The organism is Qipengyuania qiaonensis (assembly GCF_019711515.1).
GTDB lineage: Bacteria > Pseudomonadota > Alphaproteobacteria > Sphingomonadales > Sphingomonadaceae > Qipengyuania > Qipengyuania qiaonensis.
Window position 1 is genome coordinate 1 of sequence record NZ_JAIGNO010000014.1, and the last position, 57,671, is coordinate 57,671.

50 protein-coding genes and 1 pseudogene (1 of these 51 running past the window's edge) are annotated in these 57,671 nt (G+C 60.7%); 30 read left to right on the plus strand and 21 right to left on the minus strand.

Features of this window, described 5'->3' with window-relative positions:
* From K3174_RS16905 to K3174_RS14865, 4 genes and pseudogenes are all read left to right on the plus strand, one after another.
* Nucleotides 1–73 (plus strand): annotated as a pseudogene (locus K3174_RS16905) (integrase); the annotation flags it as partial.
* Between the two features lie 201 nt (nt 74–274).
* Nucleotides 275–1,228 carry a DUF1963 domain-containing protein gene (locus K3174_RS14855; RefSeq protein WP_221560126.1) on the plus strand — a complete coding sequence of 318 codons (954 nt, stop codon included), beginning with the start codon at nt 275–277 and terminating at the stop codon, nt 1,226–1,228.
* Nucleotides 1,229–1,517: 289 nt separating this feature from the next.
* Entirely contained in the window at nt 1,518–2,951 is a 1,434-nt protein-coding gene (locus K3174_RS14860; RefSeq protein WP_221560128.1) for a DUF1800 domain-containing protein, read from the plus strand.
* The gene (locus K3174_RS14865) at nt 2,948–4,108 is read left to right on the plus strand and encodes a DUF1501 domain-containing protein (protein ID WP_221560141.1); all 1,161 of its coding nucleotides are present in this window, start codon (nt 2,948–2,950) and stop codon (nt 4,106–4,108) included. The genes K3174_RS14860 and K3174_RS14865 overlap by 4 nt, the downstream gene beginning before the upstream one ends.
* A gap of 899 nt (nt 4,109–5,007) precedes the next feature.
* Here K3174_RS14865 and K3174_RS14870 read toward each other — a convergent pair.
* The 4 genes from K3174_RS14870 to K3174_RS14885 all read right to left on the minus strand — a co-directional run bounded on the left by K3174_RS14870 (nt 5,008) and on the right by K3174_RS14885 (nt 11,570).
* Nucleotides 5,008–5,892: an isoaspartyl peptidase/L-asparaginase family protein gene (locus K3174_RS14870; protein WP_221560143.1), complete on the minus strand. Its 885-nt coding sequence runs from the start codon at nt 5,890–5,892 to the stop codon at nt 5,008–5,010.
* The gene (locus tag K3174_RS14875; RefSeq protein ID WP_221560145.1) at nt 5,889–7,142 is read right to left on the minus strand and encodes a cyanophycinase; all 1,254 of its coding nucleotides are present in this window, start codon (nt 7,140–7,142) and stop codon (nt 5,889–5,891) included. The genes K3174_RS14870 and K3174_RS14875 overlap by 4 nt, the downstream gene beginning before the upstream one ends.
* Nucleotides 7,142–8,632, minus strand: a complete 1,491-nt coding sequence (gene yfcC, locus K3174_RS14880) for a putative basic amino acid antiporter YfcC (protein WP_221560147.1) — start codon at nt 8,630–8,632, stop codon at nt 7,142–7,144. Before yfcC ends, K3174_RS14875 begins: the two co-directional genes overlap by 1 nt.
* An 88-nt stretch (nt 8,633–8,720) precedes the next feature.
* Nucleotides 8,721–11,570 carry a TonB-dependent receptor plug domain-containing protein gene (locus tag K3174_RS14885; protein ID WP_221560150.1) on the minus strand — a complete coding sequence of 950 codons (2,850 nt, stop codon included), beginning with the start codon at nt 11,568–11,570 and terminating at the stop codon, nt 8,721–8,723.
* A gap of 641 nt (nt 11,571–12,211) precedes the next feature.
* On the opposite strand from K3174_RS14885, the gene K3174_RS14890 reads away from it, so the two are divergent.
* On the plus strand, nt 12,212–12,574 hold the full coding sequence (locus K3174_RS14890) for a hypothetical protein (protein WP_221560151.1): 363 nt from the start codon (nt 12,212–12,214) through the stop codon (nt 12,572–12,574).
* A 165-nt stretch (nt 12,575–12,739) separates the two neighbouring features.
* On the opposite strand, the gene K3174_RS14895 is transcribed toward K3174_RS14890, so the two are convergent.
* The 6 genes from K3174_RS14895 to K3174_RS14915 all read right to left on the minus strand — a co-directional run bounded on the left by K3174_RS14895 (nt 12,740) and on the right by K3174_RS14915 (nt 15,841).
* Complete coding sequence (locus tag K3174_RS14895; protein WP_221560153.1) at nt 12,740–13,027, minus strand: hypothetical protein; 288 nt, start codon at nt 13,025–13,027, stop codon at nt 12,740–12,742.
* A 110-nt stretch (nt 13,028–13,137) separates the two neighbouring features.
* Nucleotides 13,138–13,383: a hypothetical protein gene (locus tag K3174_RS14900; RefSeq protein ID WP_221560155.1), complete on the minus strand. Its 246-nt coding sequence runs from the start codon at nt 13,381–13,383 to the stop codon at nt 13,138–13,140.
* Between the two features lie 44 nt (nt 13,384–13,427).
* Complete coding sequence (locus K3174_RS14905; protein ID WP_221560157.1) at nt 13,428–13,760, minus strand: hypothetical protein; 333 nt, start codon at nt 13,758–13,760, stop codon at nt 13,428–13,430.
* A gap of 34 nt (nt 13,761–13,794) precedes the next feature.
* Nucleotides 13,795–14,637 (minus strand): hypothetical protein, encoded by an 843-nt coding sequence (locus K3174_RS14910; RefSeq protein ID WP_221560158.1) that lies wholly within the window; start codon nt 14,635–14,637, stop codon nt 13,795–13,797.
* 394 nt (nt 14,638–15,031) lie between these two features.
* Nucleotides 15,032–15,154, minus strand: a complete 123-nt coding sequence (locus tag K3174_RS17035; RefSeq protein WP_282099727.1) for a hypothetical protein — start codon at nt 15,152–15,154, stop codon at nt 15,032–15,034.
* Between the two features lie 78 nt (nt 15,155–15,232).
* Nucleotides 15,233–15,841, minus strand: a complete 609-nt coding sequence (locus tag K3174_RS14915) for a DUF1826 domain-containing protein (RefSeq protein WP_221560168.1) — start codon at nt 15,839–15,841, stop codon at nt 15,233–15,235.
* A 265-nt stretch (nt 15,842–16,106) separates the two neighbouring features.
* Between K3174_RS14915 and K3174_RS14920 the strand changes: the two genes are divergently transcribed.
* Genes K3174_RS14920 through K3174_RS14940 form a run of 5 tightly spaced genes read left to right on the plus strand, consistent with a single transcriptional unit; the run spans nt 16,107 to nt 22,747 of the window.
* Entirely contained in the window at nt 16,107–18,245 is a 2,139-nt protein-coding gene (locus tag K3174_RS14920; protein WP_247712219.1) for a TonB-dependent siderophore receptor, read from the plus strand.
* 14 nt (nt 18,246–18,259) lie between these two features.
* Nucleotides 18,260–18,979, plus strand: coding sequence for an ABC transporter ATP-binding protein (locus K3174_RS14925; protein ID WP_221560172.1), 720 nt, complete (start codon nt 18,260–18,262; stop codon nt 18,977–18,979).
* Nucleotides 18,980–18,981: 2 nt separating this feature from the next.
* On the plus strand, nt 18,982–20,412 hold the full coding sequence (locus tag K3174_RS14930) for a DUF3526 domain-containing protein (protein WP_221560174.1): 1,431 nt from the start codon (nt 18,982–18,984) through the stop codon (nt 20,410–20,412).
* Nucleotides 20,412–21,662, plus strand: a complete 1,251-nt coding sequence (locus tag K3174_RS14935; RefSeq protein ID WP_221560176.1) for a DUF3526 domain-containing protein — start codon at nt 20,412–20,414, stop codon at nt 21,660–21,662. The genes K3174_RS14930 and K3174_RS14935 overlap by 1 nt, the downstream gene beginning before the upstream one ends.
* Before the next feature lie 11 nt (nt 21,663–21,673).
* Entirely contained in the window at nt 21,674–22,747 is a 1,074-nt protein-coding gene (locus tag K3174_RS14940) for a M14 family metallopeptidase (protein WP_221560178.1), read from the plus strand.
* Between the two features lie 267 nt (nt 22,748–23,014).
* On the opposite strand, the gene K3174_RS14945 is transcribed toward K3174_RS14940, so the two are convergent.
* Together K3174_RS14945 and K3174_RS14950 are read right to left on the minus strand one after the other, a co-directional pair.
* A complete protein-coding gene (locus K3174_RS14945) occupies nt 23,015–23,287 on the minus strand; it encodes a hypothetical protein (protein ID WP_221560181.1) in 273 nt (90 codons plus the stop codon).
* Between the two features lie 53 nt (nt 23,288–23,340).
* The gene (locus K3174_RS14950) at nt 23,341–23,961 is read right to left on the minus strand and encodes a TetR/AcrR family transcriptional regulator (RefSeq protein WP_221560183.1); all 621 of its coding nucleotides are present in this window, start codon (nt 23,959–23,961) and stop codon (nt 23,341–23,343) included.
* Between the two features lie 128 nt (nt 23,962–24,089).
* Here K3174_RS14950 and K3174_RS14955 point away from each other — a divergent pair, with 128 nt between their 5' ends.
* Nucleotides 24,090–26,411 carry a TonB-dependent receptor gene (locus K3174_RS14955; protein WP_221560185.1) on the plus strand — a complete coding sequence of 774 codons (2,322 nt, stop codon included), beginning with the start codon at nt 24,090–24,092 and terminating at the stop codon, nt 26,409–26,411.
* Between the two features lie 54 nt (nt 26,412–26,465).
* On the opposite strand, the gene K3174_RS14960 is transcribed toward K3174_RS14955, so the two are convergent.
* Entirely contained in the window at nt 26,466–27,770 is a 1,305-nt protein-coding gene (locus K3174_RS14960; protein ID WP_247712220.1) for a sulfotransferase family protein, read from the minus strand.
* Nucleotides 27,771–27,900: 130 nt separating this feature from the next.
* On the opposite strand from K3174_RS14960, the gene serS reads away from it, so the two are divergent.
* From serS to K3174_RS14975, 3 genes are read left to right on the plus strand one after another with little or no spacing between them, the layout of a single operon-like run.
* On the plus strand, nt 27,901–29,181 hold the full coding sequence (gene serS, locus K3174_RS14965; RefSeq protein WP_221560187.1) for a serine--tRNA ligase: 1,281 nt from the start codon (nt 27,901–27,903) through the stop codon (nt 29,179–29,181).
* Nucleotides 29,181–29,945 (plus strand): 5'/3'-nucleotidase SurE, encoded by a 765-nt coding sequence (gene surE / locus K3174_RS14970; protein ID WP_221560189.1) that lies wholly within the window; start codon nt 29,181–29,183, stop codon nt 29,943–29,945. Before serS ends, surE begins: the two co-directional genes overlap by 1 nt.
* 52 nt (nt 29,946–29,997) lie before the next feature.
* On the plus strand, nt 29,998–31,122 hold the full coding sequence (locus K3174_RS14975; protein WP_221560191.1) for a potassium channel family protein: 1,125 nt from the start codon (nt 29,998–30,000) through the stop codon (nt 31,120–31,122).
* Between the two features lie 4 nt (nt 31,123–31,126).
* Here the strand turns inward: K3174_RS14975 and K3174_RS14980 are convergent, their stop codons facing one another.
* A complete protein-coding gene (locus K3174_RS14980; protein WP_221560192.1) occupies nt 31,127–31,537 on the minus strand; it encodes a DUF1761 domain-containing protein in 411 nt (136 codons plus the stop codon).
* Between the two features lie 78 nt (nt 31,538–31,615).
* Here K3174_RS14980 and rimO point away from each other — a divergent pair, with 78 nt between their 5' ends.
* From rimO to K3174_RS15020, 8 genes are all read left to right on the plus strand, one after another.
* Entirely contained in the window at nt 31,616–32,992 is a 1,377-nt protein-coding gene (gene rimO / locus K3174_RS14985) for a 30S ribosomal protein S12 methylthiotransferase RimO (RefSeq protein ID WP_221560195.1), read from the plus strand.
* Nucleotides 32,993–33,229: 237 nt separating this feature from the next.
* Complete coding sequence (locus tag K3174_RS14990; protein WP_221560197.1) at nt 33,230–35,596, plus strand: EAL domain-containing protein; 2,367 nt, start codon at nt 33,230–33,232, stop codon at nt 35,594–35,596.
* A gap of 191 nt (nt 35,597–35,787) precedes the next feature.
* Nucleotides 35,788–36,585 carry a transglutaminase-like domain-containing protein gene (locus tag K3174_RS14995; RefSeq protein WP_221560199.1) on the plus strand — a complete coding sequence of 266 codons (798 nt, stop codon included), beginning with the start codon at nt 35,788–35,790 and terminating at the stop codon, nt 36,583–36,585.
* 85 nt (nt 36,586–36,670) lie between these two features.
* The gene (gene zwf / locus K3174_RS15000) at nt 36,671–38,113 is read left to right on the plus strand and encodes a glucose-6-phosphate dehydrogenase (RefSeq protein WP_221560201.1); all 1,443 of its coding nucleotides are present in this window, start codon (nt 36,671–36,673) and stop codon (nt 38,111–38,113) included.
* Nucleotides 38,103–39,920 carry a phosphogluconate dehydratase gene (edd, locus tag K3174_RS15005; protein ID WP_221560203.1) on the plus strand — a complete coding sequence of 606 codons (1,818 nt, stop codon included), beginning with the start codon at nt 38,103–38,105 and terminating at the stop codon, nt 39,918–39,920. The genes zwf and edd overlap by 11 nt, the downstream gene beginning before the upstream one ends.
* Before the next feature lie 2 nt (nt 39,921–39,922).
* Entirely contained in the window at nt 39,923–40,894 is a 972-nt protein-coding gene (gene glk, locus K3174_RS15010; RefSeq protein ID WP_221560205.1) for a glucokinase, read from the plus strand.
* Nucleotides 40,891–41,502 carry a bifunctional 4-hydroxy-2-oxoglutarate aldolase/2-dehydro-3-deoxy-phosphogluconate aldolase gene (eda, locus tag K3174_RS15015; RefSeq protein ID WP_221560207.1) on the plus strand — a complete coding sequence of 204 codons (612 nt, stop codon included), beginning with the start codon at nt 40,891–40,893 and terminating at the stop codon, nt 41,500–41,502. The genes glk and eda overlap by 4 nt, the downstream gene beginning before the upstream one ends.
* A gap of 82 nt (nt 41,503–41,584) precedes the next feature.
* Entirely contained in the window at nt 41,585–42,241 is a 657-nt protein-coding gene (locus tag K3174_RS15020) for a L,D-transpeptidase family protein (RefSeq protein ID WP_221560210.1), read from the plus strand.
* Here K3174_RS15020 and tilS read toward each other — a convergent pair.
* The 5 genes from tilS to K3174_RS15045 all read right to left on the minus strand — a co-directional run bounded on the left by tilS (nt 42,233) and on the right by K3174_RS15045 (nt 47,702).
* Nucleotides 42,233–43,165, minus strand: coding sequence for a tRNA lysidine(34) synthetase TilS (tilS, locus tag K3174_RS15025; RefSeq protein ID WP_221560212.1), 933 nt, complete (start codon nt 43,163–43,165; stop codon nt 42,233–42,235). The two genes, K3174_RS15020 and tilS, sit on opposite strands and share 9 nt — an antisense overlap.
* A gap of 70 nt (nt 43,166–43,235) precedes the next feature.
* Complete coding sequence (locus K3174_RS15030) at nt 43,236–44,144, minus strand: tol-pal system YbgF family protein (protein ID WP_221560214.1); 909 nt, start codon at nt 44,142–44,144, stop codon at nt 43,236–43,238.
* A gap of 103 nt (nt 44,145–44,247) precedes the next feature.
* Nucleotides 44,248–45,063 carry a helix-turn-helix domain-containing protein gene (locus K3174_RS15035; protein ID WP_221560216.1) on the minus strand — a complete coding sequence of 272 codons (816 nt, stop codon included), beginning with the start codon at nt 45,061–45,063 and terminating at the stop codon, nt 44,248–44,250.
* Nucleotides 45,064–45,204: 141 nt separating this feature from the next.
* Nucleotides 45,205–47,475 (minus strand): phosphoenolpyruvate--protein phosphotransferase, encoded by a 2,271-nt coding sequence (ptsP, locus tag K3174_RS15040; protein ID WP_221560218.1) that lies wholly within the window; start codon nt 47,473–47,475, stop codon nt 45,205–45,207.
* 71 nt (nt 47,476–47,546) lie between these two features.
* Complete coding sequence (locus tag K3174_RS15045) at nt 47,547–47,702, minus strand: YdcH family protein (protein ID WP_221560220.1); 156 nt, start codon at nt 47,700–47,702, stop codon at nt 47,547–47,549.
* Nucleotides 47,703–47,841: 139 nt separating this feature from the next.
* On the opposite strand from K3174_RS15045, the gene K3174_RS15050 reads away from it, so the two are divergent.
* Nucleotides 47,842–48,078 (plus strand): YdcH family protein, encoded by a 237-nt coding sequence (locus K3174_RS15050; protein WP_247712221.1) that lies wholly within the window; start codon nt 47,842–47,844, stop codon nt 48,076–48,078.
* A 92-nt stretch (nt 48,079–48,170) separates the two neighbouring features.
* Nucleotides 48,171–48,626, plus strand: a complete 456-nt coding sequence (locus K3174_RS15055) for a DUF1465 family protein (protein ID WP_221560221.1) — start codon at nt 48,171–48,173, stop codon at nt 48,624–48,626.
* Here the strand turns inward: K3174_RS15055 and K3174_RS15060 are convergent, their stop codons facing one another.
* The gene (locus K3174_RS15060; RefSeq protein WP_221560223.1) at nt 48,627–50,090 is read right to left on the minus strand and encodes a glycerol kinase; all 1,464 of its coding nucleotides are present in this window, start codon (nt 50,088–50,090) and stop codon (nt 48,627–48,629) included.
* 62 nt (nt 50,091–50,152) lie between these two features.
* Between K3174_RS15060 and K3174_RS15065 the strand changes: the two genes are divergently transcribed.
* The 5 genes from K3174_RS15065 to K3174_RS15085 all read left to right on the plus strand — a co-directional run bounded on the left by K3174_RS15065 (nt 50,153) and on the right by K3174_RS15085 (nt 55,758).
* Entirely contained in the window at nt 50,153–51,025 is an 873-nt protein-coding gene (locus K3174_RS15065; protein ID WP_221560225.1) for an MBL fold metallo-hydrolase, read from the plus strand.
* Nucleotides 51,010–51,696: a DUF4230 domain-containing protein gene (locus K3174_RS15070; RefSeq protein ID WP_221560227.1), complete on the plus strand. Its 687-nt coding sequence runs from the start codon at nt 51,010–51,012 to the stop codon at nt 51,694–51,696. Before K3174_RS15065 ends, K3174_RS15070 begins: the two co-directional genes overlap by 16 nt.
* 87 nt (nt 51,697–51,783) lie before the next feature.
* Entirely contained in the window at nt 51,784–52,560 is a 777-nt protein-coding gene (locus K3174_RS15075) for a hypothetical protein (protein ID WP_221560229.1), read from the plus strand.
* 70 nt (nt 52,561–52,630) lie between these two features.
* Entirely contained in the window at nt 52,631–53,617 is a 987-nt protein-coding gene (gene nadA, locus K3174_RS15080) for a quinolinate synthase NadA (protein ID WP_221560231.1), read from the plus strand.
* Nucleotides 53,618–53,640: 23 nt separating this feature from the next.
* Nucleotides 53,641–55,758 carry a prolyl oligopeptidase family serine peptidase gene (locus K3174_RS15085; RefSeq protein ID WP_221560233.1) on the plus strand — a complete coding sequence of 706 codons (2,118 nt, stop codon included), beginning with the start codon at nt 53,641–53,643 and terminating at the stop codon, nt 55,756–55,758.
* Nucleotides 55,759–55,782: 24 nt separating this feature from the next.
* Here K3174_RS15085 and K3174_RS15090 read toward each other — a convergent pair whose 3' ends face one another.
* Nucleotides 55,783–56,715, minus strand: coding sequence for a DMT family transporter (locus tag K3174_RS15090; protein WP_221560235.1), 933 nt, complete (start codon nt 56,713–56,715; stop codon nt 55,783–55,785).
* Between the two features lie 53 nt (nt 56,716–56,768).
* Here K3174_RS15090 and K3174_RS15095 point away from each other — a divergent pair, with 53 nt between their 5' ends.
* On the plus strand, nt 56,769–57,671 hold the 5' portion of the coding sequence (locus K3174_RS15095; RefSeq protein WP_221560236.1) for an alkene reductase. Its footprint extends 207 nt past the window's final position; 903 of the gene's 1,110 nt are visible here — the first part of the coding sequence; the start codon lies at nt 56,769–56,771; its stop codon lies off the right edge, out of view.

Consider the following 57,671-nt stretch of genomic DNA (forward strand, 5'->3'; position numbering starts at 1 on the left):
CGAGAACACTGTGCGATATCTCGGCGTCGATGTCGAAGACGCTTTGCTTCTGGCGGAGAGGACCGAAATCTGATCCCATCTGCGGTCGACCGGCTAAGCTGGTCGACCGCTATCAGGTTGCGAGTGGTGCAATATCAGCGGCCGACATTGGGTGGGAAGCGGAATGTCTGCTTAGCACCAATTTTCTGCGGAAGCGGACACTCCGTTGCAAACCCCACTACGGGCTTTGAAGGAATTGACCAGCTGGCCAAGCGACTGGTAATGCGGCGCGATAATGAGCAAGCTTCTCCCCTTCAAATCCCGCGAAGAGAAAATGCTCGATGCATTCGTCGAGCAAAACCGCGAGCCTGCGATAATTATCTTGGCGCGCATTGCAGATGCACAAGGTGGGCGAAGAAGCAAGTTCGGAGGGTTGCCTCTCCTGTCGGCCCGCACCGATTGGCCCAGAGATCCTAATGGGAAGCCACTACACTTTCTCGCGCAAATCGATTGTGAGGAGTTGCCATGGCACGGCAGGCTGCCCGAAACCGGAATGTTGAGCTTCTTTGGCAGAGACGATGAGGAGCAAATCTGGGAGGACGACGTTGACGATCCAACCAAGAATTGCGCGGTTCTTTACGATCACGACACTTCGACAAAGGGGGAAGCTCGGCAACCGCCGTCCGATCTGCCGCCCATCGGAGACGGTTTCCGCCGGGCTGCCAATTGCGCCCCGAGTTGGGATGGGGGGCAATGTACTCCGCACGACTGCAAAGTGCATGTGGAAAGAGCGATCCAGTTTCACTCGAAACCGTTCATGACAATTCCTGAGACAATTTATCATGGCAAGGCACCGCTCGCTGAATTTGGCGGAGATGGTTGGTTCCAAGCACTCCGCGGTGAAAAATCCAGTGATGCCGCGAAGCAAATTGCGCTTGAAGGTCGCCTTGGTGAAGCGTTCGATAAAAGGCGACGCGAATTTACTAAAGCTGTCGCAAGAGATGTCTTTCAGAAGGACGCTAACAGCAACGAGGCGTTTGGCGATTACTCTCAGATGCTCGGATATCCTAACACTTCACAAGGAGCTCTGCCCCCGACGGAAAATTCAATCTGCCTTCTGAATATTGCGAGCGACAACTCCGCGGATTTCTATTTTGGCGACGCAGGCTTTTGCACCTTCTGGATCGCGGAGACGGACTTGGCTCGCCGCGATTTCTCTCAGGTGCATGGTCAGATTGAAGGTGCATAAGCGGCAAGGTTGCCGGTGGTGACGACCGCTTCTGGCAATTCTGCGTCCTATCCCGTACGCCCGCAATTAAGGTCGCGTGCCGAATGTCGGCTTTCCTTCGTCGCGGCGCTCAAAGCCGACATTCTTCTTGACGGCCCCAATTTGCAATAAAGCCAAAATGCCATCGCGGTGCATCCAAGAGTGTTGGAGCGCCTATTCAACGTGTGGCAGACGGCGAAAAGAAGGCCATGCGACATAATGATACCAATCCCGACCTGACAAAGCGACACGGTTGGTGCAATCTCCTTCCATGACGGATGCCGCCATCGCCCTCAATCGGTTCGGGCTCGGCTATCGCCGAGGTTCTCCCACGCCGGACAATCCGCGCCGCTGGCTGCTCGCACAGCTGGAACGCTACGATCCCGTCCCGCCGGAACTGGCCGGACGACAGAACGGCGCGACGATCCTGACCGATCTCTACCGCAACATCGTCGAGCGCCGACGGCTGATGCGGCAAGGCTCGGGCAAGGATATGGCGATGGAAGGCATGGAATCCGCCGAAGACATGCGCGACGATCCGCAACTCGCCGAAGTGCGGCGCAATATCCGCGAGGGTCGGCAGGTAATGATCGCTGATATCGGGCGGCGCATGCGGATCGCGGTCGCCAGCCAAGCGCCCTTCGCCGAACGGCTGGTGCATTTCTGGTCCAACCATTTCGCCGTCTCGGCCGGCCGGGTGCAGGTGGCCTCCGTCGCCGGATCGCACGAGTTCGAGGCGATCCGCCCGCATATCGGCGGCACCTTCGCCGAGCTCCTGAAGTCCGCAGCGCTGCATCCGGCGATGCTGACCTATCTCGACCAGGCACAATCCTTCGGGCCGAGCAGCCCCTTAATGCAGCGTCGGCGCAACCGACCGAATGTCCGGCAGGGGGGCCTCAATGAGAACCTCGCGCGCGAAATCCTCGAACTGCACACGCTCGGCGTGAACGGCGGCTACGGGCAGGAGGACGTGCGTGAATTCGCCAAGGCGCTGACCGGCTGGACGCTGAGTGCCAGGCGCAAGGGCCGCCGCGCGATCGACATCAGCCCGGGCGTGGTGTTCTTCCCGCCACTGCACGAGCCGGGTCAGCCGCGAATTCTGGGCAAGACCTACGCGCAGGAGGGGCATCGCAAGGCGCTGGCGGTGCTCGACGATCTGTCCGCGCACCCTGCCACCGCCCGTTACGTCGCGACCAAGCTGGCGCGGCATTTCGCCGGGGATATGCCGCCAGAGCCATTGGTCGATCGGCTGGCGGCGAATTTTCTCGAGACCGGTGGAAATTTGCCCGCGCTCTACCGCACGCTGGTCGAATCGCCCGAAGCGTGGGCACCGGAACCGCAGAAATTTCGCCAGCCGATCGAATGGGCGACGGCGGCGTTGCGCGCGACGGTCGAAGAACTTCCCGACGACCGTCGGCTGGCAGGCATGCTCCGTGAGCTTGGCCAGCTGCCTTGGGCCCCGCCCTCGCCCGCCGGGTACGACGATATCGCCGCCAGCTGGGCCGGACCCGACGCGTTGGTGCGCCGGGTCGAGGTCGCCGAGCGCATGGCGCGCAACCTGCCCGCACGCGATGTCGAAGCATTGGCGCAGAGCATGTTTCCCGGTGCTTTGAGCCCCAAAACCGGCCAGGCCATCGCCCGCGCCGAAAGCGGCGAGCAGGCGATGGCGCTGCTACTGGTCGCGCCTGAAATGATGCGGAGATGACCATGTTTATCCTCGATCGCCGAATGCTGTTGCGCGGGACTGCCGGTCTGGGCGCGCTCAGCCTTGCCGTTCCCGGAGGCTTGTTTGCGCAGGAAGTGGGGAACAAGCGCCTGTTCGTCATCATTTTGCGCGGCGCAGCCGACGGGCTGTCGGTGGCCGCCCCGCTGGGCGACCCGGCCTACGAGGCGGCGCGCGGGCCGTGGCTGGAAACCTATGCCGATGCGCGGAAACTCGACGGTTTCTTCGTGCTGCACCCGGCGCTGGAAAAGGTCGGCGCGCTCTATGCCAAGGGCGAGGCGCTCGTCGCCCACGCGGTCGCCACCGACTATCGCGAACGCTCGCATTTCGATGCCCAGAACCTGCTCGAGACTGGCGGGACGAGGGCCTATGGCGAGCGCGACGGTTGGCTCAACCGCCTCGCGGGGATGCTCGCCCCCGGAGGCAGCGCGTTGGCGCTGGCCCCGACCGTTCCGCTGATCTTGCGCGGCGATGCACCTGTCTCCAGCTATGCGCCGAGCCGTCTGCCCGATGCGAGCGAACTGCTCACCGAGCGGATCGAGGATCTCTACGCGGACGACCCGCAGCTTGCGGCGCTCTGGCAGCAGGCGCAGGCGACCCGCGACATGGCCGGCGACCTCGCTTCGGCCAACCTGCGCAACGCGCAACAAGCGGGCACGCTGGCCGCTTCGCTGATGGAAGGTGATAGCGGCGCGCGCATCCTCACCCTCGATCTCAATGGCTGGGATTCGCACGCCAATCAGGTCGGCCAGATCGCCCGCAGGCTGGCACAGCTCGACGTACTGTTGGGCGCATTCCACGAGAGTATGGGCACGCTCTGGCCCGACACGATGGTGGCGGTGGTCACCGAGTTCGGGCGCACGGTGGCGCGCAACGGCACCAACGGTACCGATCATGGCACCGGCGGAGCGGCCTTCCTGCTGGGCGGTTCGGTGAGAGGTGGCCGGGTGATGGCTGACTGGCCGGGTCTTGCTGCGGCGCAGCTCTACGAAGGGCGCGATTTGCGCCCGACCATGTCGCTCGAAGTGCTGCTCGCCGGGGCGCTCGCCGAGCATTTCGCGCTCGATCCCGCGCTCGCCATGCGTACACTTTTCCCGGGACGCACTGCTCGTGCCGGGAAGGGCTTCATGCGTACCTGATCGCTGCAGCGATCCGCGGCGCAATCGATACTGCCAGACCCAGCACATTCTCGGACGAGACGAAAGAGGACAGCAAATGGCCACCTGCTCACAATTGCTTGGCACATCGCCAATCGCTTTTCCCACCACCCGACAGCCCCGACCAAGCCAAGAGCGCTGAGTTGAAGACACACGAATTCAGTATTTTCGGTGCCTTCGATCAAACCGAACGTGCTATCGCCCGCAAGTAAATATCTTCAGGCAAGTGCTATTGTGCTCAGACCACAAGGCGGATCGCCGTGCGCGACGCTAATCTATGGTTCGGGAAAACTCTGGAGGTCCTCTAGATCTATGGGTTGCCGCCCAGTGCCATATTGCGATCCAGAAGAACTCCGCAATGTCTGTCCGCGTAGACATCGGCGATTATTGGCTGCATCTGCGCTCCGATCCGCTGAATCACGCGATCCTGAACACCTTAGATCTGTTCGGCTCGGCGGTTAGCCATTTGCCGGATCGGCGCCAGTTGCTCGGGTAAAGCGATGTCCCGACGGCGAAACTCTTCGCCATACAAATCTTCCGCTTGTGTTCGGTGTGCTGAATGTCGGCTTTCAGACGAAAAGGAAATGATGTCGAACGGCGGGAATCAGGGCGCAAAGCGGAATTCACTCGGTCCTATCGACCCTGATCAGACAGATCGCAAAAAAGTTCATAAATCTCACTGTCGGGCGCGATTGCAATCCGCTCAAGTATCGGAATGGTCGCATTACGCAGGCCATCCTCTTTCCCGCTGACACAGGTCCGATCGACGCGTTGAAGCGCAAACCTCTCCAAGCCCTGAACCTGCTTTTACCGCACGCGCCATGAGATCACACCGAGGTGGCAACAAGTCTCAGGCAATGCGCATAATGGAGTTCTGCGAGCTATCGAATGCGCACGAGTTTCGACCCGCTCGAATGTGCAAAAGCGCGCTTCATTCCCGGAGAGTTGAAGGGCATGACGCATCGACCGCGACAATCCATCGCGATCAGCCCACCATCACCTCCCAGCGCTGCAACGGTGTCGAGCATCTTGCTCGACGCTATCTCGAGCGTATCTTCACCATAGGCCATGCGCGCAACGATATCGCGAGCGCCGCCTGCCCGGATGAAGGTCTCGCCGATTCCCGTGCAACTTATGGCGACATCTTCGTCAGCCCAATTGCCGATGCCCGTAATCGGTGTGTCACCGACCCGGCCTGCCTGCTTGCCGAGCAAGCCCCCAGTCGAGGTTGCGGAGGCAAGCCTGCCGTTCCCGTCGACCGCTACCGCACCCACCGTTCCGTGCATCAGGCCAGGATCGAGCCTTGACAGTTCCGACTCGTCGATCCCGACCGGAAGACGGTAATATCCATCTTCCTCGGCGACCGGTGCGCATCCGTGCTCCAGCGCAAATCGTCGCGCACCATCGCCTGCCAGCAGCAGGAATGGCGATTGATCGAGCACTTTTCGCGCTGCGCTGATCGGGTTGGCCAAACCTTGCAGCGCACACACGCCCCCTGCCTTGCCTGTCGCGCCATCCATTATCGCAGCATCGCATTCTACTTCGCCGCTCGTGCTCGGCGCCGATCCGCGACCAGCGACATACAACCCACTCGATTCGAGTTCAGCCACTGCCTGCTCGACAGCATCCAGCGCGCTCTGGCCAGCACCTAGGCGTGCGGCACATTCGGCGATCAGTTCGCCCAGATGCGCCTCTACCTCACCATAGTCGCGCTCCGGGTGGACACCGGCACCACCATGCAGGGCTATCGCGAAATTCGCAGTCATTCCTTCTCCAAGCTCCGGATCGAGACGATGACGGGCTCGATATCGAACCTCACACCGGAAATAGCATAGGCGGCATCGTCCGCCTCGTCGCGACCCCAGGCCGCGCGCGATGTGTCCTGACGGGCAAAACGATAGGCGACGCCGCGATCGCCGCTGAAGGAATATCGTACAACTTCACTGGCCGCGCTGTTGTCCATCAGTGCCTCACCGATGACGTCGGCCAAGCCGGTCCCTGCCACGGCCATGCCCCCGCCAGACAGCGCGGTGCGATCGAAATACTCCCTGCCCCGCGTGTCCTTGCGATACCACGCCGGCTCGACCGACCCGGTTCGCAGATCGATCCCATCGCCGTTCGCCGCTAGGCCTACAATGAGCCCTTCGATAGACACACTATCCCCCAGCGACGCCCGGGCCGACCGCGCATCGAGGATCGTGACATATCCAGCCCCGACGACTTTGGCCCGTTCCTGGCCCGGATGGACCACCAGGGCGGTGTCCTCGTCTATTCCAAAGCCGATCGGACTGACGCGCTGCAGGCGGGCGAGCGCAACCGCGAGCCGACCGAGTCGGGCACGCTCGCCGAAATGCTGGTCGACCAATACCCCGCGCAGAAAATGCAGGCCACGTGCCAAGCCTAGCTCCTCCCCGATTTCGCCGGGCAGTAGCGCGCCGATAGCATCGCCGCCGGTGATCATCGCCCCGCTCATAATCGCAGCTCCTGCGGATGTCCCGCCGATCACGACGCCCGACGAATGACGCGCCCGTATTGCGGCAAGATAGGGCGTGTCTTCTCCGGCTTCCGTCAGCAGCAGGCGCGTGATCCGCGATTGATCGCCGCCGGTGAACCAGATCGCGCCAGCCTTCCGTATCTTCGCAAGCTCGATTTCGCTTGCGATGTTGTCCGCCCAACGGCTCTCGTCGACCGTGCGGGTCGCCGGGTCGTCCTCAATCGCGATCTTCGCAATCACGATATCGTCCGTCGCCGCGCCGTGCCCGATCATCGCGTCGCGGGCCGCTTCGGCCGAAGACGTTGGCTCCCCCGAAGCGGTCGGAACGATGACGACTGTCGGGGCATTTTCGGGACGCGCGTCAAGGAAGCTGCGATAGACTGCGGCATTATCCGCCTTCAGGCCTCCGCCGACGATAACGAGCCTGCCCGATTGGCCTTGCCTGGCGGATTCCGCATACAGCGGCACGCTTGCCGACAGCAAGGCCAGGAAGGTCCCGACCAGGGACAGCCAACGTGTCATCAATATCCCATCCCATGTGCTGCCATGACCACGAGAGAGGCAATTCCCATCAGCGCTAGCATCGGTTTCCAGATGAAGGCGATCCAGCTGGTGTAGCTGACCTTGGCGGCTGCGAGGCACCCCATCAGCACGGCCGATGTCGGGATGACCAGGTTGGTGAGTCCATCGCCCAGTTGAAAAGCGAGAACCGCTGTCTGACGCGTGACGCCGGAGAGATCGGCCAACGGCGCCATGATCGGCATGGTGACGCTGGCCTGCCCGGAACCCGACGCGATGAAGAAATTGATCGCGCTCTGTGCCAGATACATAACCCATGCGGTCATCCATTCGGGCGCCATGGCGGTCAGCGCTGCAAGGCTGTCCAGCAATGTGTTCATGAGCGAAGGAGAGGCCGGATCGTCTCCACCGAGCAGGAGAAGAATTCCCTTGGCCACACCGACGATCAGCGCGGCGGGGAGCAACTGCGCCGCGCCGCTTCTGAAGGCTTCCATCATTTCGTTGAGAGAGCATCCGGCCAGTCGCGCTACCCGCGCCACCAGCGCGACCATGATGCCGAGAGCCATGAACTGCGCGGCAAGCTCGGCAAGATAGTATCCACGGGCGCTAACGCCCCATGCGACCCAGACGATCGTCAATCCAAGAGCGACCATGATGGCGATGCGGCCCCATTCGAGCGTATTCTCGTCGCTCGATCCCGACTCGTCGTCGTCCTCGATGGTCCAGTGTCCCGGCACTTGGCCGAGCCTGACTCGCCGGGCGTAGCGCCAGGTGAACGAGGCGCCGAGCAGCGTGAAAGCGATCCAAAGGCCTATTCGCAACCCCATGCCGGACAGCGGCGGCAAGCCCGAGATCGACTGCGCGACGATCACGCTGAAGGGGTTCATCCAGCTTGTCGCAAACCCGATCTGGGTGCCCACGATCGTTACCAGTAACACGGTTATCGCATCGTAGCCTGCGCGCGCGAATGCGGGCGTTATTACCAGCGTCAGGGCGATCGCCTCCTCCGACATGCCGAAGACGGCTCCGACCAGCGAGAACCCGATGAAAAGACCAACTACCAGATTCTCGCTCTTGGCCTTTCCGCCGGGAAGCGCGGCCAGCAGCGAAGCGTCGATGGCGCGCGAGCGCGAGATCATCCCGAAAACGCCCCCGATGATGAGAAGGAAGGCCATAAGTCCAACGGTCGCCGAATAGCGGTCTCCGCTCACTAGCCCGGCAAAGAAGAAATCGAGAAACCCGACCCGCTCCGCGTTCCCGAGAACGGGCGCAGGGGATGGCGCATCGGCCGGACTGAAACTGCCCGGAACGATGCGGGCAGCGTCGCCAGCGACCGAAAACTCGCCGGGCACGAACACGAAAGTCGCCGCCCACGCGGCAAGCGCGAGGACGAAAAGGATCAGCAGCGTATCGGGGACCGTCCATGCGAGCGCGCTTTCCTTCCCCTCGGTCGCGGGAATCGCATGTTCGGGTGAATGTCCTGATGCCGCCATTGTATTCGCTCCAGTCTGGGCCGGTATTCCATAGCCGCGGCGCCTTGGAATACCGGCTCATCTCTATGCGCGGTGTGCGTGATCGAAACTAGAACCGCTTGGTTACCCGCACCGTTGCATAGCGGCCGATCAGATCGTGATTGAACAGATCGACATTGGCCGACGCTCCAAGCACACGCGGGGGATCCGCGTCGAAGACATTGCGCACTGCCAGCTGGATGAAGCTGTCTTCGGCGAAATCGTAACTGACGCTGAGGTCGAAGGTTACGTAATCGTCGACGAAATACTCCCGGTCGAGCGGCAGCCCGAGCGCTTCCAGCGTGCGGTCGGAGGGATCGTCACGGTAGCCGCCGGTATAGGAACCCGAAATCGATGCCCGCCAATCCCCCTTGCGCCAGCGCAGCCGGCTCGATGCTATCCAGTCGGGATACAAGTAGTCGCCCGCCAACTGCTCGACCGGGCTGGCGGGGGAACCCTGCCGCTCGAAATTGAAGATGTGGGTCACATCCGCAGTAAAGGTGAATAGGCCTGCGGGCCCTTCGGCCAACCGGTGGGTGTAGGCGATGTCCAGCCCATCGGTCTTCTGGAAGCCCAGATTTGTGATCTGGAAATGCGCATCGGTCACGAACCCGTTCTGAATTTCGAGCCCGGGCGTCCCGGTCGGCAGTTCGCCCGGCCCGACGACCCGGAACTCGCCGCCCAGCGCCCGGCGGATGAAATCGTCCTCGTCGATGCCGACCAAGTCCTCGTGGCGGATGTTCCAGTAATCGACCAGCAGCTCGATCCCGTTTCCAGGCTGGAGCACTATGCCGGCTCCGAAACTGCGAGCATTCTCGGCACCGAGGTTTGGATTGCCCACGTCCTCCGACAGCAAGGCCTCTCCGTCTTCGGTCGGATCGCCATCGCAGGCTCCCGGGGTGGCCTCACAATCGACTCGGTAGGAGGACAGCAACACGCCCGCCCCGCTTTGTGCGAGCGAGGGAGCGCGGAAGCTGGTCGAATAGTTGCCGCGCAATGCCAGCCATTCCAGCGGTTGCCACCGCGCCGCGATCTTGGGATTGAAGTCGCTGCCGAAGCCCTCGAAATCGTCGAAGCGCCCAGCAATCTGCACATCGAGAGTGTCGGTAAGCGGAATGTAAAACTCGCCGAAGAGCGACCATGAATTGCGGTCCGCCTCGGCGCTGGTCGAGGAAAATCCGAGGATCGGTTCGGGATTGTCGGGCGTCGCAACGGCCACGCCGGATGGTACATCGTTCAGCGTCTCACGCCGGAACTCGCCGCCGAAGGCCGCCTTGAGCGGACCGGCCGGCATGTCGAACAATGTACCGCTGACAAACCCGTCGACCGCATAAAGCCGCGATTCGCCCGACCGCTCGGCCTGGGTCTCGAGCAGGTCGAGCACGCCGCCCTCCTGCGTCGTCTGCCCGCCGAAGGGATTGTACCACAGCGTCGTCTTGCCCGCATCCTCGCAAGTGTCGCCGATGAAGCTCGCATCGGGCCGCACGGGATCGACGTCCCACCGCTCGACCCTGGTACCGTCGGTGCAGATATTGCCGAGATTGAGGTCGTAAAAAGGCTCCGATAGATACAGTCCCGAAAGCCCGCGCTGGGTCCGGTCGTTGCCGCCGAAAAGGAACGCGATATCGAATTCCCAATCGTCCGAGATATCGCCCTTGAGCCCCGAGGTGATGCGATAGCTGTCGGACTCGATTTCGACCGCTCGGGGCTCCGGTATCTTGCCCCACGCATAAATCGGGAAACCGAAATAGTCGCCGAAGCCGCCTGCTCCGCCTTCATCGACGATATCTTCCTGCAATGCGGCCGGCCAGAACGGGTTCTCGGGATCGATCGGCGCGCGCGAAAAATTCGCCGGCGAACTGACCCCGCGCGATTTGACCCGTTGGTAAAGGACGTCGTTGTACCAAGTCAGGCTGTCGCTGATCTCGAATTTATGTGTGAACAGCCCGCCGATGGTTTCGAGCCGATCCTTGGCCGAAACGAATGCATTGGTGTTGACTTCGCAGAACTCGCCAAGGTTGCCGCTGCCGAAGTCTTCGGCCGGACATCCGCCGTCGGCGGGCTCCTCGGTCTGATCGAAGAACTGCAGGAAGAGATCGTTGAAACTCGGGTAAAAGCCCTGCTGACTGGGCCGGAAACTCTCGGCGCTGATGGCGCGGTCGCGCAGGAAGAACGGGTTGCGGCGAAAATAGTCCACCACCAGCATCACCGAGTTGCGCTCGCCGATGCGCGTGCCAAAAACGCCCGTAAGGTTGTACCTTCCTTCGTCGGTTCCGGCAGTCGAATTGCCATAGCTGGCGGAAAGCTCGATGCCCTCGAAATTGTCGCGCAGCACGTAATTGACGACACCGGCGACGGCATCGGCGCCATACACAGCAGAGGCACCCGAAGGCAGCACTTCGACCCGCTCAATCGCCGCGAGCGGGATCGAACTCGCGTCGATGAAGCTTTCCTGCCCCCGGGCGAAGGCGCTGATCTGGGCCCGGCGTCCGTTGATCAGCGTCAGCGTGGCCGACGCTCCCAGACCGCGTAGCGAAACCGCCGACGCGCCAACTGGTGTGTCGGACGACAGCGCGCCCGCGGTCGCGGTCGAGAACGTCTGCCCGCCACCGGTGGCGACCGGCAGGTCTTCGAGCACCTCGATCAGCGTGCCCGCGCCGCTTTCGACGATGTCGTCGCGCGATATCGTGACGGTCGGAACCGGCCCGTCTGTTGGCAGACCCGGGATACGGCTTCCGATAACGGTAATGACATCGTCTTGCTCGGCCTCGCCCGGCTCGGCCTGAACATCGCTCTGGACTGGATTTTGACTTTGCGCCTGGGCTTGGGCCTGTGCCAAAGCGGGTTGCGCGGCTCCGGCAAGCAAGACGCTTGCAAGTGCTTTGGCGGTCAGATTGAATTTCGCAGGATTGGCGGTCATCGTTGGTCCCTTCCCTCATCAGGACTCGTCACTTTTCATGCGCAAGCACATGATGCGGCATCGCTCACAGAAGGGCGCCAATAATGAGAATTTCGTACTGGTTCGAAAGTTTAGAACCGATCGACTACCTCGGCATTTCGACGCTCTTTGAGCGCATGCAAGGGATCACTCGTTGAACCAGTCGGTCAGGTGAAATTCAACCGAACGGCGAACGGCAACTTGGCCAGAACTCGGATCGGTCCATCGACTGTTCATATCCGAATGATGTCACAAAGCCGCTGCGCGCGCAAGTTCGATGCGCCAATCGGATATCCAAAGCACGGAAACGATCGTGTTGAACTGCCGCGAAGGGCTTTCCAGCACTGCACCTGAGTGCCTTTTTCCATGTGCCGTTCATTTGTACGCGACGTGACCGCTCAGAAACCGAGTCGAGGAGGAGCAAATGCGACATAGGCAAGTGCCGACGACAATTAAAAAGACGAGCGAATGGCACCTTCTCAGCACATCTCGATAAGCTCGGAATGACCGATTATGGGGCGCAAAGCAGTCACACGTTGGGCAGAAAGTCTTGCAGATTGGCACGGATGGAAAGATAACGTTCGAGGTCGTGAGAATTCGTAAATCAGGCTACAGTCCGCTATATGGCTGCACCGTTTGGAAACGAAAAAGTCTGGCACAAACCCGGCACACGCGGTGACGCGGATGATCTCGCCCGGCGATTGACCATTTCGCGGGCAAAGCTGGCGCTCACCATCGGCGTTCATCCATCCGCTCTTTCACGCGATAAGCTGTCGGCCGCGACGCAAATTGCATTCGATCCGTTGCTCGACATTCTCGAACGCGCCACACGGATGGCTGGCGATGAGCAACGCGCCGTATTATGGTTTAATCACTACCCGATCATACCGCTGGGGACGCTGCCTGCTATCGCGCATGGAGCCAATGGCAACGCAGATGACGTGATGGAGTTTATGGAACTGACGCAGGACGGCGTCTATTCTTGAAGCGCTTTTGTCCAGCGCGTGTCAGCACTGCCGCATGATCGGCGATGGCCTGTCACTTGTTAACTTCGGCCACCTGTTAGGATCTGCACGGCCTAGTGAACGAGATGTTTCTGTCGAACTGGGCGCGACCCGCCCGATCGCGGCGACACGGGTCGCGCTATTTCGCTAATCTACTTCGTCGGGCCAGACGTCGCCGTTCTCCTCGATCCATCGCCGCAATCGCTGGGACTGCGCCGAGAACTCGACGCGTTCGGCATCCGACATCAGTCCCGCCGGAATGTTGGTCTGCAGCTGGTCATGGAAGTTCGGCACGGCATCGATCCGCACGAGCATGACCTCGACTTGTCCCCGATCGTAGATCTCGAATGTACGGGTCTTCGCGAGCTCGGCATATTTGGCAAAGTCCTTCGCGACCTCGTCGACCGACACTCGGAAACAGGCATTGTTTGTCATAGATTCGAACCTTTCAATTTCTTGCAACGATCCCGCCGACTGCAGAGCCAAGAGGCGATGCTGTCGGGCGGATGAAAAGTTCTTGGGGTTCTAAATGATGCACATTGCCTTCATTCAATTCTCGTTGGCGACGTCAGCCCCGACGCAAACTGTTCGTCGTCGAGCAGTTCCCTTATCCTGCCATTGCAGAAACGCATCAGCGCCTCGTACTCACCCCGCGACAGCAGGATGAAGGAAGGCAGGCCGCTATCGTCAACTTCGATTCCCACAGGCCGGATTGCAGCATCGGCAAGAACGTCATCGAGATCGCGGCAAAGGGCCTCGCGATCGACTGTGCGATAGGTCAGTTTGCGCATTCACTTGTCTCCCATCGGAATTGTCGCCGACCCCGGCAGCGTTCCTATTGCTGCGAACGTCGCGCGTAATTGCGCGCATTTCGGACTCTCGGCTTCGTTTCGCTGGCGCTGGTGCTTTTTCCTTCTGCGCGCTTCACACTCGGATGGACCTGGTTGAAGCGTTTGATCACTGGCGGATCGTATTCGAGATGCTCGATGACCTTCCGCTCGTCGCCCGGCTCGGTCAGGACGATCTTGCGGTTGTCCTTGGTGACCGTGAGATAGACCGTGACATTGGCGATCCCGTCCGCGCCGTTGAGCTTCAGCGTCTGGAGTACTTTGTCCATCGCCTCGCCGAACTCTTCGATCGAATAACGACTGCCAAACTTAATCTTCATGACACATTCGCCTCGGCAAATTGGGTAAACGGCTTCACTGTCCGAAACTGCACACCGACGTGTAGGGCTGCGCGAGACGATCGATACGCGACCAGAACGTCTTGGCGCCGTTCGGCGCGCGGCGGTTCGCCGGCACGGCGATTTCGGCGAGCGGTCCGCGGATTTCGATCACAAGGCCGCAATTGGTCTCGTCGCCGACTTCGAGTTCGCTATGGAACAGCGCAAGCTCTTGGCGCTCCTGTGCCAGCTCGTCGCCTGCCCGCGCCAGGCGCTCCGCCTCCTGGGTTTGGTCGGCAACAAAGCTCTGCCGCGTCGGAAGTCTGTCAGGCCTGAAGAGGTAGATCGCTGTCTCGTTCGACATGCCGAAGATGCTGCCGAATAGGCAGCTGCCCGCATCGCCGTCGCGAAGGATGCCGGAATTGTCCTTCACGACCGACACCATGCCTGCAAGCGGAACGCCGTCGGCGCCGTCGCAAATGGCCGCCCTGCCGCGCCACTGATATTTCTCGCCGATCGGGCGCGTCAGATGCGCGAGCACGCGCTCGGCAAATTGCTCCGTTCGCTCGTCGGCCTGGTCCAGCATGAGGCCGGCTCGTGCCGCGCAGCTGGCCTCGAAATGCGCTAAGGCGCGGTCGGTGGCGAGTAACGGATCGCGCCTAGCGCTTTCGGAGAAGAACCGCGCCGCGGCGATCTCGTCGGCATTGTCGCTAAGCGGTGTTGCCGCGAGCGCGCTTTCGCCGCCGATCTCGTCGACGTCATCGCTACCGTCGAGCGCGCGGACGAGCTCGGGCCAGAACTGCCAGTCCTGCGCCCAGGCCGTCACGCTTAGGCCGAGCAGAACCACCATGAATATCGAGATGAGACTATCGCGGACCATATGCCCCTCCATGCAATGCGAGAGGCGGACCCGAGCCGGGTGTTCGTAACCATGCACTAGGACAAGGCGCCGCCGCCTTTGGGCGGAGCCTTGGACATACGCGACGGCCACCCGGCCAAACATATGTTCAGCCCGGACCTAGGTTTGAACGCACTGTCCGGCGGATGCGGCGAAAGCTTCTTCGGCCTTTCGCCATTGCGAGCCGGCCCACTTGCCGACCGGATTTCGTCCGACGTTGAATCTTTCAAAATTGGTCTGTTGAATACGGAAGCGCCCTTCCCGCTATTCGAAAGTGAAGCAGCTTCGAACTTTCCAACGTGGCAATCTGCCATATTCGATCGTACTGTTGGCGACGGTTATGCCGCAATTAACTATGAGTTGTCTCCCACCATCACTAATTGCGCAGATGAGCTATTGCGACCAGAACTGCCCCGAAGCTGGTCAGGGCAACCTCAGCAATCTCCTGCTCGGCGAAAATGCCGACCGCCATTATTGCCAGGCCAGCCAACTCGTCCATGCCGGAGATAGAGCGATAATCAGGGGCAATAGAAGGCAGTGCACTATGCGCAAGCCCGAGATGCCGATGCTGATGCCATCAAGCCAGCTTGCCTGTTTTCTGACCGCCACACCCGCTTTCGGTTTCGCTGGTGAACGTTTCCGTATCGATCACCAAAACCAGCCGCTTCACCCCGAGGTCGGCCGCGGGTGGCGAGCGGTGATAGCAAGGTGCATGGTTCGCGCCGTAGCGACGTCCCTTGAGCAAACCGACATGTCCCACCGGCACATCGAGCAGGGTCTCGGCATCAGGGTTATTGTCCAGTGCGAACTGTGTTCCCGGGCCTGCGTAGGTCGTGATCAAACGAAGATCGGTATAATCGGCGTGCACCTTGCGACACGAGTTCGTGACGATCTGCGCCAAGCGGATACGCACATGGTTTGAACCAGTCAGGTCTGCAAAGCGCGACGCCAGACTCTCTATGTCGCGAAGTATCGCTGGAGGAAGGTCCGCCAATTGCATAATAGCCTCGGAGACAGACCCGGCAGCGCTGCGACAAAACGGTTCAATGTCCAGAAGTGCCGCTGACGCATCGCCTGCCTTATCAGTCTTCCGGGGTTCGATCACCAAACAGGTTTGCGGCTCCGCAATTGCATCCCACCGCCGGGGAATGGAACGCAAATATTCTTCGTGGGGTCCTTCATCCATCTGTCGGCCAACTGTGCGCCCGACGAATCTTGTCATGGATGTCGTGGCTCGCTCTATTGCTACTGGCATCGCTATCGAATTTCCGTTTTTGGACCGCGTGAGGATGAGGCAGAAAAAACGCTGGCAATTGCACATCCCGCCCTTGACCTAATGATATGCTGTATCATATCGCGCCCGCGATTTGCCAGTCGCGAATTTCGTGTGCGGCAGTTTTTAACCATTCTCCTGATTTAGACGGGAAACCCATCCGTTGTTCGATTTTCGTTTGTCTGTCTCTGCGCCGGCCATCACGATCTTATTGGCCTTCCCTGCATCGCTTACGGCGCAGGACATCGAGATCGAAGGGGTGGCAGAAGATCAGGACGACCCGATACTCGTGACTGGCGTGCGGCAAGCCTATCGCGGCGATTTCGCGTTGAGCGAGATTCCGCAGTCGATCGATATCATCGAGGAAAACACGCTGACCGAAAACGGGATCGTGCGACTGGTCGACGTGCTCGATCTCAACGCTTCCGTCGCGCGTCAGAACACTCTTGGCGGTTTGTTCGATGCGTTTGCCGTGCGCGGATTCGCCGGAGACGAAAACATACCAACCGGCTACCTCGTGAACGGCTTCAACGGCGGTCGCGGTTTTGGCGGTCAGCGCGACACCGCCGGGATCGAGCGGATCGAAGTCCTCAAGGGACCTTCGGCCGCGCTTTTCGGTCGCGGCGAGCCGGGGGGCACCATCAATCTTGTGACAAAACAGGCCCGGATCGGCGATACTTTTGGCAATGTGGCGATACAGTATGGCAGCTTCGACCGCCTGCGCAGCGAAGCCGATCTCAACCTGGCAGTAACCGACAATGTGTCGGTGCGCCTGATCGGCTATGCCGAGGATGCCGACAGTTTCCGGGAAACTGTCGAAGAAACGCGCTGGGGTTTCTTGCCTTCAATCGGAGTGGCGCTGGGCGAGAACACCCGGCTCACCTATGACCTCGAAAAGACCCGTGTCGAAGTCCCCTTCGACCGCGGTATTGTTGTTCTCAACAACGATTTCGACACGGTTCCCCGCGAACGCTTTCTAGGCGAACCCGGCGATGGGGATCACGTTGCCCGAGCCGAAGGCCATCAGCTGCGATTGCAGCATGATTTTGGCAACAATTGGAGCGCGTTGGTCGGCGCAAGCATCCGCGATACCCTGCTTACCGGGGTTTCCTCCGATCCCGAGCTGGCGACAACGCGCCAGCCGATCTTCACCGATGGCCGATCCCTCTCGCGCCAGCGTCGTTCGCGACTCTACGATTCCCAACAGATCGTCGTTCGCGGCGAGATCAGCGGTGAGTTCAATACGGGTTCGCTGAAGCACCGGGTTCTCATCGGTGCCGACTATGACGAATTCGAGAACTTTCAGGATTTCCGCCGTGTGCGTCCGCCTTCCGTAGCGAGCAGCCCGAGCGAGCAGGCGGCCTACATCATCGATATTCTCGATCCGGTCTACGGTCGTTTCCCGCTTCCCACACCGCTACCGCAGAACAACCGACTGGACGTGCAGGAGTCCTTCGGGTTCTTCGTCCAGGACCAGATCGAACTGACCGATCGGCTGCAAATCCGCCTTGGCGCTCGCTACGATGATTTTTCGCTCCGCACCGAAAACAACATCACCGGTGTCACAAGCGATCGCAGCGACAATCGCATCAGCCCTCAGGCTGGGATTGTTTTCGAGCTTAGTGATCCGATAAAGCTTTACGCGGCTTATAGCGAGGGCTTCCGCGCCAATATCGGGACCGACGTAAGCGGGGTTATCTTCGATCCCGAAACGAGCAGGTCCATCGAAGCGGGAGCCAAGCTTACCTTGCTCGACGGGGCGGTAACTGGGACATTCACGCTGTTCCAGCTGGATAAGGACAACGTCCTCGCCAGCGACATCAATAATCCCGGGTTCTCCGTAGCCATTGGCGAGGCGCGCAGCCGCGGCATCGAGCTGGATCTCAATGGTCGTCTCCCGAGCGATTTCGAGTTCCTTCTGAGTTATGCCTATGTCGATGCGGAATCGCGGTCGAGCGTGCTGGACCCAAATTTCTCTTTCGTCATCGAGCCGGGCGATCCGTTGATCAACATACCCGACCACACACTGAATGCGCAGGTTTCAAAGCGCTTCAACATTGGTGAACGGGAGGCAATGCTAGGTGGCGGCGTCCAGCATGTTGGCGAACGACTGGGGGCCACCGGCACCGACTTCTTTCTGCCCGATCACACGCTCTTTCGCGTTTTCGGCGAGATCGAATTGTTTGACGGCATGTTGCTCAACGGCAGCGTGACAAACCTGTTCGATACCGATTGGTTTGCGAACAGCTACTCCTCGCTCTGGGTGATCCCCGGCGCACCGCGCACGGCCACCGTCTCGCTCCAGTTCACATTCTGACAATTGGTGATCTCATGACTGCACCACTTGAAGCACGCTCACTGTCGCTCATGCGAGAAGGGAACGCCGTTCTTGACGATGTCTCCTTCTCCGTCGCCGAGGGCGAAATCTTCGCGCTGCTCGGCGGCAACGGAGCGGGCAAGTCAAGCACCTTGCTGACGTTTCTCGGCTTCTTGCGGCCATCGGCGGGCGAGGTCCTGGTGGAGGGCAGGAGTGTTCACGCCAATGTAGCCGCGGCGCGCTCTTCCATCGCCTATCTTCCCGAGGCCGCGTCGCTCTACGGGCACATGACGGCCTATGAGAACCTCGAGTATTTTCTCGATCTCGCGGGGCGGAAAGCTACGCGTAGCGATCTGGACTCTGCGTTCGAGCGCGTCGCGCTGGCCGAGGAGGCGCGGTCGCGTCGCTTGCAATCCTATTCCAAGGGTATGCGCCAAAAGACCGCAATCGCTCTCGCGCTTCTGCGCGAAACGCCTATCCTGCTGCTGGACGAGCCCACCTCGGGGCTCGACCCGGTCGCTATCGACGAGTTTCACGATCTAGTGAAGGCGCTCGCGTCCAGCGGCCAGACCATCCTCATGGTGACGCATGATGTCTATGGCGCATGCCAGGTGGCCGACCGTGTCGGGCTCCTTCGGCGCGGAAAGCTGGTCGGCAGTTTCGCTGCCGAACCCGGCAGACGGATCGACACCGAAACGGTCCATGCAGCCTTTGCAGAGCGTGAAGCAGCATGAGCATGGCCATCCGCATCGCGCGCGAGGAATGGCGTCTCTGGCTCCGGTCGAAGGTCGTGGTCGCCGCTGCGCTGATTATTGCAGTTCTGTTGGCCGCAACAAGCGTGCTTACTATCAATCGCATCGCCGACGAGCAGGTGCAGCGAATGGAACAGCAGGTTGCGGCAGAGGAAACCTTCTTCGCCCAGCCCGATCGCCATCCGCACCGTATGGTCCACTACGGTCACTACGCCTTCCGCCCTCCGCCGCCGCTTGCTGTCTTCGAACCCGGCGTCGATGCGGTAACGGGACAGTCGATCTTTCTTGAAGGACATCGGCAGAACAGTGCGATGTTCGCCGATACCAAGGCCGGTGCTGACTTGGGTGGATTTGCCGCCCTGACGCCCGCCAGTCTTTATCAGCTCCTGCTTCCACTCCTTCTGATCGTGCTGGGCCACGCAATGTTCCTGCGCGAACGGGAAAGCGGAACGCTCGCGGTGCTGTTGGCGCAGGGATCGTCGGGCACCAAGCTCGCGCTGGGCAAGGCAACCGCGCTGCTTTCCGTCATCGCCATCTTCATGATCCCGCTTATCGTCGTTGCTGCCTACTCAGTCACCTTGGGTGAAAGTGTTTTGGCTGCCGCATCGCTGGTCGCGGGCTACTTTCTCTATCTCTGCATCTGGGGCGCTATCGTCTTGGCCGCATCAATTCTGATCCGGCAACGCGCGATATCGCTCGGCGCGCTGGTATTCGTCTGGCTCTTCGCAGCACTGATCGTCCCACGTGTTGCCATCAACGCCAGCAGCGCGGCGATCGATGCGCCCGGCAAGATCGAAAGCGACCTTGTGATGCTCGCCGAACAGCGCAAGCTGGGTGATGGGCACAACGCCGCCGACCCGGCCTTCGAGCAGTTGCAGGCCCAGGTGCTCGAGCAATACGACGTCGAGACAATCGAGGAATTGCCGATCAACTGGCGCGGTGTGGTGGCAACCTATTCCGAGGCGGAATTGACCAATCTGCTTAACCGCTTCGCTGAGAACCGTATGGCGCTTGAGGCAGGGCAATCGCGCCTGTTCGATTTGTTCGGGCTTGCCTCGCCCACCATTGCGATCGCCTCCTCTTCGCGCATGCTGGCCGGAACGGACCTTGCCACGCATCACCGCTTCCTGCGCGAGAGCGAGAATCTGCGTTTCGATTTCGTGCAGGCGCTGAACCAGGCGCATGCGACCGACCTCGACTACGCGCTGGACATGAACCGCAACAATGACGCGGCATCAGCCGAAGCTGCGCGGATAAACGCCGAAAGCTGGCAAGTGCTGGATGAGTTCCGTTTCCAGCCCGACAGTGCCGTGGACCGTCTGGGACGCGCCAGGCTGCCGCTCGGCATCCTGCTCTTGTGGCTTGCGATCGCCAGCAGTTTTGTCGTCTGGGCGGCTCGGAAGGTGCGCGTCTGATGCTGAGGTCTCTCACCCGTGAACTACGCTTTCTTCGCAGGGATCGTGGCGCTCTGTTCTGGCTTGCGCTGGCATTCGCCCTTTCGGTGATTGCCGTTTCCTTCGGGATTGCCGAGGTGCGCGAGCAGCGCGCGACTATAGCAACGCTGGTCGAGGAAGACGCGGCCGACCGCGCGAACGCCTTGTCGACACAGCAGGACTGGGGCGGCGCAGCTTATTACGCCTTCCATCTGACGTATGAGCCACCGTCCGATTTCGCTTTCGCTGCCGTGGGCCAGCGTGACACCGCGCCGTGGAAGCACCGCATCAAGATGCTGGCACTTGAAGGACAGATACACGAGGCCGATACGCGCAACGCCGATTTCGGCCTCGTAGGACGGTTCGACTTCGCCTTCCTGACCGCCTCCTTGGCCCCGCTTCTGCTGATCTTACTCCTCTACGATCTGCGCGCATCCGAACGCACGGCGCGGCGGCACGACTTGCTTGTCGCTACGGTCGGATCGCCGAGATCGCTGTGGCTGCCCCGTGCCACCCTGCGTGTTCTCGGCCTTGCCATTCTGTTGCTCATCCCGTTGTGGGTTGGCGCGATGATCGAAGGGGCCTCCCCTGGCGTTGTACTTCAGGCCAGCGCCATCGTCATCGGCGCGCTTCTGGTCTGGTGGCTCATTGTGGAACTGGTGAGCCGGATCGATGCCTCGCCTTCGGTTCTCCTGACATCCTTGATCGGCCTGTGGCTGGCGCTCGCAATCGTCGTTCCCGCAATCTCGAAAGCGGCAATCGAGGCGGCGAACCCCGTTCCCGATGGCGGCGAGATCCTGTTGCTCCAGCGCGAGACGGTAAACGACGCTTGGGATTTGCCGAAGGACGACACGATGGAGCCCTTCGTCGAGCAATATCCCGAATGGCGTGAGGATTCCGTCATCGATGAGGGTTTTGAATGGAAATGGTATTATGCCTTCCAGCAGGTAGGCGATCAGACCGTCGCGCCCCTGGCGCGACAATACCGCGAAGCGAGGCTGGAGCGCGACAGGGACGCCGGACTGGTTTCGCTGTTGTCGCCCACATCGTTCGTGGAGCGCGCATTCGAAAAACTCGCCCGAACCGATGCGATGGCGATGGTCGCCTATGAGGACCGAATTCGGGACTTCCACGAGGACCTGCGGCGGTTCCACTACGCACTGATATTCCCCAAAGTCGAATACGATGCCGCCCGGCTAGAAGACCTTCCGCAATACGATCCATCAAGGTAGCATTGGCAGCCATGTCGACGCGCCTCACTATTCTTCTGACTGTCATTGTATCGGTCGTCTTCGCCTCCCCCGTCCTCGCACAGCAACATGACGCATTCACCATTGGCGGCAACGCTATCGAGCCGGGGACACGGAGCGATTTTCGCCTGGCCGTGCCGGCGCAAGAAGACGAGCCCGGCACCTTCATCCCGGTGACCGTGCTCCACGGCAGCAAGCCCGGACCGGTGCTGGCAGCCGTGGCTGGGGTCCACGGTTACGAATTCGCGTCCATTATTGCCGCCGACCGGTTGGCAAGTAAGATCGATCCTGCGGGCCTATCGGGCACCCTCGTCATCGTGCGCGTCGCCAACATTCCCGCGTTCGAGGCACCCACGCCATACGTTAACCCGGTCGATCGCAAGAACCTCAACCGTTCCTTCCCCGGCAGCCCCAACGGTACCCAGACGGAGCGTATCGCGGATATCCTGTCGCGCGAAGTCGTGGCGCGCGCCGACTTTCTGATGGACATTCACAGTGGAGACGGTGCGGAGTTTCTCGAAGCCTTCATCGGTATCTATGGCGGGCCGCTCTCGACCGATTTCGACACGGCGCTCGAAGTGGCGCGCGGCTTCGGCTTTCCGAACCTGGTGCGCTATTCGATGAACACGCAGGAACAGATCGATACCCGCCGTTCGCTCAACCGCCAGGGAGTCGCTGCTGGCGTTCCCACGATCCTCGTCGAGATTGGCCAGAACGGCAGCCGCGAAGAACAGCACGTCGACGCCATCGTCACTGGCGTGGAGAACGCCTTGACCATCCTCGGTATCTGGCAGCGGCCTCGGCACAATGTGGCCCCGGCGCTGCGCATGTTCGAGATCACGACCGGTGTGTCGGCCTCTCACTCAGGACTATTCACTCCGATCGCAAACGACGGTCGATATGTCTGGGAAGGCGATCTAATCGGGACCATTACCGACTATAGCGGCGCAGAGGTCGAACGAATCTATGCTCCGGTCGATGGATACGCACTTTATGGTCTGAGAGGACCGCCGGTGAGAGCGGGCGACGGTGTTCTGACGATTGGCAATCTGACCGAAGCTTTCTGAATGCCAAGACCGTAGGGCTTCGAACTTTTCCGCAATTCCACTGCGAGGATGATGCAGGCGAGGCGACTGTACTTCAGAATGGATTAGCCGCGGATTCGGACTGCTGCGACCGAAGCATGGTACCATCCCGGGATTCTATTTGGGTGGATCGGCAACCTATCGATTACCGTGTGCCATTGGGGGTCACCGTGTGCCATTGGGGGTCGTTGAGACTTGTAAACGCAGGGCAAGCTCGACGGGCGACCTACTCAATAGGCTCACCCCGTGTCAGGCGACCTTTGCGGGTTTCGCGGTTTTGGTCTTCCGCGGCACCGTCGAGGCAACCGGAGGCGTGCTCGTCTCGCCCTGGGCGCTCTGCCTGTCGAAATATCTCTTTGCCAGATAACCGCCCGCGCCAAGCGCCAGCATGGCGGGAAGGCTCATCCGGCGTAGCACGGTCGCTGCCACGACACCGACGGCCGCGCCGGTTGCGCCGCCAACACCGCTGGTCTGTTTGGCGATCCTGTCGCCCACGAAAGCTCCGATAATCTTGCCGATCATGTCGATTTCTCCTTCGGGCGCAGAACGTTCCGGCTCGCCGTCCGTTCCATGCGTCAAACCACCGGGGCGGCGATACCGCTTGCTAGTAAATCGTTGGCACGGCCGGCTATTTCCTCAAGAGCCGGGTCGCCTTCGCGAGCCCAGATAACGTAGCGGAGGCCGAGAAACACGTTGATCCCCATCACCGCCCACGCTTCTGGTGAACCGAGCCCGGCGGCGAACTCACCGTTCTCTCCTCCCTTCCTCAGCCGCTCTTCGATCCGCGCTCCGATCGTTTCGTAATGCGCGCGATAACTCTCGGGATCGACAAACTCTGCCTCATCGATGATCCGGTAAATCTCTTTGTGCTCGGCGGCGAATTCGAGAAACGCGCGCAGTGCAGCACGTTCGACCTCGAGCGCGCTCATGGAGGGGGCTATCGCCATGCGCGCCGCCCGACCAACACCTTCACTCATGTCGGACACCAACGCCCTGAAGATCGCGTCCTTGCTATCGAAATAGGTGTAGAAGCTGCCCAGGGCGACGCCTGCCCGCCGGGTTATGCCGCTGACCGATGCATCGTGAAAACCGTGATCGGCAAATTCATGCGTAGCCGCGTCCAGCAACTTGCGTAGCGTCTTTCGTCCGCGCTCGGTGCGCGGCTCTTTGGCCAGCTCTGTCCCTTCGTTGGCCATCGGCAATACCCCTTTCCGCTACCATTAGGCTATCCGCGCAGACTCTCGCAATCAACAACAAACTTGAAAGGTGGTTCAGGTTTCAGTATTGATGAGTCAATAACGATATCGGGAGGGAGATAACGACAATGAGTTCCATCAGATTCCTCGCGGCGAGCCTGCTTGGCGGCGTCGCTACCGCTGCGATTTTCGTAGCCCCCGCCTCGGCACAAGAGGACGATCAGGCGAGCGCGACGCCCGCCGCAGCGGACGACAATGTCATCATCGTCACTGCACGTCGCCGTGAGGAAAGCATTCAGGACGTTCCGCTTTCGATCACCGCGCTTTCGGGCGAACAGCTGACCAAGACCGGCACGCTCGAAATCACCGAAATCGCGCAGGAAGTGCCCAACCTCACGCTCGAAGTCAGCCGCGGCACGAACACCACCCTCACCGCATTCATCCGCGGCGTGGGGCAGCAAGATCCGGTCGCCGGTTTCGAGGCGGGTGTCGGCCTCTACGTGGACGACATATATCTCAACCGTCCGCAGGCCGCAGTGCTCGATGTATACGATGTCGAACGGGTCGAAGTCCTGCGCGGTCCCCAAGGTACGCTCTACGGGCGCAATACCATTGGCGGCGCCATCAAATATGTCACGGCCCCTTTACCGGACGACACCGAAGTCAAAATTCGTGGCACCTATGGTTCCTACGATCAGGCCGATCTGATTGTGACGGGCTCGACGCCGGTGTCCGACAGCCTGAAACTCGGCGTCAGCGGTGCGCGATTGTCCCGCGGCGGTTTCGGCGACAATCTGGTCCAGGACGGTGTGGAGAACTACAACAAGGACGTCTGGGCCGCCCGCGGCACGATCGAGTTCGACGACGGCCCGCTCTTCATCCGTCTCTCCGGTGATTATGTAAAGGACAACTCCGATCCGCGCCAAGGGCATCGCCTGCTGCCGGGTGCTTTCAGCGGCGCCCCCGTTCTCGACAATGTCTACGATACGCGCGCAGGCCTGGACGTGGTTGAACAGGAGGTCGAAGCTTACGGCGGCGGCCTGACGATTGCCTACGAACTGAGCGACACGCTGACCGTCAAGTCGATCACCGGTTATCGCAAGGACGAATCGACCACGCCGATCGACTTCGACAGCCTACCGCAAGCCGATCTCGACGTGCCGGCGATCTACCGCAACAAGCAGTTTAGTCAGGAGCTTCAGCTGCTCTACGAAGGCGACCGCCTGTCGGGGGTATTGGGCGCCTACTATCTGGATGCCAGCGCCTTCACCGCTTTCGACGTTGCCTTGTTTACAACCGGAGCATTGCCAGGTGTCGGCCTTCCGGGACTCAACGCGCAAACGCTGGGCGATGTCGATACCGAAACTTGGTCGATATTTGGTGATTTCACCTATGATATCACCGATCAGATCGGTCTCTCGCTCGGTGGCCGCTATACTTGGGACAAGCGCACCAGCCGTATCCTGCGCACCACTTTCATCGGCGGTTATTCCGACCTCTTCCCGCCGTCCGACGCAATTCCGATTGCCGTCACCAGCGACTTCCTGGGCAGTGCGACCTTCAAAGAGTTCACGCCACGCGCTTCTTTGGCGTTCAAGCCAAACGCCAATCACACGTTCTACGCAACATATTCGAAAGGCTTCAAGGGCGGCGGCTTCGACCCCCGCGGCCAGACCAGCGCCGCACCCGATCTCGATGGCGATGGCGACATCGATTTCGACGATCAGTTCGAATTCCTAAGCTTCGCCCCGGAAAAGGTCGATAGCTTTGAAATAGGCTGGAAAGCTTCTTTGCTCGACGACCGGCTCTTCGTCAGCCTTGCCGCGTTCAAGGGCGATTATACCGATGTCCAAATCCCCGGATCGGTCGGGTTCGACAGTGACGGTGATGGGGTCAGCGACAGCTTCGTGGGCATCACATCGAATGCCGGTGACGCCGACGTGAACGGTATCGAGTTCGAGGGCCGTGCCATAGTGGGCAGGAACTTCGCCGGACCGGGCAGCCGCTTCACCTTCAACTGGGCGCTGGGTATCCTCGATGCGAAGTACAACACCTTCATCGATGCGCTGGGCAACGACGTCGCAGACGAGCGGGTGTTCCAGAATACTCCGGACATTACCGCCCATGCCGGCTTCGATCTCGGCCTGCCGGTCGCCAGCGGCATCGTCGATTTCCTCGGCTCGGTTTCGCTGCGCTCGGATTCGAGCCAATTCGAGCTGCCGGGGCCACTCGACCAGGACGGTTACGCTCTGGTCGATGCGAGCATCGTGTACACCGACGACAGCGACCGCTGGTCGATCGGCGTTCACGGCAAGAACCTGTTCGACAAGCGCTATATCGTGGCCGGCTACGACTTCGTGACGGGCTCGGTTCTCGGTCTTGAGGGCAATCTAACGGGCTTTTACGGCGACCCGCGCCGCGTTTTCGTGACCGGCCAGTTCAAATTCTGAGGCCTGCGGGGGGACCCAGCGAACCAAGAGGAGGCACGACAGCTCCGCCGCTTCCTAGTTCGCGGCGCGGCGAGCACTACTGGCTGGCATGCGTGTTTCGACGGGTATGCCGTATGACTCGGTGTAGTCGGCGAACCGGTCGTTCACATCGCCTTCGCTCAGTCCGAACTCCGCGAGGCTGTAGCAGTGGGGTCGGCGCTTGAGATCGGCCGAGCGGTCGAGATAGCGCTGCATGCCAGCGAGAGCAGGTTCGATATCAAGCTCTAGAAATCGGTAAACCCTCGCCATCGTCGATAGCCAGTCGTTCTCCATATCCTCATATTGCACATCGATCATCCGCTCCGCCGGGATGATGTCGCGTGCCGATCGCATCCGTTCGATCATCCTTGCAGTCTTGCCCAGCCATTCGCGACCCGTTCGTTCCGGGTTGTTGTGATCGGAGTAGATAATCGTCTGGTTCCAGGCGAGCGAGGCCGCGCTTCCCACCACCTGCTTGGGGTCGCGATGGGTGAAGATCAGGCGCGCATCGGGGAAAACCTCGAGCAAGGCGGGCAGGTCCAGCATGTGCTGCGGCGTCTTGAGGATCCAGGGCCGCAATGAGCTCTCCTGCTGCGACCAACCGATCAATCGCAACAAATCGGCCATGTGGCGATAGGCAGGGACCGGATCCTGGCCTTCGCACCACCGCGCATATGACGGCACGTGCCACTGCGCATCGTGCTTCATACTCCACATGCTGGCGACCAGCAGGCCCAGTTCTTCCTCGGGCTCGTACGGGCCCGTGGGATGGATCGACAGTGTCCGCGGATTGGCAAGCCGCGCCACCTTCATGATCCGGCTGGCGAGCTTGGGACGAAAGTCCTCCATCTCACCCGCCAGCACCTGCTCGAATTCGGGGCGCGGAACCGGGCTGATGGTTTCGAAACTGCGCAGATGTGCGAAACGCCGGTCGCTGGCGAGCAGGCGGTGAAGACGCGTCGTGCCCGAACGCATCGGTCCGACGATTACGACCGGGTTCTTTAGCGGACGGGCCAGGATTTCGGGGTGTCGCCGGAACCACATCTGTGTATAGAGCCGATCGCGCAGTATGTGGTGGAACTGCTTCATGGCGGAAAAGTCGCCCGCCGCATTGAGCCGCGCCTCGCCATTCACGCTTTCGAGCAGGGCCTCGAAAGGGCATTCGAACCAGCTATCGCCGAAATCGTCCAGACCGGTGGCCTGCATGGCCTGATCCAGCAGAAAGTCCTTCTCCAGCCGCGCATGGCCGACCGCACCCAGTTTCCGGCCCGCTCTGATCACGCCGTCGGCCATATCGATAAATCGCGTACGCCGTGGAGGCTGGAGTGGCTGGTCGTTCAAGCTGGCTGGCCTTTCAAGCTCTTGTGATTGCCCCTGAACGTGCGGGGCCTAGAGTCGTGCCCGCAAAAGGACAAGGCCGCGACGGGAAGTGACTGGCCAAGGAGATTGCGAAAAGGCATAGGCCGCGGCCATGCACGATATCGCCCATATCCGAGCCAACCCGGAAGCATTCGACGCAGCCCTCGCCCGCCGCGGGATCGAACCGGTGGCCGACCGTATCGTCGCCCTCGACGCCAAGAAGCGCGAAGCGAGCACAAAGGTCCAGCAGGCGCAGAGCCGCCGCAACGATGCTTCCAAGGCGATCGGCCAGGCGATGGGCCAGGGCGACAAGGACAAGGCCGAAGCACTCAAGGCCGAAGTCGCCGCGATCAAGGCGAGCATGCCTGAATGGGAAGAGGCGGCCGCAGCCACAGGCGCGGAACTCGAAAATTTGCTGGCTACGCTACCCAACCTGCCCGCCGATGACGTGCCCGATGGCGAGGATGAGAGCGACAATCTCGAAGTCCATCAATGGGGCCAGAAACGGGAATTCGACTTCGAACCCAAGGAGCATGCCGATCTTGGTCCGGGTTTGGGTATGGACTTCGAAACCGGCGCCAAGCTGTCGGGCGCGCGCTTCACCTTCCTGCGCGGCGACATGGCACGGCTGCACCGCGCTCTCGCCCAGTTCATGCTCGACAAGCAGACGCGCGAGAACGGCTATACCGAATGCAATCCGCCGGTGCTCGTCAATGACGACGCGATGTACGGCACAGATAAGCTACCCAAGTTCGCCGAAGGCAGTTTTCGCACCACGGACGATCGCTGGCTCATCCCGACATCCGAAGTCAGCCTGACGGCATCGGTTGCAGGCGATATCCTGCCCGACCTTGCCCAACCGATCCGCTTGACCGCGCATACTCTGTGTTTCCGCAGCGAAGCAGGCTCCGCAGGCCGCGATACGCGCGGCTTCATCCGCCAGCACCAGTTCGAGAAGGTGGAGATGGTCAGCATCTGCCGCCCCGAGGACAGCGAAGCCGAACACGAACGCATGGTCGGCTGCGCCGAACGCATTCTTCAAGCGCTAGATTTACCTTTCCGGCGCATCCTTTTGTGCACCGGCGACATGGGTTTCGGCGCGCGCAAGACCTACGATCTCGAAGTGTGGCTACCCGGACAGAGCGCGTATCGCGAGATTTCCTCCTGCTCCAACACCGGCGATTTCCAGGCCCGTCGCATGAACGCCCGCTACAGGCCGGAGGGCGAGAAGAAGACGGTTTTCGTCCACACCTTGAACGGCTCGGGCCTGGCCGTCGGGCGCACGCTGGTGGCGGTGATGGAAAACTATCAGAACGCCGATGGCAGTGTCACAGTCCCGAAAATGCTAACCCCCTATATGGACGGTGTGACCAAGCTGGAGCCGAAATCCTGATGCGTATCCTCCTCACCAATGATGACGGCATTCGCGCACCGGGGCTCGAAGTTCTGGAAGGCATTGCACGTCAGTTCAGCGACGATATCTGGATCTGCGCGCCGGACGAGGAGCAATCGGGCATGGGGCACGCGCTCACTCTGACGCGGCCGGTGCGTCTGCGGAAGCACGACGATCGCCGCTTCTCCGTCACCGGCACGCCCACCGATGCAGTCACGATGGGGATGCGCAAGGTCATGGACGCCATGCCCGACGTGATCCTGTCGGGCGTGAACCGCGGTGCCAATCTGGCCGACGATATCACCTATTCGGGCACGGTCTCCGCCGCCATAGAAGGCGCGCTCGCAGGCGTTCGCTCGATCGCACTCAGCCAGGTCTATTCGAAGGAAGGCATGGGCGAGGACGTGCCGTTCAGCGCGGCCATCGAATGGGGTGCCAAAGTGCTCGCCCCGCTCCTCGATACCCCGCTACCCAAGCGCACTCTGGTCAATGTCAATTTCCCGCCCCTGCCCCCGTCAGAGGTAAAGGGCATCCGCGCGGTACGGCAGGGTTTCCACGACTATTCGCGCGGGACTATCGTCGAAGGCCGCGATCCGCGCGGCTTCACATATTACTGGTTCGGACTTGAAGCGATCGAGCACACGCTGGACCATGGCACCGACCTGGAGGCTATCGACGAAGGCTATATTTCGGTCACCCCGCTCCAACTGGACCTCACCCATCATTCTTCACTGGGTGCGCTTGCGGAGCGTTACGTCGGTTGACCGTGCTTTGTCATATTGACGTCGCGAGCATGCCCGCGCACCTAGTCCACGCATGAGCAGCGACAAACAGGTCGACCGGATAGCAGCGAGCACTCAGGTGCGCACCTATCGCGGGCCACGTTTCCAGCCGCTGCGGCGCGCGGTGAAAATTCCTGTCTGGGGCGATATCAGCATACGGCTGGGTGCCGCGCTGCTCTTGATATTCATCGTGATCATGGTCCACTGGTGGGACCGAGAAGGACTGGTCGACAATCTCGATGGCGAGGTAAGCTTCCTCGACGTGGTCTACTTCACCATGATTTCGATCACGACTACGGGCTTCGGCGATATCGCCCCGATTTCCGATCGTGCACGGCTGGTCGAAGCCGTCATCGTGACGCCGATCCGCTTTGCGGTGTTCTTCATTTTCGTGGGCACAGCCTACAATTTCATCATCAAGCGCAGCTGGGAGAAATGGCGCATGGCCCGCATCCAGGAACAGCTATCGGATCATATTGTGGTACTCGGATACGGCATTTCCGGCTCCGAGGCAGTCGGCGAGCTGATCGAGCGCGGAACCGACCCGTCCTGTATCGTCGTCATCGATCCGAGCGAAGATCGGCTGCACGAAGCCGAAGCGCTGGGCTGCAACGTCATGGCTGCCGACGCGACGCGGGATCAGACGCTGAAGGCCGTCCGCATCAACGAGGCACAGAACGTGCTGGTATCGGCGGGGCGCGACGATACGACGATCCTGATCACCCTCACCGTTCGCGCGCTCGCCCCCAATGTGCCGATCAGCGCCGTCGTCAGGGCCGATGACAATGAATCGCTCGCACGTCAGGCCGGCGCGAACAATGTCATCAACCCCGTGCGCTTCACCGGCCTCTTGCTCGCTGGAAGCGCCAAAGGCGAACATATCGCCGATTACCTGGCTGACCTTGCCAGCGTTTCAGGCCGCGTCCAACTGGTCGAACGCGAGGTAACCGACGACGAATGCGGCAAGGCGATCAACGAACTCAACACCGGTGGGCGCGGCCTGCGGGTCTATCGCGATGGCAAGGCACTCGGCTTCTGGGAAGACGAGTGCCGGAATCTGCGCAAGGGCGATATCGTGGTCGAAATCATCCCAACGCCCAATGGTGAAACCAAGGGCGACGGGCACGACCGCGACGATCTGGTAGAAGAACGGACCTGAAGCGTCAGACCATCCAGCTATGGACCAGACCCATGGCGATGTAGAACAGCAGCCAATAGCCCGCGTCGATGAAGAACAGCGTCTTGCTCTTCTGGCTGAACAGGTAATTTGTCCCGATCGCCGGCACGATGAAGCCGAGCGCCACTCCGAACGCAGTCAGCACTTTGACGCCGACCGACAGGTCCTGCGCGTAAGTTGCGAATGTATGCGCCAGTGTCCAGCTCGCCAGTAGCGAGAAGGCGAAGGCACCGCCATAGATCAGACCCATATTGCCCTGCTTGATCTGTTCTTCGGTCAGGCCGACCGCCCCCATCCATTTCTTGCCCATGAGAGGCCCGTACCAGACCCCGCCAACCACGAAGCCGGCCAACGCAGCAAGAATGACGGCAAGCCAGTTCACGTCGAATATGTTCATACTTTCCCCCCCAAAAAAAGCGCGATCCATAGAGATGCTAGCGCAAAGCCGCGCAGAGGTGTAGAGGCGCGCGCAATCATGAATGCCACTACTACACCGATCCCCGACCAGAAGAAGGTCGGCATGGTTTCCCTCGGCTGCCCCAAGGCGCTGGTCGATAGCGAACGCATCCTGACGCGGCTACGCGCAGACGGCTACGCAATGAGCCCGGACTATGCCGGGGCAGACTTGGTGCTGGTGAATACTTGCGGCTTCCTCGATTCCGCTAAGGAAGAAAGCCTCGCTGCCATTGGCGAAGCCATTGCCGAAAACGGCCGCGTGATCGTGACCGGTTGCATGGGCGAGGAAGCCGATGCGATCCGGGCCGCGCATCCGCAAGTCCTCGCGGTGACCGGAGCGCATCAGTATGAGCAGGTGGTCGAAGCCGTGCATACGCACGCGCCGCCATCGCAGGGTCCCTATGTCGATCTGATTCCCCAGCCCGACGTCAAACTAACGCCGCGCCATTATAGCTATCTGAAGATTTCCGAAGGCTGCAACCATTCCTGCGCCTTCTGCATCATCCCTGACCTGCGCGGAAAGCTCGCCAGCCGCCGCATCGATGCCGTTCTGCGCGAGGCGGAGAAACTGGTCGCCGCCGGCACCAGGGAATTGCTGGTCATCAGCCAGGATACCAGCGCCTATGGCGCGGATACGCGCCACGAAGAGCGCATGTGGAAGGGGCATTCGGTACGCGCGCATATGACCGATCTCGCGCGCGAGCTGGGGCAACTCGATACCGGCAATGGCACGCCCCCGTGGGTGCGACTACATTACGTCTACCCGTACCCGCATGTCGACGCCGTCATTCCGTTGATGGCCGAAGGATTACTGACACCTTATCTCGACATCCCGTTCCAGCATGCCAGCCCCAAGGTTCTGCGCGCGATGAAGCGGCCGGCGAACGAAGCCAAGGTGCTGGAGCGCCTCAAGGGTTGGCGCGATATCTGCCCCCAAATAGCCATCCGCTCCAGCTTCGTCGTGGGCTTCCCAGGTGAGACCGAGGACGATTTCAAGTATCTGCTCGACTGGCTGGAAGAGGCACAACTCGACCGCGTCGGTGCCTTCCGCTTCGAACCCGTCCAAGGGGCCCAGGCCAATAGTCTGCCCGATCCCGTGCCAGAGGAAGTCAAGGAAGAACGCTATACCCGGATCATGGAAGTGACCGAGCGTATCAGTGCCACCAAACTCGTACGGAAGATTGGCACCACGCTACCGGTTATTATCGACGAAGTCGGTGAGCCGGACGAGGATGGCGACATCGGCGCCACCGGCCGCAGCCAGGCCGATGCTCCCGAAATAGATGGCGCCGTTTACCTCCGCAATGCGTCTCGGGAACTTTCGGCAGGCGATATTGTAAGTGTCAAAATCGAAGATAGCGACGCGCATGATTTGTTCGGTGTGATAACATTGTAGGAAGCCGAGACGACGTTAACCGAGAACTCTAACCTCGCACCTCTCTATCTATGCCCTTCATCCTCAAAGGGAAATTCTGCACTATTGATGCTGATGCGGGATTGGGACCGACGACTCTCCGACCCGATTCCTAAAGGCGAGTTTACCATCGTAACCCGCGCTGTCCGTGGAGCGCGGTAGATTTCCGCGCCCGTCGTCAAAACTTTCTTAAACTTAAGAGCGCCATAATGGCGTTCGATGGGTGACAAACGCACCTCGAACTTTGTCGGCACTGTCCTAGGCCGCCAGCGCGCCCTCTTTGGCGGGCGCCTGTTCGAGCGCCTGCGCCACGTTCTTTGGGCGGGCCTCATCAGCCTTGCGATGTTCGCTGTTCTGCTGTTCGAGCCGGTCGATCAGTTCTTGTGGTTGATTCAATCGCGGATTGCCGATCGCAGTCCTTCAGGAGATATTGTGTTCGTTGCCTCTGACGAGGCGTTGAACGATCCTGATATGCCTCAACGGCGCTACGACGTTGCTGCCGCCCTCGACGAACTCGATCGTCGAGGAGTGGGCAAGGTTTTTCTCGACGTCACTTTCGCTCAGTCTGAGGACACCCGGGCTGATCAAAGGCTATCGCGGTCCATTGCCGATTTGGGACCGCGCATCACGCTGGTTGATCGGATTGTCGTCGCGTCCAACGGACGCAGCCTTGTTCGTGAAACTGAGCCCAGCATCGCTGGATCGGTCTTCCGGGTCGTTTCTGACCAGACCGACCGCAACTGGTTCGGCCTCGCTTGGGAACTCCAATATTCGTATGACGTTGCCGGCAAACTAACGCCTTCCCTCGGTGCCGCAATCGGGGGCATCCGGGGCGCAAACGGTCAAAAGTTCTCAGTCGACTACGGTTTTTCGCAAACGAGAATTCCAGTACTTCCTATCGAGCATTTGTTTGAGAACAAATATCGACTGTCCGATGGACTGACGGATGTAACAGGGAAGACAGTCATCCTCGGTCACAGCAACCGGGTAACTGGGACCCAGCAGCCGATACCGGGTAGAATGGACGCCCCAGCTAGTTTTGTTGACATTTACGCCGGCGAGACTCTGAAGTCGGGTCGAACGCAACACATTCGAGGTCCAATCGTCTTGGCCTTCCATGCTTTGTTGCTCTCACTTGTGGTCGTCTTCGGTGGGGCCAGGCGCCGCCGCTGGCCGGCCTATTCCGGAATTGTATTGTTGGCCCCCGCCGTGTTGTTCGCGGCGGCGAAATTAGGGGTCCGGCTCGATCTGTCATACGCATTGGGATTTCTCGGAATCTACGGCGCGATGCGCTCGCGCATGCGTTGGAAACGCCGGGTGGAAATGGTCAATTCCGAAACGGGTTTGCCCAAATTGCGCGCTCTCGAGGCAAGGTTATTGCGCGAAACGATCAGCAATGGTCATGTCGTGATCGCAAAGATTCAGAATTACGAACGCGTTCTCAAAACGCTGCGCACGGAGGACAAGAGCAGCTATGTCCTCAAACTCGTGGATCGACTGCGTGCTGCCGATCCGAACCTGGTCGTCTACAGCGATGGCCATCACCTCGGCTGGTATGTCGCCAGTGATGACACGGATGACGTTACCGACCATCTTGAAGGGTTGCGAGCGATATTTGCGGCGCCAGTTGAGGTTGGGGGCTTCTCCGTCGATGTCGGGATCACGTTCGGCATCGCCTCCATCGACGGAGATCCGGCTGCGCGCTTGGCCGCGGCGGTTGCGGCAGCTGAAGAAACGTCGGAAGCTCACAACCCGATCGCTATCGCCGAAACCGGATCGCAAAGCGATTTGCTCTGGGACATTTCGCTTCGCGCGCGCATCGACGAAGCCATGGAAGTGGGTGAAATTTACTGCGTTTATCAACCCAAGATCGATCTTGGATCGAAGACCACCGTTGGAGTCGAAGCATTGGTGCGCTGGCATGACCCTGCGCGCGGCTTCATCTCACCCATGCATTTTATACAGCAATGTGAAAAAGCTGGGCGCATGGAGCATCTCACGCGATACGTCCTGCAAAGCGCGTGTTCCGCGGGACAGCTACTGCACTTCCGTGGCCAGAACCTCACCATGTCCGTTAACATCTCCGCGACACTCCTCGGAGATATGCGAATTGCGGGCATAGTACGAAACGCTCTTCAGGCTACACGTTTCGACCCTCAGTTTCTTGTCTTGGAAATCACTGAGACGTCGCGGATTTCCGACCATTCGGTAGCATCAAGCATTCTTGAAGAGCTAAAATCGACCGGAGTTAAGATCTCCATGGACGACTTCGGCGTTGGCTCCGCCAGCTACGAAGCCTTTTATGAATTGCCGTTCGACGAGATCAAGATCGACCGGCTGTTCGTTTCGAACATGGCCAAGGACCCAAAGGCTCGCGCGATCGTCGCGAGCATCGCTGCGATGGGACGTGAAGCGCGAATCACGGTGGTTGCAGAGGGGCTGGAGAACCCTCAGGACATTGGTTTACTTGAGGCAATCGGTTGCCAGCAGGTTCAGGGCTTCGCTTTTTCTCGGCCAGTATCACTATCTAACCTTTTGGAATCAAAAGACATCGATGGAATGAGGGCCGCCGCAAACATGGTTTAGACTTTACAAAGAAGTATGGTTAATAGATTACAACTCCTGAACCAACAGGAGGTATGACCATGTGGAGCATCTGGAAATGGCTGTTCAGTTCTGACTGAAAGCATGACTGAGAAGAATTCAAAGGGCCCCGAAAGGGGCCCTTTTTCGTTTATGGGCGAAACGAAGGCCTGGCTCTCGCGTTCGAAAACCGTATGCCGATCCTCATCGAAGCCCGTTTCGCATTCCACCTCCCCGTTCCGACCGATGTGCTTTTGCAGTTTGAAGCGGCCGAGATTCCAGAACAAAAAATCCTTGCGAACAGCACGCGGCTCAGCACTAGCGAGCATTGCGCGCGCGTCCCTGCACAGGACGAGATTGGCGAACGCATCTGGATCCGCGCCGAGGGCAATTTCGAAGTTGCCTACCGGGCAAAAGTCGAATTGACCCGCCAGCTCGAACCTCTTGAAAACTTTGCCGCCCTATCGCCACACAACATGCCCGGCGGAACGGTGGAGTACCTGTTCGATAGCCGCTATTGCCCCGCCGATGCCTTCCAACCCTTCGTCGATGCGCGTTTTTCAAACTTGAGCGGCGGCGCACGCATCGCCGCGATCCGCGACTGGATTTACGACAACTTCACGTATGTCCCCGGCAGTTCGACTACAGCGACTGGGGCTGCGGAAAGCTTCATTGTCCGCGAGGGCATCTGTCGCGACTATGCGCATATGCTTGTAACGCTCGCTCGGGCCAGCACGATACCGGCGCGCTACGTCGCCTGCTATGCGCCGGGTGTCGATCCACCGGATTTTCACGCCGTGGCCGAGGTCTTCCTGGCCGACCCTTACACACCGGATGGCGGCATCTGGCAGATCGTCGATGCGACCGGCATGGCCGACCCGGCCGATACGGTTAAGATCGGCGTCGGCCGCGACGCCGCCGATGTCAGCTTCCTGACCAGTTTCGGACCCAACGATTTCCGTTCGAGCTCGGTCCGCGTCACAAAAGAATAGGAATGCAGCCGGCTGGTGTGCATTCCTTCGCCCTGATAGGCGCAGCCAGCAGGAGAGACATGACAATGATTGCGTGGCCCGTCGCATGAACATCACCGCAGACCGCCTCTTGCTGTTCGGGGCGACCGGCGACCTTGCGCAGCGCATGCTGCTCCCCTCGCTATGCGCGCTCGACGCCGATGGCCTGCTCGAACCCGAGTTGAAGATCGTCGGCACCGCCCGTTCGGGGATGTCTACGCAGGAATATCGGGACTTCGCTCGCGAGGCGCTGGAGAAGTACCTACCCGATCATCGCCGTGGTGGCGTGGCCGAATTCCTCAATCGGCTCAGCTACGTGCCTGTCGATGCGACGACGATCGACGGCTATGACCAACTGGCCCGTGAAGTAGGCGAGTACAATAAGGGGCTGGCCATATTCCTGTCGACGGCACCCAGCCTGTTCGAACCCACCATCGATGGTTTGGTCCATGCCGGATTGACCAAGGGCAATGTGCGCATCGGTTTGGAAAAGCCTCTCGGCAACGATCTCGCATCGAGCAAGGAAATCAACGATGCCGTCGCGAAGGCGTTCAGCGAGGATCGTATCTTCCGTATCGATCATTATCTCGGCAAGGAGACGGTGCAGAACCTTCTGGCAATGCGTTTCGCCAATATTCTGCTCGAGCCGGTGTGGAATTCGAACTACATCGATCATGTTCAGATCACCGTGGCCGAAACCGTCGGGCTGGAATCGCGTGTCGCCTATTACGACGATAGCGGCGCCCTGCGCGATATGGTCCAGAATCACATGCTGCAATTGCTCGCGCTCGTTGCGATGGAACCTCCGACAAGTTTCGATTCCACCGCGGTACGCGACGAAAAGGTCAAGGTGTTGCGGGCTCTGCGCCCGGTCGGCGCCGACGAAACGGTTACCGGCCAGTATCGCGCCGGTGCCGTCAACGGCGGGGCGGTGCCCGGCTATGACGAGGAATTGGGCAAGGACAGCGATACGGAGACGTTCGTCGCTCTGAAGGCGCATGTCGACAACTGGCGCTGGAAAGGGGTTCCCTTCTACTTGCGAACCGGCAAGCGCCTGCCCGAACGCGTCACCGAAATCGTCATCCAGTTCCGCTGCATTCCGCATTCGATCTTTGCCGGGCGCGGAGCGACGACCAGACCCAACCGCCTCCTCATCGGCATACAGCCGGAAGAAAACGTCCAGCTGTCGATGATGGCCAAGGTGCCGGGGCTCGACCGCGAAGGCATTCGCCTGCGCCAGATCCCACTCGACATTGCCATGCCCGATGCCTTTTCCGGCACGGTACGCCGTATCGCCTACGAACGCCTGCTGCTGGACCTGATCGAAGGCGACCAGACATTGTTCGTTCGTCGCGACGAGGTGGAGGCGCAATGGGAATGGGTCGATGCGATCCGGACTCTGTGGGAGGCGGAGGACATCAAGCCGAAAACCTACGGCGCGGGTAGTTGGGGGCCAAGCGCCGCCATCGCCCTCGCCGAACGCGACGGGGTAAGCTGGCATGACGAGTAAACCACTCAACGACACCGTCCACCGCGTCACGCGGCGGGTGATCGAGAATTCGCGTCAGAGCCGCGCGGATTATCTCAACCTGATGGACCGCGAAGGCGAGCGGCAAGTCAATCGGGGTTCGCTGTCGTGTTCGAACCTTGCACACGCTTTTGCGGGAGCGGAGGAAGACCAGGAAGCGATCAGGGCGGCACAAGGGCCGAACATCGGCGTTGTAACCGCGTATAATGACATGTTGTCGGCCCATCAGCCCTATTATCGCTATCCGGAGCGGATGAAGATCTGGGCGCGCGAGGTCGGCGCAACGGTTCAGGTTGCGGGCGGCACACCGGCCATGTGCGATGGCGTGACACAGGGCGAAGCGGGCATGGAGCTCTCGCTGTTCAGCCGCGACACGATTGCGTTGTCGACCGCGATTGCGCTGAGCCATGCGATGTATGACGGTGTGGCGCTGCTGGGAATTTGCGACAAGATTGTGCCGGGCCTGCTGATGGGCGCGCTGCGCTTCGGCCATCTGCCCGCGATCTTCGTGCCTTCGGGGCCGATGGGCACCGGTATTCCAAACAAGGAAAAGCAGCGCGTTCGCCAGCTCTATGCCGAAGGCAAGGCCTCGCGCGACGAACTGCTCGCGAGCGAGATGGGCAGCTACCATTCGCCGGGCACCTGTACGTTCTACGGTACTGCGAACTCGAACCAGATGATGATGGAGATGATGGGCCTTCATGTGCCTGGTGCGGCTTTCGTCCAGCCAGGTGCAAAGCTCAGGCAGGAACTTAGCCGCGCAGCCACACACCGGCTCGCGGCGATAGGCAAAGCTGCGGAGGATTTCCGTCCCCTCGCTCGAGTTGTCGACGAGAAGGCCATCGTCAATGCCGCCATCGGCTTGCTCGCCACCGGTGGCTCTACCAACCATGCAATCCATATTCCCGCCATGGCGCGCGCTGCCGGGATCAAGTTCGACTGGAACGATCTTTCCGAACTTTCCAGCGCAATACCGCTGGTGGCCCGCGTCTATCCCAACGGCTCGGGTGACGTGAACCATTTCCATGAGGCCGGCGGCATGGGTTTTGTCATCGGCACACTTCTCGACGAGGGGCTTGCCCATCCAGACATCCTGACGGTCTGGGATGGCGGCTTTGCAAGCTACAGCAAGGAGCCCGGGATGAATGGGGACACGCTGACATGGCGCGATCCCGGGCCTTCCGGCGACCCCGAAATGCTTCGCTCGGCCACCGCCCCCTTCCAGCCAGACGGCGGCATGCGCCTCGTCGAGGGCAATCTGGGCCGCGCCTGCTTCAAGTCCTCCGCCGTCGAACGTGAGCGCTGGACGGTCGAGGCACCATGTCGCGTTTTCGAAACGCAGCGCGAGGTCAACGAAGCCTTCAAGAAGGGCGAACTCGACCGCGACGTCGTGGTGGTGGTTCGGTTCCAAGGCCCACGCGCCAACGGCATGCCGGAACTGCACAAACTCACCCCTGCTCTTGGTGTCTTGCAGGACCGCGGATACATGGTCGCACTGGTTACCGACGGGCGCATGTCCGGTGCGTCGGGCAAAGTTCCAGCGGCGATCCATTGCACTCCGGAGGCGCTGGGCGGCGGACCGCTTTCGAAGCTGCGTGATGGCGACGAAGTACGGGTGTGCGCGGCGACGGGGCAGCTTTCGACCGATGCGGACATCGATGCTCGCGAGCCAGCACCCGCACCTGCACCCGATCAGGGCATGGGCCGTGAACTCTTTGCCATGTTCCGTAATAATGCAGACAGCGCCGAACAGGGAGCGTCCTCTATGATGGCGATCGCCGGGCTGTGAGCATGGAATTGGTCAGCGTCGATATCGGTGGTACCCACGCTCGATTTGCCATCGCATTCGTCGACGACGATGGCACGATAAGTCTGGGCGAACCGGAAACGCTCCACACCGAAGATCATGCCAGCTTCCAGACTGCGTGGGAAGACTTTCGCGATCGCATGGGCGGCACCCTTCCTCCCCGTGTGTCGATGGCCATCGCTGGTCCAGTCGGTGGCGACGTAATACGCTTCACCAACAATCCGTGGATCATCCGTCCGGCTATGGTTAGGGAAAAGCTGGGAGTCGAAGATTACTGCATCGTCAACGATTTCGAGGCCGTGGCCCACGCTGTGGCGCGCGTCGATGACGACCAGTTCATTCACCTAACGGGCCCGGATAAGCCGCTCGCTCCAACCGGACGCCTGAGTGTGCTCGGACCGGGAACAGGCCTGGGCGTTGCGCATCTCTACCGCGAACCTGACGGCACCTATCGCGTTTCAGCCACGGAGGGTGGACATATCGATTTCGCCCCGCTGGATCAGATCGACGATGCCATACTGGCACGTTTGCGCAAGCGCCACACCCGCGTCTCGATCGAACGTGTTGTGGCAGGCCCGGCCATCTCCGATATCTATCAAGCGCTTGCCTCTATGGAAGGCAAGCCGGTAGCCGAAGAAGACGACATCGCCATATGGAAACGCGGGCAGGATGGCAGCGACAGCCTGGCAGCGGCGGCGGTCGACCGCTTCTGTATGTCGCTCGGCAGCGTGGCTGGCGATATTGCGCTCGCTCAGGGCGGATTTGGGGGTGTCGTGATTGCTGGCGGCCTCGGTTACCGCATCCGCGAGACCCTGCTCAAGTCCGGCTTCTCGGAGAGATTCAAGGCCAAGGGCCGATTTCAGGAACTGATGGCCTCGATCCCCGTAAAACTCATTACTCATCCCCAGCCCGGCCTGTTCGGCGCGGCTGCCGCATTCGTGAGGGAACACTCATGACTATTGCCGATATCATGCGGACCGCCCCCGTTATCCCAGTGATCGTGGTCGACGAACTGGAGCAGGCCGAACCGCTCGCGCGCGCTTTGGTCGCAGGCGGCCTGTCGGTTCTTGAAGTGACTCTGCGAACACCGGTCGCACTCGAAGCTATCCGCGCAATGAGCAAAGTCGACGGCGCCATCGTCGGGGCGGGCACGGTTACCAATCAGCAGGATCTCGCTGATGCGATTGATGCTGGTAGCAAGTTTATCGTTTCGCCCGGCCTCACCGAGCCGCTCGGCAAAGCGGCCGTGGGCGAACGCATTCCCTTCCTACCCGGCATCGCCAACGCGGGTGACATCATGCGCGGACTCGATCTCGGGCTGACGCATTTCAAGTTCTTCCCGGCCATGGCTGCAGGCGGTCTGCCTGCCCTGAAGGCACTCGCAGCGCCCTTCGGACAGTGCCGGTTCTGTCCAACAGGGGGCATATCGATATCCAATGCGTCCGAGTGGCTGGCTTTCGATTCGGTGCTATGCGTTGGGGGAAGCTGGGTGGCACCCCGCGGTCCAGTGGATGAGCAGAAGGTCGTCGAACTTGCGCGGGAAGCCGCTGCTCTGACAGGCTAAGAACGCGAAGTATCGCCGTGTTCGCTTGCAGGACATCTAGCGATAGCTGGAAAATTCATCATTTCATGCGCATACTGCGCCGATGAATGCGATTCTGACATGGATTGGTGGGGCAACCGTGGTGGCGGCTCTCGTGTTGGCCGGTGTCGCCCTCGGCGATCGCGCGACCGCGGAGAACGAGCCGCCCGCGATACTTGCCGACCAACCCGAAGCGGTATCGCAACCCGTATCCGCCCATGGCGCAATTGCCGCAAAGGCGGCGGCCGATGCCAAGCGGCTCTATACAGTCCGTCGGATTCTGCCGATCGAAGGTCCGATCAAATACGGCGAATGGTACTGGGACGATGAAGGCGTGCCTGATGGCCCACTACTGGTAACAGTCGATCTGCACGCTCGTGTTATTTCGATCTTTCGCGGAGGCTACGAGATCGGGGCCGCTGCGGTAATGCTTGGCACGGACGAGCACCCGACCCCGACCGGCGTCTTTCCGATCCTGTGGAAGCAGCGCCACAATGTATCCGAAAAATACGGAAATGCGCCCATGCCTTGGAGCATGTTTTTGACCAATGATGGCGTGGCCATCCATGGAGGGAGCGAAGTCGAAAATGGCTACGCCAGTCATGGTTGCATCGGTGTGCCAGATGACATTGCCGAGCGACTTTTTGCGATTGCTAAAAAGGGCGACAGGGTCGTGATCACAGAAGGCAAGCGGCTGAGCCACGGCGACAGCCTAATCTGATCCGCGCGATGAGTCGGTGCGACGGGGATTTTCGGGGCGAAAAACCCACAACCGCTCATTGTCCAAATCTTCGGTCTGGGCTTGGATGCCCGACACGTTGGATTTCTTGTTATCGACCAGAATGGCTGCCAGATTGGCAGCATCGCCCTGATCCAAGTCCTTCCCGAAGCGGCGGAAGATCGCCCGGATCACGCCACCCCGAATGAGCGTATCGGCGAGACCCGTTCGCAGAGCGGCGTAGCGCGCGACCGAACCCTCCACAGTGACGGATTCGGAATATTCGCGGTCAATCATCCACTCAATCGTATCGTTGGCCTCGGACAGCAGCCTAGCACTGCGCTCGATGGCCGGGATGTCGAGCCAGTCGGAGTCGGCGAGTACATGCCGCATCCTCACACGATCGAACCGATCGTCGTGGTTCGACGGATCGTCCACTGCCAGCCAACGCCGGTCGGCGACGATCTTGGCAAGTTCGCTCCGCCGCCAGCGCAGCAGTGGCCGTATCAGGCGTATGGAAACGTCTGGGAGCGTGCCAAGCGCGCGGATCGATGACAGGCCGGCAAGGCCACTTCCGCGATTGAGCCGCATCAGAAATGTTTCGGCCTGGTCGTCCATCTGGTGCGCGGTCGCGAGACCTTGAAGGTCGTGTTCCCGAGCCCATTCGCCCAATGCAGTGTAGCGTGCGTTTCGGGCCATCTGCTGTATGTTTCCGCGCGGAATTGTGACACGCAGCGTTGTGTGCACCACGCCGATTTCGGCACAATATCGAGAAACCAGCTCGGCCTCGCTAGCACTTTCCGGACGTAGGCCATGATCGACCGTCGCCGCCTCGACACGCCCCGGCAACGCAGCTTGCGCCAGCAACAAAAGCGCCAGACTGTCCCCGCCGCCCGAGACAGCAAGCCCCAAATTCGAACCGGCCATATCGACATATGGCCAAAGCGGCGCGAGATCGCCTCGGAAGCGCTCGATCAGCTGTGGATCGATCTGCCCGTCAATTGCACTTCACCTTGCTACGGTTGGCCTCGTACTGGCTCTGCAAGCGGCCCGAAGCCAGTGCCGGGTAGGTTTCGGAAAATTCAGCCAGCGCAATGCATGCGCGCGACGTATCTTTCATCGCGATCATGGTTTCGGCCAGATAGAGCAAGCTGTCCCCTGCGCGGGCACCGGTCTTGTCCTCCTGATAGTTTTTCAGGAACCACGGTGCCGCTTCCTTGGCCTTGCCATCGTCGAGATAGGCGCGGCCCAGAAGGTTACGACCATAGGTCGCTCGCCAATGTTTGGGATTCTGTTCGACGAACATGGTAAGCTGTTGCTGGGCCTCGGGATAAAGCCGGGCTTCCCACAAACGGAAACCATAGGAATACTCGTCGTCCGCCGCGTCATCGGTCTGCGGCTTGGCAATGCCCTGAACCGCAGCCAGGCGTTCTGGGCTAGGTCCTGCGGGCTTCGCCGGGGTAACGGAGCGTGTAGCGCCGCTGGTCGGCGCAGGCGTCACGGCCGGAACAGGGGTCAAAACACTGCCAGAAGCGCCGGCGCTTTCCAGCGTTTCGATCCGTTCGGTTAGCAATCGAATCGTATTGGTGTTTTCCTCGTTCAGCGCGGTCTGTCGCTGGAGCTGCGTTTCCAACGCGTCGAGACGCGTGAGGATATCGGTCACCGCAGTCGTCGATGTAGTCGGGGCAGCCGGACGGGTGCTGGGTTCAGCACTGATTTCCGGCTCGAAGAACCGCCCATCGCCCCCGGGGAAAACCTTGCGTTGCAAAGCGCGCACTTCCGCTTCGAGGCGGCGCAGACGCGCTTCGTCATTGCCGTCCTGCGGCAGGACCGGTGTCGACGTGGCCAGCAATGCAAGGCCCGCACCCAGAAGAGATAGGTGACGGCTGAACGATCCGAAGGTCATCGGGAGGCTCCTGATGGAATATCCGTAGTTGTAAAAAGTGGACTAGGGCCGCGATCCTGTCGAGGCCATGAAGGAGCTTATCCCCTCCCGGCAGAACGACGTGTCAGCCGCCGTTGGCGGCGGGCTGTTCGGCGCGGGCAAGCAATGCTTCCGCAGTGACTGGCACATCCTTGACGATTTCGTCTTCTTCCGAAAGTTTCGGAACAGCGCGGCCACCTACGGTTATGGCCAGTGCGTAGGGCCGCCCTGTCCAGACCTGCGGCCCATCGGCATCGGCAGGAATTGTGAAGCTATCCCCCTCTGCCATTTGGGCTTCGAACAGCCGTTCACCATTCGCGTCGTAGAACTTGACCCAGGTATCATCCATTTCACTGGTGAAAATTACTGGCCCGACAGCCGTAGCCGCTGTGGCCTGTGCAGGAGCGGCATCGGTTTGTCGCGCTTCAGCCGCAACCTGCTCTTTCGGGTCCTGCAGTGCAGCAGGCCCAAGGCCGGGCGAAAAATAACTGGAGTAGAAGGCGTAGATGCCGCCAATCAAAAGCACCGCCGCAAGAAGCGCGAACCAGGCCAGCCCACGCCCGGGCACACGCGTCGGATCGCCCGGTTCGAATTTCGCCGGGGCGGCGCTGCGTTCGCCACCATCGGCCAGCTCCATGCGAACCTGATCGACAATTTCCTTTTCGTCGAGACCGACGAGACGCGCATAGGTTCGTGAAAACCCGACTGCGTATGTCCGTGCAGGAAGGTCGAAGAGCGACCCATTTTCGATGGTCAGCAGGTGGCGTTGCGGAATACGCGTTTCAGCGGCGACCTGCGCAATATCTAGCCCCGCCTGCTCACGTGCTTGCTTGAGCCGCTTGCCCACGCCTCCAGCAGCGGTGGTGGCCGGTTCCTGTTCAAGAGTTTCTTCGTCGCTCATGCGATCCCCGAATAGTACGATCCCGCGGGTCTGCCGCTTGTTGTCTTGACGCACGCAAAGCGAACCTACGCGGCGCCTGTCAAGTACCCATCATATCACATATACTAGCTGCCGACGAAAAGAGGCCGTTTCGCGACGAAGTCAGTCGGTTTCGATATCGCGCTCACCAGCCCATTTTTGCAGTTCGGATCGCAAACCTGGGGGCGGTGAAGCGAGCAATCGGCTCATAAACTCGGTAAGTTCGCGCAAATCAACCTTGCGGATGAGTTCCTTGATCGGCCCGATTGCGGCCGGTGTGATGGATAGGCGTCGATATCCGATGCCGAGCAGAGCCAGCGCCTCGAGCCGCCGTCCGCCCATTTCGCCGCAGACCCCCAGCTTGATATCGTGGCCGGCGAGCGTTTGCGACACGCGCGACAGGTATCTCAGGATCGCCGGGCTTAGCCAGTCGTAGCGTTCTGCCAGCTTTGGATTGGCACGATCTGCAGCAAACAGGAACTGGGTGAGATCGTTGGTACCGACCGAGATGAAGGACAGTTTCGGAATCAGCAGGTCCAGTACGTCGGCCAGAGCCGGTACTTCGAGCATACAGCCATATTCTATCGCTTCGGGGACGATCTTGCGTCGTTCGCGGAGGAATTTCAGCTGGTCTTCGAAGACCTTCTTGCCTGCTTCGAATTCCCACGGCTCGCTGACCATGGGGAACATGACCGAAAGGGAACGCCCGGCAGCCGCCTCCAGCAGCGCCCTGGCCTGAGCTTTCAGCAGCCCTTCGCGTTCGAGTGAAAGCCGCAGCGCACGCCAGCCCATGGCCGGATTCTCATCCCGCTCAGCCACCGCATTGTCGAGATAGGGCACAGCCTTGTCGCCGCCGATATCGACCGTGCGAAAGACAACCGGCTTGTCACCTGCAGCATCGAGCACATCGCGGTAGAGCCGCATCTGCCGATCGCGCTGAGGCAGGGTCGACGAAACGAGGAACTGGAATTCCGTGCGAAACAGCCCCACCCCATCGGCACCGCTCATTGCCAGCGAGCTCATGTCGTCCCGCAGACCGGCGTTCATCATCACGGTAATGCGGGTGCCATCTCGGGTAAACGGTTCGACGTCGCGAAGCTCGGCATAAGCGGCCTGCTTTTCGCGCGTCTTGGCAAAGCGTGTTTCGAAGGCTTCGAGAACCTGCTGGTTGGGTCGCAGCGTGACCCTTCCCCTGTCGGAGTCGAGGATTACCTCGTCGCCCTCTGCCACCCGGGAGCGGATACCGGTCACCCGTCCCAGAACGGGGACGCCCATCGCTCGCGCAACGATAACCACATGCGCGGTAAGTGACCCTTCTTCGAGAACAACGCCCTTCAGCCGCCGCCGATCGTATTCCAGCAGTTCCGCCGGACCGAGGTTGCGCGCGAACAATATGGCATCGCGCCTGAGGCCCTGCGTCGCAGCCGTGCCGAGCTGGCCGGAAACGATGCGCAACAGTCGGTTCGACAGGTCTTCGAGATCGTGCATGCGATCCGCAAGCAGCGGATCGTCTATCTCCCGCATGCGCATCCGTGTTCGTTGCTGAACCCGCTCGATCGCAGCCTCGGCGGTCAGACCGCTGTCGATCGCCTCGTTGATGCGGCGGCTCCAGCCCTCGTCATAGGCGAACATCTTGTATGTCTCGAGAACCTCGACATGTTCGCCGCCCTTGCCGAATTCGGGCTCCTTGCCGAGCGCATCGATCTGATCGCGCATCTTGTCGAATGCGCGATAGACCCGCTGGCGTTCGGCCTCGATATCCTCGGCCACAACCTGATCGATTTCGATCCGCGGCTGGTGAAACACCGCTTGGCCTGCCGCCAGGCCCTTCACCAGTGTCAAACCTTCAAGCACGTCGTTCTCGTTATGCGCGATTTCGAGGTCGATCTGCTCCTGATCGTCGACGAGTTCCTTGTGTGCGATCAGCTCCGACAGGACCATGGCTGTAGTCTGCAGCGCTTCAATCTCGACATCTTCGTACCGACGTGGATCGACATGCTGAACGCACAGCACACCCACCGCACGCTCACGATAGACGATCGGCACACCGGCGAAGGAATGGAACTTTTCCTCTCCCGTTTCAGGGCGATAGGCGAAGTCTGGATGAGCCTTGGCTTCGGCCAGGTTCAGCGTTTCGATATTCTCGGCTATCGTGCCGGTAAGGCCCTCGCCCACGGCAAGGCGCGTTACGTGGACAGCTTCCGGATTGAGGCCCTGCGTCGCATAAAGCTCCAGCGCGCCTTCTCGAAGCAGGTATATCGAACACACCTCGCTCGACAGGCTTTCCGCAATGATCTCTACCACCCGGTCCAGTTTATGCTGCGCATGAGTACGTCCAGCCATGATCTCGTGCAGGCGGGTAAGGATCTGACGGGCGGATGCTGCAGCTGACATGCTTGCAGCCTATAGCAAATATGTCGGAGGGCGGAAGCGGGGCGCAAGGCCCCGCCCCCCGTTGGTTGTCGTCAGCAGGAAGCGAGAGCTTCCTTGATACGAAGCTTCTGCTTCTTGATTTGCTGGATCATCGCGATGTCGGGCGAAGGCCGGATCTGTTCCTGATGCAGGCGGGCCTCGAGCCCGGCATGCTTGGCTTTGAGCGCATCGACATGGGATGATTGCATCGGATTGTCTCCTTCACGGTTGTTCGACCCCCGGGAGCGACTCGTGTGCTTGTGCGGCACGGGCCGCTGGAAGAGCATCAAACCACAGGAATGCCAATTTACAAAGGGGCATCTTGCAGGCATGCGGCAGGCCGGTGGTATGGGGCGATTTTCCGGGAAGGTCGGCGTGAACGAACAGGAACTGCGCAAGAGGCTGCAATTGCTCCGCAGCGAACACCGCGATCTCGATGTTGCGATCGCCGCGCTGACCGAAGCCGGCGACCAGCGCGGATTCGTCGATCAGTTGCAGATGGCCCGGCTGAAGAAGCGTAAGTTGGCGCTGAAAGACCGGATAGCGGCGATCGAAGATGTCCTGCTGCCGGACATTATCGCCTAATTTCGATCACCAGCACCAGTTCGCGTTTCAGCGTGAGACAGACATGGTTAATCCGCTGGAGCGATCGCTTCATTGCCATTATCCATTCGTGAATGTCGCGGCGTAACATAAAAGAAGAGATCATCGAAGATCTCTATTCCGAAGCCCTCGTGCTCGCGGACGATGCGCGTGCGGCCTTCGACCTGCGATTTCGCGAGGATGCCGGTAGTTCAGACGATCTAACGCGCGTTGCGCTGTCAATCGAGGGGCTGCGTACGACCACAAGGCTGATGCACGTCTTGGCATGGCTGCTGAACCAGCGCGCTTTTCTGGCAGGCGAACTGTCCGAACAGCAGTTGGAGCGCTGCGGTACATTGCCGGACGAGAGCGAAGCCGATGCCGACAATCTGGCACGGCTGGAGCCGGAAACCTGCGCGCTTATCGAAGAAAGCGTACGATTATATGCCCGCGTCGCACGTCTCCATCGCGATCCGCACACTAACTCTGCTACAGACACTTCAGTCGCATCTCTGCAAGGCCGGATCGCGCAGGCTTTCGCGGCGGGTTGATCAGGCCACGGCAACCGCTTTGGCATAGCGAGCCAACCGTATATCCCGCTGGTCCGAACCCATCGATGGCGTAAAGGTCTTCGTAGCACTACGCATTGCCCGGACTGCGATATCCAGGCTTCCATGCATGCCGCACCCGACTGCGGCCAGGATCGCAGCGCCCAGAGCGGTGGTTTCGACAAAATCGGGCCGTTCGACTTCGATATCGAGTATGTCGGCCAGATCCTGCGCCATCCAGTCGTTGGCGCTCATCCCACCGTCGATCCTCAAACGCGACCATGGCGCACCATCGGCGGCGAAGGCCTCGGCGAGATCGTGCGTCTGGTGCGCCATCGCTTCGAGCGCCGCTCGAGCGATCTGCGCCTTTCCGCTGGCAAAACTCAAGCCTGAAATCACCCCGCGCGCATCGGGCTTCCAATGCGGTGCGCCCAGTCCCGCCAGAGCAGGCACGATCACGACTTCGCCGCTATCCTCGATCGAGCGCGCAAGGTTCTCGGTTTCTGCCGCGCTGCCGATAAGACCCAACTGATCGCGCAGATACTGGATGAGGCTTCCCGCGACGAAGCAAGCGCCTTCGATAGCGTAGGTTCGCTGCCCGCCTTCCTGAAAAAGCACGGTCCCGAGCAGGCGGTGGTCGGAACGCGGAATCTCGCGACCCTTGTTCGTCAGCACGAAGGCACCGGTGCCATAGGTCGCCTTGGTATCGCCGAAGGACAGGCAGCCCTGCCCGATCGTGGCCGACTGCTGGTCGCCGGCAAGTCCGCAGATGGGAACTGCCATGCCCAGCCATTGCGGGTCGCATGCCGCAAGGCTGCCATGCGTATCTACCACCTCGGGCAGAGCTGTTCGCGGCACCCCGAACAGCTCGCACAGATCGTCGTCGAACTGCGCCCCGTCCAGCGCCAACAAGAGTGTCCGGCTAGCATTGCTGGCGTCGGTCAGATGTGCGCCACCCGACAGCTTGTAGACCAGCCAGCTTTCGACCGTACCGAATGCCAGCGTGCCGTTCGCCGCAGCCGCCCGCACCGCATCGTCCTGATCGAGCATCCAGCGCATCTTGGTACCGGAGAAATACGGGTCGAGTAGCAGGCCCGTGCGCCGCTGCACTTCCGGTTCGTGACCGTAGTCTTTCATTCCGGAACAGAATTCGCTGGTGCGTCGATCCTGCCAGACAATCGCCCTCGCCAACGGCTCGCCCGAACTGCGGTCCCAGGCCACTACCGTTTCGCGCTGATTGGTGATGCCGATGGCGGCAATCCCGCCGGTCCTGCTGCCCATGACGTCGCGCGCGCAAGAGAGCGTCTTGTTCCAGATTTCCGCGGCATCGTGCTCCACCCAGCCGGGTTTTGGATAATGCTGGGTGAGCTCCGACTGGGCGACCGCTTCCATCGTCCCGTCGGAAGCGAAGATCATCGCTCTGGTCGAAGTGGTCCCGCAATCTAGAACGAGGATGCGATCAGCCATGCTCTCTCCCCTGCAAATGGCAGGAGGTGACATGGCGCACCGCAGCCCCCATATGCAAGAGCATGGCAGGACCTCCTCCCAAACCTTGGCCGACCGGCGAAGCGGTACAACTCGAGCCGCTGGTGCGGCGCGTGCTGGCGCCGAACCCCTCGCCCTATACGTATACCGGCACCCAGACCTATATCGTTGGCCTGGGGGACGGCTGTGCGGTGATCGATCCCGGACCGGACGAGGATCAGCACTTGCTCGCACTCGATACAGCGATTGGCGAGGAACACGTCTGCGCGATCATGTGTACGCATACGCACCGCGACCATTCGCCCGCTGCCAAAACGCTGGCCGCACGCACAGGCGCGCCAATCGTGGGTTGCGCGCCGCTGGTACTCGACGATACCGGCCCGCGCGCCGATGCCGCGTTCGATCGCACCTACGAACCTGACCGGGTAATGGAAGACGGGGAGAGAATGACGGGCCCCGGCTGGACGCTGACTGCCGTGGCCACTCCAGGGCATGTGTCGAACCATCTGTGTTTCGCGCTGGAGGAAAGCGGCGCGCTGTTCACGGGTGACCATGTGATGGGCTGGTCGACCAGCGTAGTGATCCCGCCCGATGGGGACATGAACAATTATATAAAGAGCCTGGAAAAGCTCTACGCCCGCGACGACCGGATATTCTACCCGGCGCATGGCGAGGCGGTCGAACGGCCGCGTCAGCTGGTCCGGGGCATGATCGGCCACCGCCGCCAACGCGAAAATCAGATCGTCCGCCATCTCGGGGAAGGTCCCCACAAGGCTGCGGACTTCGTACCGAAGATGTATGGGGGCCTCGATCCGAAACTTCACAAAGCGGCGGAGATGTCGGTCACCGCGCATCTCATCGATCTGGAACAGCGCGGCCTCGTCGCCCGTTCGGGCGATGTATGGCAGACGATCTGAAGACCCGCGAAACTACAGTCCAGCCCGAAATACGGCGCGAACAATCGCTCGCCCGTATTCAGGCTGTGCCGTGGTTGATCGTTATTCTCCTGCTCGCTGCAGTCGCATGGCTGGGCTGGCGCGCATTCATTTATCAGGAAGAAGGCGATCCGGTGGGCAGCGCAATGCTTGCCTTCGAGAAGCAAAATTCGCTGACCGTGTTCTCCAGTCGCTTCGAAGTTGTAGCCGAAAGCGAGGATAGGCGCGGGATCATGGGCGTCGATCTGCTCAAAAGCAGACAGGCGGCTATTATCCCTGCGACCGTCGAATACCGCCTCGACTTGTCGACGATGGACCGCGACCGGTTCGAATGGAACGATGAGAGCGACACACTGACGGTCGTGCTGCCTAGCCTGCGCATATCGCGCCCCAACCTCGATGAAGGCGCTCAGAAGACTTTTACCGAAGGCACTTATGTCAGCCGCGATGCCAGCGCCGATCTCGCGCGCAACAATTCCCGGCAGGCCGAACGCAAGGCAGCCGAGTTCGCCAAGAACCCCGAGGTTCTCGCCCTCGCCCGGCAAGCTGCCAAGGAGGCAGTGCGTCAAAACCTGGCAATCCCGTTGCAGGTGGCTGGGTATGGCGAGGTGACGGTCGATGTTCGGTTCGATGTCGAGCGAGCGCCCGGCTGACCGATCCAGATTGACGAAACACGCGCGAAGAGCGTAATCCTACGACATACAATAGTGGTCGCTCGGTTCTTGGGAGGGAGTTCGGGTATGGCTACCGTTGCAGCGCCACATTGTGCGGTCGTTCGGGGAAATACACGCTTTTTCAACATCATGGCCTTTGTCATGGCGTTCGTCATCGTGGCCGGCTTCTCGCTAAATCTGGCGATGGGGCGTTCGACCTTTGCCGCGCCTCTGGCCTATCATGTCCATGCGATGATCTTCATGGGCTGGGTCGCGCTGTATCTCGCCCAGAACGTCACCGCTGCTCGCGGAAACTGGGCGTTGCATCGATCGCTTGGCAAACTCGCTTATCTATGGGTGCCCGCCATGGTCGCTGCAGGCTGCATGATCATGATTATCGTCGCCCGGCGAACCGGGGGACCGTTCTTCTTCAACGTCAGCGAGTTTCTGATCAGCAACCTCGTCGGCATTCTGACTTTCGGGGGTCTCGCCTTGTGGGCACTCCGGCGGCAGCGTCATACCGGCTGGCACAGGCGCCTGATGCTGGTGGCGATGAGCATCCTGACAGGCCCCGGCATTGGAAGGCTCCTGCCGATGCCGCTTTTGATACCCAATGCATGGACGATCTCTTTCTGCGTGACGCTGGTCTTCCCCATCGTCGGGATGATTGCCGACAAGCGGAAACTGGGCCACGTCCATCCGGCCTATTGGTGGGGAACCGGGATCGTGATCGGAACCTTCGTGCTCTCGATGCTGCTTGCCTTTTCCCCGCCCGGATACGCGATTACCGAATGGGTGATCGCAGGCACACCCGGCGCCGAACGGCCGATGGAAGCCTTTCTGCCGCCCGACTTTACCATGTGAAAGCGGAACGCCCTCGCCTTCCCGCCCGTTCGGCCTATATGAGGGCCCAACTGGACCAACGGGACACGCAATGACCGCACAGACCGACCTGCCCACCGGACAGGATTTGCTCGCCGAGATCGACCGTCTCCGCAAGGAGAAGAACGCGATCATCCTGGCGCACTACTACCAGACTGCCGATATCCAGGATATTGCCGATTTCGTGGGCGACAGCCTCGAACTCTCGCGCAAGGCGGCCGATACCGATGCCGACGTCATCGTATTCTGCGGCGTCAAGTTCATGGCCGATACCGCCAAGATCCTGAGCCCCGAGAAGATCGTGGTCCTGCCGGACATGGATGCGGGCTGCAGTCTGGAAGACAGCTGCCCGCCGGAAAAATTCAAGGCTTTCCGCGAAGCGCATCCCGATCACATAGCGCTGACCTACATCAACTGCTCGACCGAGGTGAAGGCGCTCAGCGACATCATCGTCACCTCCTCCAGCGCCGAGACGATCATCAGCCAGATACCCGAAGACCAGAAGATCATTTTCGGTCCGGACAGACACCTCGGCGGCTATATGAGCCGGAAGTTCAACCGCGAGATGCTGCTGTGGCCGGGTGTGTGCATCGTGCACGAGGCTTTCAGTGAAACCGAGCTGCTCAAGCTCAAGGCCCAGCATCCCGGAGCTCCGGTGGCTGCGCATCCCGAATGCCCGCCGACCATCGTCGACCATGCCGATTATGTCGGTTCGACTAGCGGCATATTGCAATTCGCGCAGACTTTCGAAGGCGATACGCTGATCGTCGCGACCGAACCGCACATCATCCACCAGATGGAAAAGGCGCTGCCCGAGAAGAATTTCATTGGCGCACCGGGTGCAGATGGCAACTGTAGTTGCAACATTTGCCCCTATATGGCGCTCAACACCATGGAGAAGATGTATACCTGCCTGCGCGATCTGGAACCGCGCATCGAGATCGAGGAAGGCCTGCGTCTCATGGCCAAGCAGAGCCTCGACCGCATGCTGGAAATGGCCAGCGGCACGATCGGCAAGGGCGATCTGGGCAAGGTCTGATATACATTCCGGGAGAGAATAATATGGTCGCACGTCTGGCGCTTGCCGCTGCGCTTTGTTTTACCGCCGCACCGCTCGCCGCGCAGGATACGGACACCGACGATCCCTATGTCTGGCTGGAGGAAATCCAGGGCGAGCGTGCACTGGCCAAGGTCGACCAGTGGAATGCCGATACGGAAGCGGTGCTGACCGAACAGCCCGAATACCCATTGGCCAAGGCCTGGGCCAAGCAGATCCTCGACGATACGCGCCAGATCGCCCTGCCCGATGCGATCCAGGGCGACATGGTCACCAATCTGTGGCGTGATGCCGACAATCCGCGCGGTCTGTGGCGGATCGCCAGCCTCGACAGTTACACGGCCGGCGCGCCCGAATGGCGCGTGCTGATCGATGTCGACCAGCTGGGCCGCGACGAGGGCCAGAGCTGGATCTGGCATGGCGCAAACTGCCTTGCGCCGGAATATCGGCGTTGCCTCGTCTCCCTCAGTCCGGGCGGGACCGACGCCGATGTGGTACGTGAATTCGACATCGAGAGCGGCAGTTTCGTCGAAGGCGGTTTTACCCTGCCCGAGGCAAAGTCCAATGTCGCCTGGTTCGACGAGGATACGCTGTTCGTCGGCACCGACGAGGGCGCCGGATCGCTGACCGAGTCCGGCTATCCCCGCCTCGTCAAGCTATGGGATCGGGCGACCGACTTTTCGACCGCGCGCCAGATCGCCGAGGGCGAGCAGGCCGATATCAGCGTGTCCGGTTTCTCGGTCCTCGATGGCGAAACGCGCTGGCGCTTCGTCAATCGCAGCCCGAGCTTCTGGACCAACGAAATCTCGCTGGTGAAGGACGATGGCAGCGCCGTTCCGCTGCCCCTGCCAGAGGATGCCGAGTTCGAGGCGGTCTTGGGCGGTTTCGTTATCGCCAAGCTCAATTCTCCGTTCGAGACTGGAACGGGCACCGAACAAGCCGGGGCCTTGCTCGCATGGTCGCTCGAGGATGTGATGCGCGGCTCCGACCCTGCGCCTTTTGCTGTCTTCCGGCCCAGCGAAACGCAGGCAGTGGAAGAAGTCGCCGCGTCGGAGAGCAAGTTGTGGGTCAAAGTGCTCGACGATGTGTCGGGCAAGCTGATCGAGCTGACACCGGGAAATGGCGAATGGACTGCCCGCGAAATGGACATGCCCGCCAACAGCACGATCCAGATAGCCGAAACCAGCGGCACCGGGGACACGGCCTTTGTAACGGTCGAAAGCATGCTCTCCCCACCCACCCTCTACGCGGTGCCGAGCGAAGGCGATGCAGCGGTCATCGCGAGCGAACCCGCGCAGTTCGATGCGAGCAAGTTCACGGTCGAACAGAAATTCGCCACGTCCAAGGACGGCACGAAAGTGCCTTACTACCTCGTTCGACCGAAGGACGCGGAAGGACCGCTGCCCACGCTGATCCACGCCTATGGTGGGTTCCGTGCGGCGCAGACGCCCAAATACCTTACCGCCGAACCCTATCGCAGCGGGCCACTGGGCCTGTTCTGGGTCGAGAGCGGCAATGCCTATGTGCTCGCCAATATCCGCGGCGGCGGCGAATACGGGCCGCGCTGGCATGAGGACGCCCTGCGCGAAAAGCGGCAGAACAGCTTCGACGATTTCCACGCCGTGGCCGACGACCTCGTCACCAATCGGCTTGCCACGCCGGGTCGGATCGCCGCCTCGGGTCGGTCGAACGGTGGAGTGCTGGTCGGCGCGGTCGCCAATCAGCGGCCCGATCTTTACGGCGCGATCATCAGCGGCAGCCCGCTGATCGACATGCGGCGCTACAACAAGCTTCTCGCCGGCGCGTCATGGATGGCCGAATACGGCAATCCCGACGTGCCCGAGGACTGGGCCTTCATGAAGGAATGGTCGCCCTACCAGAACATGAGCGACGATCCCGGCGTCCCGGCCGCCTTCTACTATCTTTCCACACTGGACGACCGCGTTCACCCGGGGCACGCGCGCAAGGCAGCGGCCAAGCATGAGGCGTTTGGCCAGACCTTCTACTATCACGAATATCGCGAAGGCGGTCATTCGGTTGGTTCCGACCACGAAGAGGATGCCAAGCGTGCCGCCTTGCTGATGGCCTATCTCAATCGCGAGATCGGCAAGGACGCAGACTAAGGCACGCAATCGCAGATCGAACGCTTATGCATTTTCGTCGTGTGCGGCCTGACCCGAGCGTCGGGTTCTGCCCGGCGCTCGCGCCAACACCAAGGCCGCGCCGACCATCAGCATTCCCAGAATATCGAGCGGTACCAGCAACTCGCCGAATGCCATCCAGCCGACAAGCGCGGCCACGGCGGGCTGGGTCAGCAGCGCCATCCCTATGACCAGCGGCGGGAAGTGCCGCAGTGAGAAAACCAGCAGCCCCTGACCGACGATCTGGCTGCTCAAGGCAAGGGTCAGGATCGGGGTCCATCCTGCCTCACCCGGCCAGATCGGTTCTCCCGCTGCCAGAGCCATGCCGAGCAGCAGAGGCGAAGCTGCCAGGCCGATCAGCAATAACACTGACCATGGTCCAAGCGCCGATCGCGCACGCTGGGCCGGCAGCAGGTAAAAGGCATAGAACACTCCTGCCGCCAGGCAGAACAGGTCGCCGATGAAGGTCGTTGCCGATATCTCCAGGCTACGCCCCAGCAGAATAGCCGCTCCACCAACGGCCGCGACGATCCCGACGCCCTCCCGACCTGTCGGGGCGCGCCGTGCGGCGACCAGTCCCCAAATCATCAGGATCACGCTGCCCGAATTCCCGAACAGTGTCGCGTTGGCGAGGCGCGTCTGCTCTATCCCGATATGCCAGCTCGCCAGATCGACGGCAAAGAAGGCACCGGCAATCAAGCACAGCAGGGCAAGCTTCGGGTCCAGCGGGCGGGGCTCGCGCGCGCTCCACGCCATCACCGCCAGGATCGGAAGCGGCAACAGCAAACGCCAGAACGCCGCCGAGACGGGGCCGGTATCCGCCAAGCGAACCAGCCACGGGCCGAGCGCCAGTGCCATGTTTCCGGCGATCAGCGCGGCAAAGTGCCATGCACCAGCCTGAAAGGCATTCTTGTCCGGTGCAGCGGTTGTTTGGTCCATGACCCGCCCCTAGCTCAAGGGTCTTGTCGCGCCAGCAAAAAGGATTTGCCTGCATGCACGAAAGCCTGTTCCAGCCGCTTAAAATGGGGGCCCTGGAGGCCAAGAACCGCATTTTCATGGCTCCGCTTACTCGCGGCCGGTCGACCCAGCCCGGGTCCGTCCCGAACGAAATGATGGCAACCTATTACCGCCAGCGCGCCAGCGCGGGCCTGATCATCTCCGAAGCGACCGGCATCAGCGTCGAGGGTCTTGGCTGGCCCGCAGCGCCGGGCATCTGGAGCGACGAACAGGTCGAAGGCTGGAAGCTTGTGACCGATGCCGTCCACGCGGAAGGCGGGCTGATCGTCCTCCAGCTGTGGCACATGGGTCGCCTTGTTCACCCCCTCTTCCTCGGCGGAAACGCGCCGGTATCGGCCAGTGCCACGACTGCACCGGGCCATGCGCATACGTTCGAAGGCCGCAAGGATTACGAGCCGGCGCGCGAAGCGACGCTCGACGACATCGAACGGATCGTCGAAGACTATCGCCACGCCGCAAAAAACGCGAAGAAGGCCGGCTTCGACGGCGTCCAGCTCCATGGCGCGAATGGCTACCTCGTCGACCAATTCCTGCGCGATAGCACCAATCTGCGCGAGGACGAATATGGCGGCAGCGCCGAGAACCGCACGCGCTTCCTGCGCGAAGTCCTGACCGCTCTGGTCGCCGTCTGGGGTGCCGACCGCGTCGGTGTGCGCCTGTCGCCCAATGGCGAAACGCAGGGCTGCGACGACAGCGATCCGGCGACGACCTTCGGCGCGGCCGCCAAGGTCATCGAGGAACTCGGCATCGCCTTCCTCGAATTGCGCGAACCGGGCCCCGATGGGACCTTCGGCAACACCGAAGTGCCGAAGCAGAGCCCGCTCATCCGCAAACTCTATTCGGGTCCGCTCATACTCAACAGCGACTACACCCCCGAA

Bases quoted from the DNA above. Each gene is read 5' to 3' on its own strand.
- K3174_RS15090 (WP_221560235.1), bottom strand. From the start codon at position 56,715: ATGGACCAAACAACCGCTGCACCGGACAAGAATGCCTTTCAGGCTGGT.
- K3174_RS14895 (WP_221560153.1), bottom strand. From the start codon at position 13,027: ATGACAAACAATGCCTGTTTCCGAGTGTCGGTCGACGAGGTCGCGAAG.
- K3174_RS15030 (WP_221560214.1), bottom strand. From the start codon at position 44,144: ATGACCTTCGGATCGTTCAGCCGTCACCTATCTCTTCTGGGTGCGGGC.
- K3174_RS14860 (WP_221560128.1), top strand. From the start codon at position 1,518: ATGACGGATGCCGCCATCGCCCTCAATCGGTTCGGGCTCGGCTATCGC.
- K3174_RS14955 (WP_221560185.1), top strand. From the start codon at position 24,090: ATGAGTTCCATCAGATTCCTCGCGGCGAGCCTGCTTGGCGGCGTCGCT.
- K3174_RS14940 (WP_221560178.1), top strand. From the start codon at position 21,674: ATGTCGACGCGCCTCACTATTCTTCTGACTGTCATTGTATCGGTCGTC.
- K3174_RS15050 (WP_247712221.1), top strand. From the start codon at position 47,842: ATGGGGCGATTTTCCGGGAAGGTCGGCGTGAACGAACAGGAACTGCGC.
- zwf (WP_221560201.1), top strand. From the start codon at position 36,671: ATGAACATCACCGCAGACCGCCTCTTGCTGTTCGGGGCGACCGGCGAC.
- K3174_RS14855 (WP_221560126.1), top strand. From the start codon at position 275: ATGAGCAAGCTTCTCCCCTTCAAATCCCGCGAAGAGAAAATGCTCGAT.
- K3174_RS15035 (WP_221560216.1), bottom strand. From the start codon at position 45,063: ATGAGCGACGAAGAAACTCTTGAACAGGAACCGGCCACCACCGCTGCT.
- K3174_RS14995 (WP_221560199.1), top strand. From the start codon at position 35,788: ATGCCGATCCTCATCGAAGCCCGTTTCGCATTCCACCTCCCCGTTCCG.
- tilS (WP_221560212.1), bottom strand. From the start codon at position 43,165: ATGGCCGGTTCGAATTTGGGGCTTGCTGTCTCGGGCGGCGGGGACAGT.
- K3174_RS14865 (WP_221560141.1), top strand. From the start codon at position 2,948: ATGACCATGTTTATCCTCGATCGCCGAATGCTGTTGCGCGGGACTGCC.
- K3174_RS15060 (WP_221560223.1), bottom strand. From the start codon at position 50,090: ATGGCTGATCGCATCCTCGTTCTAGATTGCGGGACCACTTCGACCAGA.
- glk (WP_221560205.1), top strand. From the start codon at position 39,923: ATGGAATTGGTCAGCGTCGATATCGGTGGTACCCACGCTCGATTTGCC.
- K3174_RS14945 (WP_221560181.1), bottom strand. From the start codon at position 23,287: ATGATCGGCAAGATTATCGGAGCTTTCGTGGGCGACAGGATCGCCAAA.
- K3174_RS14905 (WP_221560157.1), bottom strand. From the start codon at position 13,760: ATGAAGATTAAGTTTGGCAGTCGTTATTCGATCGAAGAGTTCGGCGAG.
- K3174_RS14910 (WP_221560158.1), bottom strand. From the start codon at position 14,637: ATGGTCCGCGATAGTCTCATCTCGATATTCATGGTGGTTCTGCTCGGC.
- eda (WP_221560207.1), top strand. From the start codon at position 40,891: ATGACTATTGCCGATATCATGCGGACCGCCCCCGTTATCCCAGTGATC.
- yfcC (WP_221560147.1), bottom strand. From the start codon at position 8,632: ATGGCGGCATCAGGACATTCACCCGAACATGCGATTCCCGCGACCGAG.
- K3174_RS14990 (WP_221560197.1), top strand. From the start codon at position 33,230: ATGGGTGACAAACGCACCTCGAACTTTGTCGGCACTGTCCTAGGCCGC.
- K3174_RS14935 (WP_221560176.1), top strand. From the start codon at position 20,412: ATGCTGAGGTCTCTCACCCGTGAACTACGCTTTCTTCGCAGGGATCGT.
- K3174_RS14930 (WP_221560174.1), top strand. From the start codon at position 18,982: ATGGCCATCCGCATCGCGCGCGAGGAATGGCGTCTCTGGCTCCGGTCG.
- K3174_RS15045 (WP_221560220.1), bottom strand. From the start codon at position 47,702: ATGCAATCATCCCATGTCGATGCGCTCAAAGCCAAGCATGCCGGGCTC.
- K3174_RS17035 (WP_282099727.1), bottom strand. From the start codon at position 15,154: ATGGACGAGTTGGCTGGCCTGGCAATAATGGCGGTCGGCATTTTCGCC.
- K3174_RS15020 (WP_221560210.1), top strand. From the start codon at position 41,585: ATGAATGCGATTCTGACATGGATTGGTGGGGCAACCGTGGTGGCGGCT.
- K3174_RS14875 (WP_221560145.1), bottom strand. From the start codon at position 7,142: ATGACACGTTGGCTGTCCCTGGTCGGGACCTTCCTGGCCTTGCTGTCG.
- surE (WP_221560189.1), top strand. From the start codon at position 29,181: ATGCGTATCCTCCTCACCAATGATGACGGCATTCGCGCACCGGGGCTC.
- K3174_RS15055 (WP_221560221.1), top strand. From the start codon at position 48,171: ATGTCGCGGCGTAACATAAAAGAAGAGATCATCGAAGATCTCTATTCC.
- nadA (WP_221560231.1), top strand. From the start codon at position 52,631: ATGACCGCACAGACCGACCTGCCCACCGGACAGGATTTGCTCGCCGAG.
- K3174_RS15075 (WP_221560229.1), top strand. From the start codon at position 51,784: ATGGCTACCGTTGCAGCGCCACATTGTGCGGTCGTTCGGGGAAATACA.
- K3174_RS14975 (WP_221560191.1), top strand. From the start codon at position 29,998: ATGAGCAGCGACAAACAGGTCGACCGGATAGCAGCGAGCACTCAGGTG.
- rimO (WP_221560195.1), top strand. From the start codon at position 31,616: ATGAATGCCACTACTACACCGATCCCCGACCAGAAGAAGGTCGGCATG.
- K3174_RS14890 (WP_221560151.1), top strand. From the start codon at position 12,212: ATGGCTGCACCGTTTGGAAACGAAAAAGTCTGGCACAAACCCGGCACA.
- K3174_RS14980 (WP_221560192.1), bottom strand. From the start codon at position 31,537: ATGAACATATTCGACGTGAACTGGCTTGCCGTCATTCTTGCTGCGTTG.
- edd (WP_221560203.1), top strand. From the start codon at position 38,103: ATGACGAGTAAACCACTCAACGACACCGTCCACCGCGTCACGCGGCGG.
- K3174_RS15070 (WP_221560227.1), top strand. From the start codon at position 51,010: ATGGCAGACGATCTGAAGACCCGCGAAACTACAGTCCAGCCCGAAATA.
- serS (WP_221560187.1), top strand. From the start codon at position 27,901: ATGCACGATATCGCCCATATCCGAGCCAACCCGGAAGCATTCGACGCA.
- K3174_RS14915 (WP_221560168.1), bottom strand. From the start codon at position 15,841: ATGGATGAAGGACCCCACGAAGAATATTTGCGTTCCATTCCCCGGCGG.
- K3174_RS15085 (WP_221560233.1), top strand. From the start codon at position 53,641: ATGGTCGCACGTCTGGCGCTTGCCGCTGCGCTTTGTTTTACCGCCGCA.
- K3174_RS14870 (WP_221560143.1), bottom strand. From the start codon at position 5,892: ATGACTGCGAATTTCGCGATAGCCCTGCATGGTGGTGCCGGTGTCCAC.
- K3174_RS15065 (WP_221560225.1), top strand. From the start codon at position 50,153: ATGGCAGGACCTCCTCCCAAACCTTGGCCGACCGGCGAAGCGGTACAA.
- K3174_RS14885 (WP_221560150.1), bottom strand. From the start codon at position 11,570: ATGACCGCCAATCCTGCGAAATTCAATCTGACCGCCAAAGCACTTGCA.
- ptsP (WP_221560218.1), bottom strand. From the start codon at position 47,475: ATGTCAGCTGCAGCATCCGCCCGTCAGATCCTTACCCGCCTGCACGAG.
- K3174_RS14950 (WP_221560183.1), bottom strand. From the start codon at position 23,961: ATGGCCAACGAAGGGACAGAGCTGGCCAAAGAGCCGCGCACCGAGCGC.
- K3174_RS14925 (WP_221560172.1), top strand. From the start codon at position 18,260: ATGACTGCACCACTTGAAGCACGCTCACTGTCGCTCATGCGAGAAGGG.
- K3174_RS14900 (WP_221560155.1), bottom strand. From the start codon at position 13,383: ATGCGCAAACTGACCTATCGCACAGTCGATCGCGAGGCCCTTTGCCGC.